This is a genomic window from Streptomyces sp. NPDC002206, assembly GCF_053593595.1.
This window is the reverse complement of record NZ_JBSFCW010000027.1, coordinates 1-54950: the sequence shown is the minus strand read 5'-3', so window position 1 is coordinate 54950 and position 54950 is coordinate 1. Positions and strand designations below refer to the sequence as shown.

At 68.3% G+C, this 54950-nt stretch carries 55 protein-coding genes and 8 pseudogenes (1 of these 63 running past the window's edge); 36 read left to right on the top strand and 27 right to left on the bottom strand.

Annotated features, from left to right (window positions below):
* From ACWCP8_RS32060 to ACWCP8_RS32035, 6 genes are all read right to left on the bottom strand, one after another.
* Positions 1-230 carry the 5' end (the start) of a GvpL/GvpF family gas vesicle protein gene (locus ACWCP8_RS32060; protein ID WP_352269848.1) on the bottom strand. 583 nt of this gene lie to the left of the window's left edge, so only the first 230 of its 813 coding nucleotides appear in the window; the start codon lies at positions 228-230; its stop codon lies off the left edge, out of view.
* Positions 227-652, bottom strand: a complete 426-nt coding sequence (locus ACWCP8_RS32055; RefSeq protein ID WP_352269930.1) for a gas vesicle protein — start codon at positions 650-652, stop codon at positions 227-229. The genes ACWCP8_RS32060 and ACWCP8_RS32055 overlap by 4 nt, the downstream gene beginning before the upstream one ends.
* A 106-nt stretch (positions 653-758) precedes the next feature.
* Entirely contained in the window at positions 759-1010 is a 252-nt protein-coding gene (locus tag ACWCP8_RS32050) for a gas vesicle protein GvpG (protein WP_328624387.1), read from the bottom strand.
* Between the two features lie 9 nt (positions 1011-1019).
* Positions 1020-1733, bottom strand: a complete 714-nt coding sequence (locus tag ACWCP8_RS32045) for a GvpL/GvpF family gas vesicle protein (RefSeq protein WP_352269849.1) — start codon at positions 1731-1733, stop codon at positions 1020-1022.
* 3 nt (positions 1734-1736) lie between these two features.
* Entirely contained in the window at positions 1737-2168 is a 432-nt protein-coding gene (locus ACWCP8_RS32040) for a gas vesicle structural protein GvpA (protein WP_352269850.1), read from the bottom strand.
* Between the two features lie 72 nt (positions 2169-2240).
* Positions 2241-2642 carry a gas vesicle protein GvpO gene (locus ACWCP8_RS32035; protein WP_352269851.1) on the bottom strand — a complete coding sequence of 134 codons (402 nt, stop codon included), beginning with the start codon at positions 2640-2642 and terminating at the stop codon, positions 2241-2243.
* 631 nt (positions 2643-3273) lie between these two features.
* Here ACWCP8_RS32035 and ACWCP8_RS32030 point away from each other — a divergent pair.
* Positions 3274-3429 carry a DUF6131 family protein gene (locus ACWCP8_RS32030; protein WP_352269853.1) on the top strand — a complete coding sequence of 52 codons (156 nt, stop codon included), beginning with the start codon at positions 3274-3276 and terminating at the stop codon, positions 3427-3429.
* Between the two features lie 159 nt (positions 3430-3588).
* On the opposite strand, the pseudogene ACWCP8_RS32025 reads toward ACWCP8_RS32030, so the two are convergent.
* The 3 genes and pseudogenes from ACWCP8_RS32025 to ACWCP8_RS32015 form a co-directional block, all read right to left on the bottom strand.
* A pseudogene (locus ACWCP8_RS32025) lies at positions 3589-4159 on the bottom strand (type 1 glutamine amidotransferase domain-containing protein).
* A gap of 140 nt (positions 4160-4299) precedes the next feature.
* Positions 4300-4956, bottom strand: coding sequence for a VOC family protein (locus ACWCP8_RS32020; RefSeq protein WP_451119674.1), 657 nt, complete (start codon positions 4954-4956; stop codon positions 4300-4302).
* 766 nt (positions 4957-5722) lie between these two features.
* Complete coding sequence (locus ACWCP8_RS32015; RefSeq protein WP_451119672.1) at positions 5723-6616, bottom strand: helix-turn-helix transcriptional regulator; 894 nt, start codon at positions 6614-6616, stop codon at positions 5723-5725.
* Between the two features lie 223 nt (positions 6617-6839).
* On the opposite strand from ACWCP8_RS32015, the gene ACWCP8_RS32010 reads away from it, so the two are divergent.
* From ACWCP8_RS32010 to ACWCP8_RS31980, 7 genes are all read left to right on the top strand, one after another.
* A complete protein-coding gene (locus tag ACWCP8_RS32010; protein WP_451119670.1) occupies positions 6840-7163 on the top strand; it encodes a carboxymuconolactone decarboxylase family protein in 324 nt (107 codons plus the stop codon).
* A 32-nt stretch (positions 7164-7195) separates the two neighbouring features.
* On the top strand, positions 7196-7597 hold the full coding sequence (locus tag ACWCP8_RS32005) for a (R)-mandelonitrile lyase (RefSeq protein WP_352269860.1): 402 nt from the start codon (positions 7196-7198) through the stop codon (positions 7595-7597).
* A gap of 33 nt (positions 7598-7630) precedes the next feature.
* Positions 7631-8653, top strand: a complete 1023-nt coding sequence (locus tag ACWCP8_RS32000) for a zinc-dependent alcohol dehydrogenase family protein (protein ID WP_451119668.1) — start codon at positions 7631-7633, stop codon at positions 8651-8653.
* Positions 8654-8754: 101 nt separating this feature from the next.
* The gene (locus ACWCP8_RS31995; protein WP_451119666.1) at positions 8755-9144 is read left to right on the top strand and encodes a hypothetical protein; all 390 of its coding nucleotides are present in this window, start codon (positions 8755-8757) and stop codon (positions 9142-9144) included.
* 527 nt (positions 9145-9671) lie between these two features.
* On the top strand, positions 9672-9881 hold the full coding sequence (locus ACWCP8_RS31990; protein ID WP_356005385.1) for a ferredoxin: 210 nt from the start codon (positions 9672-9674) through the stop codon (positions 9879-9881).
* Complete coding sequence (locus tag ACWCP8_RS31985; RefSeq protein WP_352269863.1) at positions 9871-11244, top strand: NAD(P)/FAD-dependent oxidoreductase; 1374 nt, start codon at positions 9871-9873, stop codon at positions 11242-11244. The genes ACWCP8_RS31990 and ACWCP8_RS31985 overlap by 11 nt, the downstream gene beginning before the upstream one ends.
* A gap of 31 nt (positions 11245-11275) precedes the next feature.
* Positions 11276-12481 (top strand): cytochrome P450, encoded by a 1206-nt coding sequence (locus tag ACWCP8_RS31980; protein WP_451119663.1) that lies wholly within the window; start codon positions 11276-11278, stop codon positions 12479-12481.
* 226 nt (positions 12482-12707) lie between these two features.
* Here ACWCP8_RS31980 and ACWCP8_RS31975 read toward each other — a convergent pair whose 3' ends face one another.
* Positions 12708-14012 (bottom strand): MFS transporter, encoded by a 1305-nt coding sequence (locus ACWCP8_RS31975; protein WP_451119661.1) that lies wholly within the window; start codon positions 14010-14012, stop codon positions 12708-12710.
* A gap of 83 nt (positions 14013-14095) precedes the next feature.
* Here ACWCP8_RS31975 and ACWCP8_RS31970 point away from each other — a divergent pair, with 83 nt between their 5' ends.
* Positions 14096-14431, top strand: a complete 336-nt coding sequence (locus ACWCP8_RS31970) for an ArsR/SmtB family transcription factor (RefSeq protein ID WP_451119659.1) — start codon at positions 14096-14098, stop codon at positions 14429-14431.
* A 232-nt stretch (positions 14432-14663) separates the two neighbouring features.
* On the opposite strand, the gene ACWCP8_RS31965 is transcribed toward ACWCP8_RS31970, so the two are convergent.
* Positions 14664-15278 (bottom strand): GNAT family N-acetyltransferase, encoded by a 615-nt coding sequence (locus ACWCP8_RS31965; RefSeq protein ID WP_451119657.1) that lies wholly within the window; start codon positions 15276-15278, stop codon positions 14664-14666.
* Positions 15279-15287: 9 nt separating this feature from the next.
* A complete protein-coding gene (locus tag ACWCP8_RS31960) occupies positions 15288-16418 on the bottom strand; it encodes a DUF6083 domain-containing protein (protein ID WP_451119656.1) in 1131 nt (376 codons plus the stop codon).
* A gap of 145 nt (positions 16419-16563) precedes the next feature.
* Between ACWCP8_RS31960 and ACWCP8_RS31955 the strand changes: the two genes are divergently transcribed.
* Positions 16564-17031, top strand: coding sequence for a pyridoxamine 5'-phosphate oxidase family protein (locus ACWCP8_RS31955; protein ID WP_451119654.1), 468 nt, complete (start codon positions 16564-16566; stop codon positions 17029-17031).
* 133 nt (positions 17032-17164) lie between these two features.
* On the opposite strand, the gene rph is transcribed toward ACWCP8_RS31955, so the two are convergent.
* Positions 17165-19762 (bottom strand): rifamycin-inactivating phosphotransferase, encoded by a 2598-nt coding sequence (gene rph, locus ACWCP8_RS31950; protein ID WP_451119652.1) that lies wholly within the window; start codon positions 19760-19762, stop codon positions 17165-17167.
* 388 nt (positions 19763-20150) lie between these two features.
* Between rph and ACWCP8_RS31945 the strand changes: the two are divergent.
* Both ACWCP8_RS31945 and ACWCP8_RS31940 read left to right on the top strand, forming a co-directional pair.
* Positions 20151-20569: pseudogene (locus ACWCP8_RS31945) on the top strand (transposase family protein); the annotation flags it as partial.
* A gap of 157 nt (positions 20570-20726) precedes the next feature.
* Positions 20727-21275: a GNAT family N-acetyltransferase gene (locus ACWCP8_RS31940; RefSeq protein ID WP_451119650.1), complete on the top strand. Its 549-nt coding sequence runs from the start codon at positions 20727-20729 to the stop codon at positions 21273-21275.
* Here ACWCP8_RS31940 and ACWCP8_RS31935 read toward each other — a convergent pair.
* Complete coding sequence (locus tag ACWCP8_RS31935; RefSeq protein ID WP_352269873.1) at positions 21259-21387, bottom strand: Arc family DNA-binding protein; 129 nt, start codon at positions 21385-21387, stop codon at positions 21259-21261. The two genes, ACWCP8_RS31940 and ACWCP8_RS31935, sit on opposite strands and share 17 nt — an antisense overlap.
* Positions 21388-21903: 516 nt before the next feature.
* Between ACWCP8_RS31935 and ACWCP8_RS31930 the strand changes: the two genes are divergently transcribed.
* The 5 genes and pseudogenes from ACWCP8_RS31930 to ACWCP8_RS31910 form a co-directional block, all read left to right on the top strand.
* Positions 21904-22857 carry a DUF5996 family protein gene (locus ACWCP8_RS31930; protein WP_356006097.1) on the top strand — a complete coding sequence of 318 codons (954 nt, stop codon included), beginning with the start codon at positions 21904-21906 and terminating at the stop codon, positions 22855-22857.
* 977 nt (positions 22858-23834) lie between these two features.
* A complete protein-coding gene (locus tag ACWCP8_RS31925; protein ID WP_451119647.1) occupies positions 23835-25265 on the top strand; it encodes a glycosyltransferase in 1431 nt (476 codons plus the stop codon).
* A gap of 282 nt (positions 25266-25547) precedes the next feature.
* Positions 25548-26963 carry a cellulose binding domain-containing protein gene (locus ACWCP8_RS31920; RefSeq protein ID WP_451119646.1) on the top strand — a complete coding sequence of 472 codons (1416 nt, stop codon included), beginning with the start codon at positions 25548-25550 and terminating at the stop codon, positions 26961-26963.
* Between the two features lie 103 nt (positions 26964-27066).
* Positions 27067-27486 (top strand): HIT family protein, encoded by a 420-nt coding sequence (locus tag ACWCP8_RS31915; protein WP_352269879.1) that lies wholly within the window; start codon positions 27067-27069, stop codon positions 27484-27486.
* Positions 27487-27565: 79 nt separating this feature from the next.
* Positions 27566-28057: pseudogene (locus tag ACWCP8_RS31910) on the top strand (aminoglycoside phosphotransferase family protein); the annotation flags it as partial.
* Between the two features lie 33 nt (positions 28058-28090).
* Here the strand turns inward: ACWCP8_RS31910 and ACWCP8_RS31905 are convergent.
* The gene (locus ACWCP8_RS31905; RefSeq protein WP_451119644.1) at positions 28091-29086 is read right to left on the bottom strand and encodes an NAD(P)H-dependent flavin oxidoreductase; all 996 of its coding nucleotides are present in this window, start codon (positions 29084-29086) and stop codon (positions 28091-28093) included.
* 410 nt (positions 29087-29496) lie between these two features.
* Here ACWCP8_RS31905 and ACWCP8_RS31900 point away from each other — a divergent pair.
* Positions 29497-30153, top strand: a pseudogene (locus ACWCP8_RS31900) (transposase); the annotation flags it as partial.
* 31 nt (positions 30154-30184) lie between these two features.
* On the opposite strand, the gene ACWCP8_RS31895 reads toward ACWCP8_RS31900, so the two are convergent.
* Positions 30185-30694 (bottom strand): DinB family protein, encoded by a 510-nt coding sequence (locus ACWCP8_RS31895; protein WP_352269882.1) that lies wholly within the window; start codon positions 30692-30694, stop codon positions 30185-30187.
* On the bottom strand, positions 30691-31188 hold the full coding sequence (locus tag ACWCP8_RS31890) for an SRPBCC family protein (protein ID WP_356007114.1): 498 nt from the start codon (positions 31186-31188) through the stop codon (positions 30691-30693). The genes ACWCP8_RS31895 and ACWCP8_RS31890 overlap by 4 nt, the downstream gene beginning before the upstream one ends.
* 542 nt (positions 31189-31730) lie before the next feature.
* On the opposite strand from ACWCP8_RS31890, the gene ACWCP8_RS31885 reads away from it, so the two are divergent.
* The 3 genes from ACWCP8_RS31885 (at position 31731) to ACWCP8_RS31875 (ending at position 34012) form a co-directional block, all read left to right on the top strand.
* A complete protein-coding gene (locus tag ACWCP8_RS31885) occupies positions 31731-32345 on the top strand; it encodes a DUF4253 domain-containing protein (RefSeq protein ID WP_451119642.1) in 615 nt (204 codons plus the stop codon).
* A gap of 57 nt (positions 32346-32402) precedes the next feature.
* Positions 32403-32774 carry a transposase gene (locus tag ACWCP8_RS31880; protein ID WP_451119640.1) on the top strand — a complete coding sequence of 124 codons (372 nt, stop codon included), beginning with the start codon at positions 32403-32405 and terminating at the stop codon, positions 32772-32774.
* Positions 32775-33172: 398 nt separating this feature from the next.
* Positions 33173-34012, top strand: a complete 840-nt coding sequence (locus ACWCP8_RS31875) for a DUF5707 domain-containing protein (RefSeq protein WP_451119638.1) — start codon at positions 33173-33175, stop codon at positions 34010-34012.
* A 58-nt stretch (positions 34013-34070) separates the two neighbouring features.
* On the opposite strand, the pseudogene ACWCP8_RS31870 reads toward ACWCP8_RS31875, so the two are convergent.
* Positions 34071-34295: pseudogene (locus ACWCP8_RS31870) on the bottom strand (hypothetical protein); the annotation flags it as partial.
* An 88-nt stretch (positions 34296-34383) separates the two neighbouring features.
* Between ACWCP8_RS31870 and ACWCP8_RS31865 the strand changes: the two are divergent.
* A pseudogene (locus ACWCP8_RS31865) lies at positions 34384-34482 on the top strand (cysteine hydrolase); the annotation flags it as partial.
* Between the two features lie 172 nt (positions 34483-34654).
* Entirely contained in the window at positions 34655-35020 is a 366-nt protein-coding gene (locus tag ACWCP8_RS31860; RefSeq protein WP_352269889.1) for a nuclear transport factor 2 family protein, read from the top strand.
* A gap of 64 nt (positions 35021-35084) precedes the next feature.
* Here the strand turns inward: ACWCP8_RS31860 and ACWCP8_RS31855 are convergent.
* The 3 genes and pseudogenes from ACWCP8_RS31855 to ACWCP8_RS31845 all read right to left on the bottom strand — a co-directional run.
* Positions 35085-35308 (bottom strand): annotated as a pseudogene (locus tag ACWCP8_RS31855) (pyridine nucleotide-disulfide oxidoreductase); the annotation flags it as partial.
* Positions 35309-35327: 19 nt separating this feature from the next.
* A complete protein-coding gene (locus tag ACWCP8_RS31850; RefSeq protein ID WP_382844154.1) occupies positions 35328-36107 on the bottom strand; it encodes an aquaporin in 780 nt (259 codons plus the stop codon).
* Positions 36108-36145: 38 nt separating this feature from the next.
* On the bottom strand, positions 36146-36460 hold the full coding sequence (locus ACWCP8_RS31845) for an ArsR/SmtB family transcription factor (RefSeq protein WP_451119636.1): 315 nt from the start codon (positions 36458-36460) through the stop codon (positions 36146-36148).
* Positions 36461-36511: 51 nt separating this feature from the next.
* On the opposite strand from ACWCP8_RS31845, the gene ACWCP8_RS31840 reads away from it, so the two are divergent.
* From ACWCP8_RS31840 to ACWCP8_RS31830, 3 genes are all read left to right on the top strand, one after another.
* On the top strand, positions 36512-36721 hold the full coding sequence (locus ACWCP8_RS31840) for a hypothetical protein (RefSeq protein WP_451119634.1): 210 nt from the start codon (positions 36512-36514) through the stop codon (positions 36719-36721).
* 57 nt (positions 36722-36778) lie between these two features.
* The gene (locus tag ACWCP8_RS31835; RefSeq protein ID WP_352269894.1) at positions 36779-37192 is read left to right on the top strand and encodes an arsenate reductase ArsC; all 414 of its coding nucleotides are present in this window, start codon (positions 36779-36781) and stop codon (positions 37190-37192) included.
* A gap of 210 nt (positions 37193-37402) precedes the next feature.
* On the top strand, positions 37403-38227 hold the full coding sequence (locus tag ACWCP8_RS31830; protein ID WP_451119632.1) for a glutamate racemase: 825 nt from the start codon (positions 37403-37405) through the stop codon (positions 38225-38227).
* 59 nt (positions 38228-38286) lie between these two features.
* On the opposite strand, the pseudogene ACWCP8_RS31825 reads toward ACWCP8_RS31830, so the two are convergent.
* Positions 38287-38760: pseudogene (locus tag ACWCP8_RS31825) on the bottom strand (IS1380 family transposase); the annotation flags it as partial.
* Between the two features lie 169 nt (positions 38761-38929).
* The gene (locus ACWCP8_RS31820; RefSeq protein WP_046930253.1) at positions 38930-39352 is read right to left on the bottom strand and encodes a MarR family winged helix-turn-helix transcriptional regulator; all 423 of its coding nucleotides are present in this window, start codon (positions 39350-39352) and stop codon (positions 38930-38932) included.
* A gap of 163 nt (positions 39353-39515) precedes the next feature.
* Between ACWCP8_RS31820 and eno the strand changes: the two genes are divergently transcribed.
* Entirely contained in the window at positions 39516-40823 is a 1308-nt protein-coding gene (eno, locus tag ACWCP8_RS31815) for a phosphopyruvate hydratase (protein ID WP_352269899.1), read from the top strand.
* A 48-nt stretch (positions 40824-40871) separates the two neighbouring features.
* Here eno and ACWCP8_RS31810 read toward each other — a convergent pair whose 3' ends face one another.
* Positions 40872-41480, bottom strand: a complete 609-nt coding sequence (locus tag ACWCP8_RS31810) for a DJ-1/PfpI family protein (protein WP_352269901.1) — start codon at positions 41478-41480, stop codon at positions 40872-40874.
* 405 nt (positions 41481-41885) lie between these two features.
* On the opposite strand from ACWCP8_RS31810, the gene ACWCP8_RS31805 reads away from it, so the two are divergent.
* Entirely contained in the window at positions 41886-42101 is a 216-nt protein-coding gene (locus ACWCP8_RS31805; RefSeq protein ID WP_451119629.1) for a hypothetical protein, read from the top strand.
* Positions 42102-42494: 393 nt separating this feature from the next.
* On the opposite strand, the gene ACWCP8_RS31800 is transcribed toward ACWCP8_RS31805, so the two are convergent.
* Positions 42495-43415, bottom strand: a complete 921-nt coding sequence (locus tag ACWCP8_RS31800) for a helix-turn-helix transcriptional regulator (RefSeq protein ID WP_451119627.1) — start codon at positions 43413-43415, stop codon at positions 42495-42497.
* Positions 43416-43653: 238 nt separating this feature from the next.
* Here ACWCP8_RS31800 and ACWCP8_RS31795 point away from each other — a divergent pair, with 238 nt between their 5' ends.
* From ACWCP8_RS31795 to ACWCP8_RS31785, 3 genes are all read left to right on the top strand, one after another.
* Positions 43654-45102, top strand: a complete 1449-nt coding sequence (locus ACWCP8_RS31795; protein WP_451119625.1) for an MFS transporter — start codon at positions 43654-43656, stop codon at positions 45100-45102.
* A gap of 154 nt (positions 45103-45256) precedes the next feature.
* Positions 45257-46291, top strand: coding sequence for an alcohol dehydrogenase catalytic domain-containing protein (locus tag ACWCP8_RS31790; RefSeq protein WP_451119623.1), 1035 nt, complete (start codon positions 45257-45259; stop codon positions 46289-46291).
* A gap of 87 nt (positions 46292-46378) precedes the next feature.
* On the top strand, positions 46379-47230 hold the full coding sequence (locus ACWCP8_RS31785) for an aldo/keto reductase (RefSeq protein ID WP_451119621.1): 852 nt from the start codon (positions 46379-46381) through the stop codon (positions 47228-47230).
* Positions 47231-47403: 173 nt separating this feature from the next.
* Here ACWCP8_RS31785 and ACWCP8_RS31780 read toward each other — a convergent pair whose 3' ends face one another.
* Positions 47404-47898 carry a hypothetical protein gene (locus ACWCP8_RS31780; RefSeq protein ID WP_451119619.1) on the bottom strand — a complete coding sequence of 165 codons (495 nt, stop codon included), beginning with the start codon at positions 47896-47898 and terminating at the stop codon, positions 47404-47406.
* Positions 47899-48066: 168 nt separating this feature from the next.
* Here ACWCP8_RS31780 and ACWCP8_RS31775 point away from each other — a divergent pair, with 168 nt between their 5' ends.
* From ACWCP8_RS31775 to ACWCP8_RS31765, 3 genes are all read left to right on the top strand, one after another.
* A complete protein-coding gene (locus ACWCP8_RS31775) occupies positions 48067-48459 on the top strand; it encodes a hypothetical protein (protein ID WP_451119617.1) in 393 nt (130 codons plus the stop codon).
* 106 nt (positions 48460-48565) lie between these two features.
* Positions 48566-49261, top strand: a complete 696-nt coding sequence (locus ACWCP8_RS31770; protein ID WP_383922233.1) for an ABC transporter ATP-binding protein — start codon at positions 48566-48568, stop codon at positions 49259-49261.
* On the top strand, positions 49258-51498 hold the full coding sequence (locus ACWCP8_RS31765; protein ID WP_451119615.1) for a hypothetical protein: 2241 nt from the start codon (positions 49258-49260) through the stop codon (positions 51496-51498). Before ACWCP8_RS31770 ends, ACWCP8_RS31765 begins: the two co-directional genes overlap by 4 nt.
* Before the next feature lie 871 nt (positions 51499-52369).
* Here the strand turns inward: ACWCP8_RS31765 and ACWCP8_RS31760 are convergent.
* Positions 52370-52711 (bottom strand): DUF6299 family protein, encoded by a 342-nt coding sequence (locus ACWCP8_RS31760; RefSeq protein WP_352269914.1) that lies wholly within the window; start codon positions 52709-52711, stop codon positions 52370-52372.
* Positions 52712-53476: 765 nt separating this feature from the next.
* Between ACWCP8_RS31760 and ACWCP8_RS31755 the strand changes: the two genes are divergently transcribed.
* Both ACWCP8_RS31755 and ACWCP8_RS31750 read left to right on the top strand, forming a co-directional pair.
* On the top strand, positions 53477-54355 hold the full coding sequence (locus ACWCP8_RS31755) for an isocitrate lyase/PEP mutase family protein (RefSeq protein WP_451119613.1): 879 nt from the start codon (positions 53477-53479) through the stop codon (positions 54353-54355).
* A 239-nt stretch (positions 54356-54594) separates the two neighbouring features.
* Positions 54595-54750: a hypothetical protein gene (locus tag ACWCP8_RS31750; protein WP_451119611.1), complete on the top strand. Its 156-nt coding sequence runs from the start codon at positions 54595-54597 to the stop codon at positions 54748-54750.
* The last annotated feature ends 200 nt before the right edge of the window (positions 54751-54950 follow it).

Genomic DNA, 54950 nt, shown 5'->3' with positions numbered 1-54950 from the left:
GCGCGGGCGACGGACTCCAGCCAGTCCAGGTCCTCGAGATGCGCGCGCAGCGCGGCCTCCTGGAAGTCCTGCTCAGGCACCGCGCTCACGGCAACTACCACATCGTCACCTTGTTCTACGCGCACCAGATGTACGGGCGCGTCCGCCACCCCGGGAAGCCCCGACAGAGCCTCCTGCAATGATCCGTCAGCATCCTGCGCGACGGCGTACGCATAGGTGACTTCGGTCATGGCGCGTCCCGCCTGTCGCTGCGGGCTCGGGGCGCTGCACGTTTGGTACGTGAAGTGCGGCGCCGGGCTGCAGAGCCGCTCTCCTCGCCCTCGGCCGGTGGCAACTCACCGCCCTCGCGCATGGCCTCTATCTCGGCACGCAGCCTCTTGTTCTCCTCGGCGAGTGAGCTGTAACCGTCGTTGGCGCGTGAGGACAGCGAAGGATCATGCTCCCACCAGTCGATGCCCATCTCCTTCGCTTTGTCCACCGACGCGATCAGCAGGCGCAGCTTGATGGTGAGCAGTTCGATATCCAGCAGGTTGATCTGGATATCACCCGCGATGACGATGCCCTTGTCCAGGACCCGCTCCAGGATGTCGGCGAGATTGGCCGAGGAGCCCTGACTACCGTAAGGGGTGGCTCTGGACGGGAAGTCGCCCATCCTCCTGGCGACGGGTTCGTTCACGGCGCTGCACCTCTATCCCGGGTGTCCCTGCGTTGCGACGGGAGCGCGTAGCAGCGCTCCGGCTCCGCGGCAGCTGCCGCGATCAGGTATCAGTGCCCTGGACATGGGCCCTGATCTCGTCCAGCCGGTCCAGCAGTTCGTCCTCGCGCCGGTCGAAGGTTTCCTCGTCGATGTCTCCCGCCAGCAGCGCCCGCTCGAGCTCGGCGAGCTCCCGCTCGACGGGGGCTGGGTCGTAGTACTCGTTCTCCGCGGTCTCGACGACGCGCTCCATGACCCAGGCCACGCCGCGCACCGGCGCCAGTGGGAGGGTGGCGAGTTGAGTGAACAGCCCCATGAGAACTCCCTAGACGAAACTGTATGCGGGCAACGGGCCGACGAGCCTGAGGTCGAAGTCCTCCCCCAGCTCCTTGGCGAGACCCTGCTCCTCGCTGAGGAAACTCTGCTCCTTGTCCCGCTCCACCAGAAAGGACACGTTCAGGAAGTCGTTCCCCGTCGCCGGCGACGAGCGTTCCTCCCGCGCGAACCCCCGCAGGGCATCGAGGACTCCGGCGGCGAGCCGGTCCTGCCTCTCCTGCACTTCCCGGGAGACCAGCTCGCCGAGGGCGAACGACAGGTCCGGGCTGCTGTTGCCGCTTCTGATCTCCTCGTTGAGCCCGCGCGCCTCGTCGGACTCCAAAAGGATCTGCCGCAGCAGGGCATCCTCGTCCTGGGCAGCCTTCAGGTGATATTCCACGCAGCCCTCCAGCGCCCGCAACCGCTCGGCGAACTCGTCCTTGCGCTCCTCCAGCACCGCTCGCACGGCGTCGTCGTCCACAGTGGTGAAGCCGAACTGCAACGGTAGAACCGTGCCGTCAGCCATCAGCCGCTCCTGCACGGCCTGATGTGCGCCGAGGTCCCTGCGCTTGGGCCGTAGGTCCTCGGGGGCGTCGCTGACGACCGCAGACAACTTGTCGGTGTTCACGGTGCGAAGGCTCGTGGGTGGATTCCCCACCCCGTCGAGGTCGTCCAGGCGCTGCGGATGAGAGGCCGCGACGATGGAGTAGACGTATACGGCCATGACTCACTCCTCACGGCGTCGGGCGGCAGGCCGACGCCTCGGCCGCTCCCGCCTCTCCTCGGGCTCCTCGTCGTCATGTCCCCCCTTGAGCGCGTCGGTCACCGCTTCTGCGGCCCCGCTCAGGGCTCCCTTGGCCTTGCCGTGCGCCCCGCCTTCGGTCACTTCACCTACCAGGTCGGTCAGCTGGGCGGGCGCCTTGCGGCCCGACTCCAGGTCGAGGCGGTTACAGGCCTCAGCGAAGCGCAGGTAGGTGTCGACGCTCGCTACGACGATGCGGGCGTCGATCTTGAGGATCTCGATGCCCACCAGCGACACACGCACGAAGACGTCGATGACCAGTCCGCGGTCCAGAATCAATTCGAGGATGTCGTAGAGGTTCCCGGATCCTCCGCCGCCCCTGGAAATGGTTCCTCCACCTTGCGGCACCACAGTCATGGTGCCTCCTTTCACGGCTCACTCCTGGCGTGGCCGTTTCCGTTCGTGCGGTGTTGCATGGATGCCGGGCCCTCAGCCACGTGGGTCGATCTGCCCTCGGGTGTAGCGGCGGGTGCGCTCGTACGCCACCAGTTCGCCCTCCTTGTCCAGCGTCACTCGATAGCTCGCCATCACGCTGGTGGTCCCGGGAACACGTTCCAGCTCCAGGACTTCCACGTTCGCCTGCCAGCCTTCTTCGGTCGGCTTCAAGGCGGAGACGGACTCGGGTGCGCGGCCCAGGAGCTCCTGGAGCTGCTCAGCCGCGTACCGCATAGCCCGCGGAGCCGAAAGCCGCCGGGCCGTGCGCTTCGTTTCGTCCTCGCTCGTTCGGCTGCTCGCCCGGCCGGTGCTGGTCTTCCGGGCGCTTTTCTTGGCGGGCGTCTTGCTGGACGAGCGCCGGACGCGCTCTGTCCCGTCCTCTTCGCCTGCGGCCATGTTCCCTCTCCGGAATCGGAGACGACGACTCGCTACCGCGCCACATTCACGGGCGCCATTTCATGATATACAGCCTCGGTCAACCGCATCTCGGGCTGTCTCGCACGGCCTGGGGGCCGCCATCACTGCACGCGACGGCTGGTAGCCACGCTGTGCAGTGTCGCGTGCGTAGCCACTCCAGCGGGCACGCCGTGATGACGTCCAGCACCACGAGATGGGCTTCAGCATCTTCAGAGCCACCACCGCGCGACTCTCGTTATCCTGCTGCTTATCTCTGGCCGATGGCGGTCGACCAGCCGTGCTGCTCGGTTCCCTTGTGCCTGCTGGGGCCCTCACCCATCGTCGGTTCGGTGTCTGGTCACTTCTGCTCCCAATGGTGCGCGTCGTCGACGGGCCAAGCTGATCACGCCCAAGGCAAGGAGCGGCCTCATCGTCACCTCAGCGGAGCCTCGCGACGGACACCACGTCCACCACGGTTCGCCCCACGTCGTCTCCGCCGGAGACTCTTCTCCGAGCGGCCACCGTCGGAACAGGTCATATGAGGCCAGTGCTGTCTTTCCCAAACAGTTGCCCATGCTGCCTGCGGGGATCACAGTGGTAAAGGAACACATATGCGAGATCGGAGCACGCTGTGATTGTTCTCGGAGTCATTCTGCTTGTCATCGGGTTCCTGTTCGGCATCTCCATCCTGTGGACCATCGGGATTGTCCTCGCCGTGATCGGGATTGTCCTTTGGATCCTTGGATCGATGGGGCACGCGGTCGCCGGTCGAAGGCACTATTGGTAGGGCGAACAGTTCCGCACCACGATCCCTGAGCCCTCGGCGACGCCGGTTCCGGAACTGCTGACGAGCGATTTCGTCGCGGCCGCGCCGAACCCCCGCTACGCGCGGCCTGGCATGGACGAGAGAGCAGAGCAAACCGTATAGCGGCAGGACCAGCAATGGTCAGTGAGCGTTTACGGCAAGCGCTGCGTCGATCTCGCGGAGGAACGGCCCCAGATCACCTGGGTTGCGCGAAGTGATGAGGGGCCAGCCGCGGGAGTCATCCTTGATGACTGGCTCGTCGGCCCATTCACCACCGGCATTGCGGATGTCCGTCCTCAGTGACGGGTAGGAGGTAAGTTTTTTTACCTTCGAGCACACCCGCTTCGACCAGGGCCCAAGGGCCGTGGCAGATGGCTGCTACGGGGCGACCGGTCGACGTGAAGGAGCGGACGACCTCCATCGCCGACTCCTGCCGACGCAACCTATCGGCGTTCAACGTGCCACCCGGCACGAGGAGTAGGTCGTAATCGGCCGGGTCGACTTCGTTCAGAGTGAGTTCGGGCCGAACGGTTTTCCCGGGAGCCTTGTCGCCGACGAGGGTCTGGACGTCGCCCGCCGACACGGCAGCAACATCCACATCGGCGCCCCAGCCCCGCAGGTGTTCGAGAGGCACCAGGAGTTCGTCCTGCTCGACACCGTAGTTCGTGACGATCGCCAGCACCTTCCGGATGCTCACGTCGTTGTCAGACATTTCCGCATTCCTTTCGGGATGGAACGGTCCGCCGAGAGCGGTGGTGCTGTCATGGATCCCCGCTCTGTGTGCCATGCGGCCCTGCCGGGCCTCCCTGTCGGCGGGACCGAACGGAACCAGCGGCGGTGGGGGCCTGAGCCTCAACCGCGGCGGGCAATGGTCACGTAGCTGCGTCGAGACTCGACACCGAAGACAGCGCCATGGGGGTCGTACAACAGGGCCGTGCGGCGATCACCCTCCGCCGCCCGGCCGATGGTTCCGCCGCCGTACCGGGAGGCCGCCTCCGCTGCCGTGCCGGCGTTCGGTACGGGGAAGTAGACGTTCCAGCGGGGACTCGTCCGCTCGCCCCTCAGCGCCGTACCGGCGGGTACGATCCGGGCGGCCACGCTGCCGGCGTCCTGGAGCGCGACGCCACCGTGCTCGTACCGAACCTCGCAGCAGCCGGGCCGCGCGCAAGCCCACTCGAGCACCTCGCCGTAAAAGATGGCGGCCTCGAACATGTGTCCCGCGCGCAGTTCCAGTCGCCACGGCCGGTGTGCGCGCCAGGACTCCCAGTCGGCGATCAACCGCCCTTCCCAGACTCCGAAACGATTCCCCTCCCGGTCGGCAGCCAGCACCCCACGACCGAGGGACAGGCGGACCGGTCCGACCGCGATGGTGCCGCTGCGTTCCACGATGCGGGCCGCGGCCTCGTCGGCGTTTGTGACAGCGAAGTACGGTGTCCAGTCCACGGCTACCTGCAGGGCCGGTGTCGTGCAGCCCAGACTCGCGGTGGGCACCCCCGCCGAGAGCGCCAACCTGAAGTCCTCACCAAGAGAGGTGCGCCTGAAGTCCCACGCGAGTACGGCACCGTAGAAGTGCTGTGCGGCCTGGGGGTCGGGTGTGGCGAGACTCGCCCAGCAAGGGGCACCGACAGTGCAGCCGGCCAGTCCCGTTACCTCTGCCGGTGGCCTTTCCGGCCGGGGCGGGCTGGGAATGGAAACCATGGCGCTACCTTGCGAGGTGGACACGACCCCTTCGTAAGAGTGCACGTCCGGCGCCCCGGGGGCGAGCGCACAGCGGGCGTGAGAGGCGGGAAGCCTCTGCATTTGTCTCCGACCAGGCGCTGACCCGGAAAATGGGGCTGCTTTCGTAGCGGGCTCAACAATCCCCTGCATCCGACCGCCGCGGAACATATAACGGCCATGTTCGTGGTCCGGTGGCGTGGGCGGGTCCGCGCCAACATGGATGGTGCCGGGGCGGGCAGGAGACGGTCACCCTGCTTTCCAGCTAAGGCGGCATCGTGACTTCATCCGTGAACGCCCGCGAAGCAATTGCCTTCACTACGGGAGCATCGGAGGTTGCGGATGACCTGCCATGGATCGAGGACGGGGGCAAGGTTGCTCCCTATCCGCTCCACCACTCGGCCTCGCCCGTAGCGACTGAGCCCGTGCCGGACCTCCAACTGCCGGGGTCACTGATTCGGACGACAAGGCGCATGCGTCATGGCTCCGGGGTTCACGGGTCGAGTTCACAGACCTGATCGATGAAGATCCGCCGCCATTCCCAGTTGGCTGGATACGGTCAGGGCTTCCGCTCTTCGGTCCGCGTCGTGGTGGCCGAAAAAGTGTCCTCGGTTGCGGCCCAGGCGGCCAGCAGCCGGAGCGCATCGTGGGCCGGGGTGTGAGGCTCGGCGCTGTAGGCGGTCAGGGTGAGGCCGGGCTGCGCGGGTAGTTCCATGGCGTCGAAGTCGAGGGCCACCTCACCGATCTCGGGGTGGCGGAAGACTTTGCGGCCGGTGTGGTGCAGACGCACATTGTGTTTCGCCCACGCTGTACGGAACTCCTCGCTGCGGGTGACGAGTTCGCCGATGAGCCCGGTCAGATCGCTGTCGTGGGGTGCGCGGCCGGCTTCGGTGCGCAGCAGGGACACCGTGGTGTTCAGGGAGATGTCCCAGTCGGGGAAGAAGTCGCGGCCGCCGGGGTGCAGGAACTGGTAGCGGGCAATGTTGACCGGGCCGGGGGCGTCATCCGCGAACAGTGGTGCGTACAGGGCGCGGCCGAGGCGGTTGGTGGCGAGGATGTCGAGGCGGCCGTTGCGGATGAAGGCCGGGCTGTCGCTCATGGAGTCCAGGACCCGGAGGACGCTGGCGGGGATGGGGCCGCGGGTTCGTTTGGTCCGCCGAGGGGCTCGCGAGCCGGCGGCGCGGGCCAGGTCGTGCAGGTGGGCGCGTTCGGCTTCGTCGAGCTGGAGGGCGCCCGCGAGGGCGTCGAGGACTTCGTCGGAGGCTCCGGCGAGGTGGCCGCGCTCGAGGCGGGCGTAGTAGTCGATGCTGACGCCTGCGAGCAGGGCGACTTCCTCGCGGCGCAGCCCGGGCACGCGCCGGTTGCTGCCGTAGGCGGGCAGTCCGGCCTGCTGCGGGGTGATCTTCGCACGACGCGAGGCGAGGAATTCACGGATGTCGCTCTTGGTGTCCACCCAGCCAGGCTAGGACGCCGGGCGCAGGGCTGGGGGGTTCTGTCAGTACCTGTAACAGCGGTACCTTCCGCGCACGTGTGACCTGCGGTTTCATCGATTGTGTCGCTGTTGCGGCCCCCGGCGGACGCCCCGAGTCAGGCTCTGCATGCTGCCGGGGCGGGCCTCTCCCCCACAGAGGGGTTGTGCCCGGTACCAAGACTTTCGCGAAGTGAGGAGTCGTCCCATGACGAAGCAGTCCGCGCCCAAGGATCTGGCGGAGATCGCGCCGAAGCTCGTGGAGGTCACCGACGGCGTCCTGTTCGGTGACGTGTGGGAGCGGCCCGAGCTCTCGCCCCGGGACCGAAGCCTGGTCACGGTCAGTGTGCTGGCGGCTCTCTACCGCACCGAGCAGCTCGGCTATCACCTGGGCAAGGCGCTGGAGAACGGGCTGAGTGTCGAGGAGCTCTCCGAGGCGATCACGCACCTCGCCTTCTACGCCGGGTGGCCCAACGCCATGACCGCGATGAACCAGCTGAAGAAGATCGCCGACGAGCAGGCCGTTACCTGACCCGCGGCCTGTCACAAGGAGCACCACCCACCATGGAATTGTTGAAGAAGCAGCCGACGATGAAGCTGCCCGTCGAGTGGTTCACCGGCGACGCGTGGGCCGATGTGATCCACCGCGGCGAGGAGCCCTCTCGGGCCCGCGCGAACGCGGTGCGCTTCGCGCCGGGCGCCCGGACCGCCTGGCACAGCCACGGCCTGGGCCAGACCCTCTACATCGTCGAAGGCATCGCCCTGATCCAGTCCCGCGGCGGCGAGATCCTCGAGGCCCACCCGGGTGACGTGATCTGGACGCCGTCGGGTGAAGAGCACTGGCACGGTGCCGCCCCGGACCACTTCATGACGCACATCGCGCTGTGGGAGACCGACGAGGTCGACTGGCTCGAGCACGTCAGTGACGACCAGTACGGCGGCCCGCGCACCAGCACCCGCCGCTGACCCGAACCCGAACCAGATGTAAGGAACGTCATTATGCGCGGAGCTGTTCTGTACGCTCCCGGAGACGTGCGCTTCGAGGAGCGCGACGACCCGAAGATCATCAACCCGACCGACGCGATCATCCGTACCGCCGCGACCTGTGTGTGCGGCTCGGACCTGTGGGACTACCGCGGCATCAACCCGGTCGACCAGCCCGCCCCGTTCGGCCACGAGTACGTCGGCGTCGTCGAGGAGGTCGGCAGCGACGTCCACACCATCAAGCCGGGTCAGTTCGTCGTCGGCTCGTTCTTCGCTTCCGACAACACCTGCGCCAACTGCAAGAACGGCTACCAGACCAACTGCCTGCACCGCGAGTTCGTCGGCGCCGAGGGCTGCCAGGCAGAAAAGATCCGGATCCCGCTGGCCGACGGCACCCTGGTCGCCACCCGCGAACAGCCCGCCGAAGAGCACATCGCCGGCCTGCTGGCCTGCTCCGACGTCATGGGCACCGGCTGGTACGCGGCCGTCGCCGCCGAAGTGAAGCCCGGAGACACGGTCGCGGTGGTCGGCGACGGCGCGGTCGGCCTGTGCGCGGTCATCGCCGCCAAGGAACTGGGCGCCGGCCGCATCATCGCCATGTCCCGGCACGAGCCCCGGCAGGAGCTGGCCCGCGAGTTCGGTGCCACCGACATCGTCGCCGAGCGCGGCGACGATGGCATCGCCCGCATCAAGGAGCTGACCGGCGGCATCGGCGCCGACCGAGTGCTGGAGTGCGTGGGCACCGAGCAGTCCATGCAGCAGGCGCTGCGCTCGACGCGGCCCGGCGGCAACGTCGGCTTCGTCGGCGTTCCCCACGGTGTGGCGATCGACGGCGAAGAGCTGTTCTACTCCCACGTCGGCCTGCGCGGCGGACCGGCACCCGTCCGCGAATTCCTGCCGGACCTCATCGACCGGGTGCTCTCCGGCCGCATCAACCCGGGCAAGGTCTTCGACCTGGTGCTGCCGCTCGAGCAGGTCGCCGAGGGTTACAGGGCGATGGACGAGCGGCGCGCCATCAAGACGCTCCTCAGGCCCTGACCCACAGCCGGCCGGCCCTGCTCGGCGGCCTGGCCCTGGTTCTCAGGGCCGGGCCGCGGGCACGTCAGGGCCGGGAGCGTGCGCGGCGGACCAGTCGGTTCATGAAACCGCTGCTGGACACCAGCTCCGAGGACCTGGCCGCCCCGCTCGCGTTCTCGGTGTACGGCCCCGCAACGGCCGTACAGCAGGTCCTGCCCGGAGTGCGTCAACTGGGCCGCGGCACCGTCGTGTTCGTCAACGGCGGCACCGCGGTACGCCCGCACCCCGACCGCGCCGGCACCTCTGTCGCGTTCGCCGCCGAGAGCGCCTACGGCCAACTGCTGCACGACGCGCTGCAAGCAGAGAACATCCACGTCGCTCAGCTGATCATCCCCGGCGCTATCACGCCCGGGGACCCGCGCAAGGACCCCGACGTATTCGCCGACACCCTGTGGCAACTGCACACCAGCCGCGGACCCTACCGCACGTTCGCTGAACCCCTGGACACCTGATCACCACCATCCTTGCCGCATCCCGATCCGGAGGACACACCCCAGCCATGCCCACGCCCCAGGGCGTCATGACCCGCCCGCTGACCCTGCTGTTCGCCCTTGCCGGTGGCCTTGCGGACCGGTCGCCCAGTGGGCCGGATGGCGGGTCCTCTTCCTGATGGCGGCGCGTGCAGTATGGGGCATCGCGGTGCCGATGCGGACGATGGCTGGCTGGCTGGCGCCGGGCAACTGCACCGCCGCTTGACACAAAAGGGGGCGGTTACATGGACCGCATGCCCCAGACGTTCACCCAGGGGCACTCACGCCACTGGTCCAACGGGTCAAGCAATTTCCCGACCTGCTGAGGGCCGGTGGGTTTCCGTCGGTGCTGAGCCCACGCCTTGCGGACCGCCTCTGCCACCCCTTGCGGGAAGCACGCATGAGTCGCGAGGTGGGCACCTGGTGCGACACAGGCGTGAAGAGCGCCTGGTGCGTTACCGGCGTAGAAAGGGAAGGGGACGCCGGGACGACTCAGGGAGTGACCAGCCATGCAGATCGTTGTGGACCTCACGCGCTGCCAGGGCTATGCGCAGTGCGTGTTCCTCGCGCCGAAGGTATTCGAGCTGCACGGTGAAGAGGGGTTGCTGTACGCCACAGCCGTCCCGGACGACCAGGTCGAGCGCGTGCGCCAGGCTGCGGCGGCGTGCCCGGTCCAGGCCATCCTCGCCGGCGAAGGGGTGAGCGCCGGTGCCCGGTGACCTCAAGGACGGCCGCATTGTCATCGTCGGCGCGTCGCTGGCCGGACTCAGGGCCGCGGAGACGCTGCGCGAGGAGGGCTTCACCGGCTCACTCACCGTGGTCGGAGACGAGCCCCACCCGCCCTACGACCGGCCGCCGTTGTCCAAGCAGGTGCTGCTCGGCCAGGCGTCGGCGGACACCACGGCACTGCCGATGCGCCGGGACCCGGACGCCGACTGGCGGCTGGGAGTAGCCGCCACCGGCCTGGATCCTCTGGAGAAACAGGTGATGCTGGCCGACGGCGAGTCGCTGCCGTTCGACCGGCTGCTGATCGCCACCGGGACCCGGGCGCGCCCCTGGCCCAACCCGGAGGAGGCCTCCCTGGACGGGGTGTTCACCCTGCGTACCAGTGACGAGGCCGGGGGGCTGGCCGAGCGGCTGACCGCCGGGCCGCGTCGGGTGCTGGTGATCGGCGCCGGCTTCACCGGTTCGGAGATCGCCTCGGCCTGCCGGGAGCGGGGTATCGAGGTCACGGTTGCAGAACGCGGCCCCGCACCCCTGGTGGGCGCGCTCGGCGGCACCCTGTCGAAACTTGCGGCTGTCATGCACCGCAACCACGGCGTGGACCTGCGCTGCGGGGTGACAGTCACCACGCTACGCGGGGACGGGAACGGCCGGTTCACCGGTGCGGACCTGTCCGACGGCAGCCGTGTCGACGCGGACGTGTGCGTCGTGGCGTTGGGGGCGGTCCGCAACGTCGAGTGGCTGGCGGAGTCCGGGCTGGCAGCGGGTCCGCGCGGAGTCGCCTGCGACGCCGGGTGCCGGGCCTTCAACATGTACGGGATCGTCACCGACGACGTCTTCGTGGCCGGCGACGTCTCCCGGTTCCCGCACCCTCTGTTCGGGTATCAGATGCTCTCACTGGAACACTGGGGCAACGCGGTCGCTCAGGCCGAGGTGGCGGCCCACAACATGGTCAGTCCAGGGCCCCTGCGGCGCCCGCACCTCGCCGTCCCGACGTTCTGGTCGACCCAGTTCGGGCTCAACATCAAGTCGGTGGGCGTGCCCACCTATTCCGACCACGTGGTCATCGCCCAAGGTTCTCTGGAGGCGCGCCGCCTGGCCGTGGTCTACGGCTTCCAAGGACGGGTCACCGCTGCCGTCACCGTCGACATGGCCAAGTCGCTCGACTACTACAAGCACCTGATCGAGACGGCTGCCCCGTTCCCGCCCCCGCTGGGCTCGGCGGACCGTGCGATCGCTGCCGACATCACGATTCCGTCCGACGTGCCGGACCCGAGCGGTCTGTCCCACGGCCCCACCGTGGCGCTCACCGGTCACCTGCCCGATCGCCGACTGACGGTGGTACAGCCCACCGGCTGACCCACGTCCCGCCCAACCACGAGGAGCCACCATGGACTCCGAGACTTTGCTGGCACGGATCACCGACTACGAGAACCGCCCCAACCCCTACCCGCTGTACGCGGAACTCCGCGAGGCCGGTCCCGTGGTGCGACAGGCAGACGGCAGCTATCTGATCGGCACCTACCACGAGATCGCCGCACTGCTTCACGACCCTCGGATGAGTGCCGATCCGCGCATCCGCACCGCCCCGTCCCCGTACCCGTCCGGTGAGACGGTGAAGCCGCCGTTCCTGCGGCTCGACGACCCCGAGCACCACAGGCTGCGCACCCTGGCCATGCGCCCGTTCGGCCCGCCGCACAGCCCTGACCGGGTCGACGCCATGCGCGGCGAGATCACCCGCATCACCGGCGAACTGATCGAGGAACTCCGGGACCGCAAGCAGATCGACATCGTCGACGACTTCGCCTACCCACTGCCCATCACAGTCATCTGCCGACTGCTCGGCGTCCCGCGCGAGGACGAGTCACTGTTCCAGGCGTGGACCGACTCCATCGTCGCGACCGCCGACATCGGGCCCGAGGAAGACACCACGGAACGGGACCAGGTGGGCCGCCAGGCCCGGCAGGAGATGGGGCTGTACCTGGTCAACCTCGCTGAACAGCGCCGCGACCGACCCACCGACGACATGCTCTCCGCCTTCGTCAACGAGCCGGATCCGGCCCTGCGGCTCAGCCAGGAGGAACTCGCGGAAACCACCGTGCTGTTGTTCATCGCAGGGCACGAGACCACGGTCAATCTGATCACCAACGGAGTCCTCACACTGCTGCGCCAACCCGAGCAACTGGACCACCTGCGTCGCGAACCCGGCCTGCTGCCGCGGGCGGTGGAGGAACTACTGCGCTACGAACCCCCGGTCCACATGCGCGAGAGGATCCCCCACGCCGACATCGACATCGCCGACACCACGATTCCCCAAGGAACGTCCGTCGTACTGGCGCTGGCCTCAGGCAACCGCGACCCCAGGCGGTTCCACGAGCCCGATCGATTCGATCCCACCCGGCCGGACAACCAGCACTTCGGCTTCGGCAGCGGCATCCACCTGTGCTACGGCGCACCCCTCGCCCGCCTCGAAGCCGAGGCCGCGCTCGGCGCGCTGATCCCCCACCTGAGCACGGCAAGCCTGGTCCAGGACCCGCCCCCCTACCGGCAGAACGCCATGCTCCGCGGCCCCCGCCACCTGCCCATCCACCTATGACTCGGCTACGTGGCGGCACACGGCAGCAGGCAGGAGTGGGCACTTCAGTGCCTCGATGAACCACTCACCCGGCCGCAGCCGGCCCAGCACCCTCACATGAGCCTGCGTTCGGCTGCCGCTTCCGCGACGAAACCGGCCCGGCGCCACGCCGCCGGCACCTCCGCCCGGGCGGCAGGCGCCACGGCATGCCGACCAGGTCGGCGCGTGCGACCCAAAGACGGGAAGGTCATTGGCGACAAGGCTCCCGTCCCCCTGCGACATCCGCCGCCACCGGGCGGGAAGGGGCAACGGCTGCCAGCCCCTCGGAGGAGGCCGCTGCCGCCAGGGGCATGGGGGCGGGCCTGCGAACAGCGGTTCCGGGGGCGGCGGCCAGCAGCGCCAGCACGATCACCACAGCGCCGTAGACCATCGTCGCAGTGCGCAGGCCGAGGGACGGCACGGCGAGCCCGGCCAGCACGGCAGGAACGCTGAAGGCCAGGTAGCTGACGATGTAGACGGAGGCGAACAGGTCCGCCCGCTCCGTGGGGCCGGCCAGTGACGCGAGCGAGCGGAAGGTGCCCAGGAAGGAACTGCCGAAGCCGGCGCCGGCGAGGGCTGTGCCGACGAAAAACAGCGGCGTCGAGGGTCCGACGAGGGCGAGCAGGGTGAGACCGGTCCCGGCGGCGAGGGCCACGGACCCGGCGGCCATCACCCGCTTCGGCGCGAGGTCGCCCACCAGCAGCGAGGCGACGGCTCCCGTGCCGAAGAGAGTGGTCACCACCAGGCCACCGACCAGATGGCTACCGATATGCAGGACCCCTGCGGCCACCGATGGGCCCAGCGCGAGGTAGAGCCCGCCCATCGCCCAGGTGGCGACGAGGGAGGGCGTGGCTGCCAGGAAGGCCTTGCGGGCCTGGGGCGGCACGGCCACCCGTGGCCGCAGCGAGGCCCAGGCGCCCGGCCGGCGTGTGACCGGCTCGGGCAGGAAGAACACCGCCACGGCCAGCAACAGGAATACGGCGATGAGCAGGACGAAGACCAGCATCGTGGGGGCGGGGGCGTACTGCACCAGCAATCCCGCGCCCAGCGCCCCGACGGCCAGCCCGGCGGCCGGCGCAACGCTGCTCAGCAGCGGGCCGAGGTGCGATGTGGGTGACGGCTGCAGATCGAGCAGCCCGGCACTGATGGCGCCGGCCGCCGCACCGGTCGCCAGCCCCTGCACGGTCCGCGCCACCAGCAGCGGCCCGACACCGTCGGCAGTGAGGAACACGACCATGGACGCGGCCTCAACGATCAGCGCGGCAGCGAGCACGGGCCGCCTGCCGATGTAGTCGGACAGTCCTCCGACGATCAGCAGCGCGACCAACAGGGCCAGGGCGTAGACCGCGAAGATCGTGGTGAGTGCGATCGGCGAGAAGCCCCAGCGGTGCTGGTACACCACGTAGAGCGGGGAAGGCGCGCTGGCCGCGGCCAGGATCGCAAACAGTGTGACGGCCAGCAGCCAGAAGCCGACCGGGCGCGGTACTCGCCTCGCCGGACGCTCAGTGCGCATGTCGACTCTCCGGATAGTTCCAATAATTTCGAACAGTAAGAGCCTAAGCACACCTCGGTCGATAGTTCAAGTATTATCGAACCATGAGTGGAACCTCCCGTGACATGCCACACCCGGACGTCGCAGACCTGGTACTGACCGATGTGCTGTTCGCCCTGAGCGACCCCTCACGGCTGGACATAGTGCGTCGCCTGGCCGAGGGGCCTCTGGAGGTAGCGGCCTGCCGGCCCGTCGGCGGGGAGATCCCCAAGTCCACCCTGTCCCACCATCTGAAGACGCTGCGCGAGGCGGGGGTCGTCCGCAATATCCCGCGCGGCCGCCAGCGCTTCATCAGCCTGCGCCGCGAGGACCTCGACAGCCGTTTTCCCGGGCTACTGACTGCCGTCCTCCACCAACCCCGGGTCGAACCCCGAGACTGACCCGCACGGCGGGTTCTGGAGCGGGAAACGACCGTCGCGGCCGTCGCTTATGCGCGAGCCCCTGGATGCACAGATCCGGGCCCTGCGTCTGAGCCGTGCCGTGCTGAGCACGGTGGCCAGGCGGCAGTCCGATCCACAGAGGTGGGGGACCAAGCGCCCTTGGGTTCGGCCCTGTTGTCCGAGGCTTCTCGCTCTCACTGCTCGGGCCCGGCGAGTTCGACTCGGCCGAGCGTCAGAGTTGGCCCTCAGGAGGGCTGCCCTCTTTCTCACCTGCGGGGCTGTAAGGGAAGTTCGTGAGCTGTGCTGCTGTGCGTGCCGTCTCAGCAGTGATGGCCCATCGCTCGTGGTCCCTCCATTCGCCATTGACGTACTGGAACGCAGTCGAGTAGCCCTCGCGTTGGAAGCCCAGACGTTTGACGAGGTTCAGCGAGGAGACATTGTCCGGCTGGATGTTCGCCTCCAGCCGGTGCAGTTCCAGGGGGCCGAAGGCGAGCTGGATCACGAGCCTCAGACCCTCGGTCATATAGCCACGGCCGGTCGTAGACGCGTAGGAGGTATAGCCCAGGGTTCCGCTCCGGAGAGTGCCCCTGACGACGTTGTTGATGTTGACGCCGCCCACGATCGTGCCGCTGCCGCGCAGACAAATCACGAAGCCCTCATGAGTGGGCTGCCCGATCCGCTCAAGGTAGCTCTCGAACGCTTCCACCGTGTTCTCGCGGGCGCCCAGCCAACGGCGAAGCATCTCAGCGCTCTCCCGGGCCAGCGCTGTGAGCTCGTCGTAGTCCTGACGCCGGACGTGGCGTATGGCCACTCGCGGCCCTTGCAGGAGGTGACTGGTGATCGCCATCCGGGGATCCTACGCAGCCCGCTCGTGCACGCGTCCGGCGGCTCGTGAACAAGCGACCCGCGGGTGCCGCGGCTCGCGACGCACAGGATCTGGCGGGGACCATCCCTGTCGGGCCGGCCGGACGTTCTCCGGTTCCAGCCGCAGCACCCACACAGAGGGCGAGCCGACCGGATCGGAGAGCAGCATCCGCAACCGCTGCCGCAGCCGGTCGACCACCTCCGCGACCAGCACGAGTCGGCCGGCGTGCGCGTGCGCCGTCACCGCCACCGCCACCGCCACCGCCACCGACTGGATCAGGTACGCCCACGGGTCGAGCCAGGCGTCGCCGCCGCGCATCGAGCCGGCCGCGAGCATTCGCTCCACGGTGCCGCGCCACAGGCCGAGCCCGACCTCCATCAGTCCGCGGGCGATCTCGGCGCGCCCGCCGAGATCGGGCCGGTAGAAGTCGTCCTGCTGCGGGGTGTGTTCGCTCTCCGACTGCCGCAGCCAGTACTCGGCCTCGTCGGGGTCCCCTCGCTGCAGGCAGGCGAGGACGAGGAGCGAGCGGATGCCGATGTAGTCGTGCCCGTCGCCGAGCCGCGGCAGCACCTTGAGCGCCGGCTTGAGATGCTCGTACGCCTCCTCGCCCCACCCCGTCCGCAGGCACAGCTCGCTCAGCCGGGAATGCACCATGAGCTGCACGGACGGATTGTCGACCGGCGCCAGTCCGGCGATCGTCCGGCGGGCCGAGACGAGCGCGCGGTCGATGTCGTGCTCGAACTCCCAGACATAGCAGGCGACGCACTCGGCGATGCCGGAGAGCAGCGGCTGCTCGCTGTCGCAAAGCCTGCGCAGCACGTCGTAGTCGGGAGGCCGTATCTCGGGAACCGCGCTCAGCACGACCGCGGTGGCACGCATCAGCGTGTTCGGCGGGGCCGGAGGCAGCCGCCGGAGGGTGACGAGCTGGCGTACGGCGCGCGGGCCGGGGCCCATGAACACGGTCGCCGTGCCCAACACCGCTGCGGTGCACGCGACTTCGTTCTCCTGCCGCAGCATGGTGGTCCAGGGCCAGAGTCTTCTGGTTTGGCGTAGGGGGCAGGCCATGCGGTGCGCGATGCGGCACTGGGCGCCGGGAACGGGTTCGGCGTCCCACAGGTTCATCGCGTTCCCGTCCCGGGTGATGATCCGGCGCGGGCGCGGGGCGCGGTGTGGGCGGGGACGACGATTCGTTCCCTCCGGTCGGTCCCTGTACGCCGGCCGGAAGGGTGGTGGGGCGTCAGGTCTGGCGGCCGGTGAGGTCGAATCCGTGCTGCAAGTAGACGGTGAGGCCCTGGGCCATGTCGCGGGAGCAGGCGTGCACGCGGCGGGCCATCGAGGATGTGGTGACGCTGCTGCGCCGCGCCAGCACCTGCTACATCGCTACATCGCTACATCGATACAACGATGCCCGACGGCTCGCCCCCAGCTCACCCAGACATGGGTCGACACCGACGGCGAGCACGTCCTGATCAACAGCGTTGAGTCGCATCAAAAGACCCGAAACATCGCGCGCGACCCGCGGGTTGCCGTCACAATCGCCGACCCCTCGGCACCGGCCTCCTACGTCCAGATCCGCGGCCGTGTGGTGCGTGTGACCGCCGAGGGGGCGGTCGACCACATCGAGGCGCTCGCGCAGAAGTATCTCGGCGGGCCCTACCCATGGTTCGGTGGCCGCGACCAGGTCCGGGTGATCTATGTGATCCAACCCGAACGGATCAGCAGCCCCCGCGGCTGACCTCAGGCTTTCACGAGGGGCACTGCCCGGCAGGGCGCGTGTGCGCGTTGCGGGCGGCGGTCGTGGGATGGTCATCAACTGCTTGGCGTTGTTTTGGCCGGAAGCTACGGATGGGCCTTCTTGGTGTGGTCGGTCAAGGCAGGATCTCGACGTACCCGTCGATTCCGTGCACGCGGATCCGCTGCCCGTCCCGGATCAGCCGGGTGGCCTGCTCCACGCCCACGACGGCCGGCAAGCCGTACTCCCGGGCGATCACTGCGCCGTGGGTCATCAGGCCGCCCACCTCCGTCACCAGGCCGGCGATTCCGACGAACAGCGGCGACCAGCTGGGGTCCGTGAAGGTCGTGACCAGGATGTCGCCCGCTTCGAGATCGGCCTCCGCCATGTCAAGGATGACGCGGGCCCTTCCCTCGATGGTCCCGGCGGAAACCGGGAGGCCGATCAGGGCGCCGGCCGGCACCTCGTCGCGCCGGTACACCCCGGTGACGGCCTCACCATCCGATGTGAGCACCCGGGGCGGGGTGAGTGCGTGGTACGACCGGAACGCGTCCTTGCGCTGCTGGATGAGCTGGTCATCCACCTGGTTCGAGCGCACGACGTCGTGGAGTTCCTGGAACGTGAGGTAGAAGATGTCCTCCTTCTCAGGAAGCACGTCAGCCTGCACGAGGCGCTCGGCCTCTTCCAGCAGGGCCTGCTTGTAGACGAAGGAGCGGCTGACGATGCCGTACTTCGGGTACTCCCGGTACCCGATGAAGGTTCGGACCCGGTCGATCATCCGCTTGGCCTCGTCGGCTTTCTGGTCCCCGTCCGGCAGGGCCCGCAAGCGTGACAGCACGTCCTGCTCCTTCTTCTGCGCCCTCTGCCGCCCTTGCTCGAAGCGCCGCTCGGCGGCGCCCGGTTCGAAGATCCTGACGTTGTCGAGGAGCACGGGCACGAGCGTGGTGGGGCGCTCGCGCCAACGCGGCCTCGTGATGTCGATCTCGCCGACGCAGCGCATGCCGTACCGGTCGAGGTAGGACTCGATGGCGTCGCGCGCTTCGGTCCCGCCCGCGAGCTTCGCCAGCTCGTCCAGGAAGCCCTCGTCCTCGATGCCCTGCAGGAACGCCACCACCTCCGGATGCGGGCGGATCACGTCCGCGACGTCGAGCAGCGCCAGTCCCATCTCCGACGTGACGTTGTCGGGGACGGACAGCGTGAGCGTGTCAGCCGCGTTCTTCTCGCCCAGCCACTCCTGCAGCCTGTCGTTGAGCCACCACGTGGCCTCCATCCCCGCCATGATCGCCTGAAGGTTCAGCGGATCACTGAGGACTCGCTTGTGCTCCTCGAAGGCCTCCAGCAGGAAGTCGAACAGCGCCGGTCCGGTCTTTGCCCGGATGTCGCGCTCCAGGGCGGCGATGGACGCCTGGCTGCGCTCGATCAGCCCGATGACGATGGCCGGATCGGTCTCGACCGGGGCGGACGCACCGCTGGTCGGCGGCCCGCCAGGACCCGCGTCCGGGAGCGACGGGACGAAATCGTCGCGGTCGAGGACGGTCTCCAGAGCGTCCCTGATCAGCGGATCGCCTCTCCCCAGGACGTCCAGGAGGCCGGCGCGGCTCGCGGGCGAGGCCAGGCGCCGGGTGACGTCGACGAACAGCCTGCCGCCGGCCTCGTGCATCGGCACCATGGCCGTCAGCCGCCACACGGAGAGCCCCAGGGGCTTCATGGGGTCGGTCATCATCTGCCCATGACCAACGGAGACGTAGACGTGATTCTCCTGGTCGCCGGTCTCGGGGATGGGGAACAGTGTCGTGATCGGCCGACTCTGAACGATCTGGAAGCCATCGTCGACCAGGCACCATTCGATGTCCTGCGGGCGGCCGAAGTGCGCTTCGATCCGCCGCCCGAGCTGCACGAGCCGCACGACCTGCGCATCCGTCAGCGCCGGCTCCTCCTGCCGCTGCGAGTCGATCGCCACTTCCTGCGTACCACCAGCCGGCAGGGCGTGAACGGCACGCTTTTTGGCGGCGACCGCCTTGGCGACGACTTCGCCGTGTCGCACCTTGAAGACGTCCGGGTTCACCAGGCCGGAGACCAGGGCCTCGCCGAGGCCGAAGCCGGCGTCCACGGTGGCGACCTTCCGGTTGCCCGTGACGGGGTCGGCCGTGAACAGGATGCCGGCCGCATGCGGGAAGACCATCTGCTGCACGACCACGGCCATGTGGACCGTCCGGTGGTCGATGCCGTTCCGCTGGCGGTAGGTCACGGCCCGCTCGGTGAACAGCGAGGCCCAGCACCGGCTGACGTGCTGGAGGATCGCCACCGGCCCCACGACGTTCAAATACGTGTCCTGCTGGCCGGCGAAGGAGGCCGTCGGCAGGTCCTCTGCCGTCGCGCTGGACCGGACGGCGTAGGCGGCCTGCTCGCCGAGCCGGGCGAGCGCGCGGGTGATCGCCGCCGCGAGATCGCCCGGGATGGCGATCCCTTCGATGGTCCGGCGGATCTCCGCGCTGAGCGTGCGGATGGCCTCCCGATCGTCCGGGTTCAGGCGCGACAGCTGATCGAGCCGATCGTCGATCGACGGCGCTTCCGCCATGATCCGCCGGAAGGCGTCCGTCGTCACGCAGAAGCCGGCCGGCACGCGGATGCCCTCGATCCGCGACAGCCCGCCCAGGTGAGCGCCCTTGCCGCCGACGACCGCGACCTGCGTCTCGTCGACCTCTTGAAGATCCCACACGTACTGCTCGATCATCGCGATACCTCCGAGGCAGTCGTGTCCCGTTGCACTGCACTGGCCGATCGAATCTCCGGCCCCTCCAGCTCTGTCCAACCTCTTGTCAAGCACGGCCTCATCTCTGGCTGCCCGCCCTCTGACGAGTCCGCCGACCGCTCCGCCCAGTCGGGCGGCGCACACACCCGCACCACTGCTTCGACGTCACCGCGTCCCCCATACGTCGACAACACACGCACGTCGTGCCCCCAATTTCCGCAGGTTGTGGCCTCGGCCGACGATTTTGCGCCACCACCCGGGTCTTGCCGCAAGCCCCCCAGTGCGCTATACGTTAAGAGTGGCAAGGAGGGAGATCTCTTTGCCTTTTCCTTTTGCCGTCCGCTGGAACTGACAAGCTTCTCGCGAAGTGGGCACTCTGCTGCCCCTCGACCGCATAGCAGCCGACCGGCCGTTCTACTCGGGCAAGCACGGGATGAACGTCCAGGTCCTCACCGACCCGTTCGGAAAGCTGATCTGGGCCTCACCGGCCTTGCCCGGCGCTGTCCACGACATCAAGGCCGCCCGCACCCACGGCCTGCTGGACGCCCTCAACACCACCGGCACCAGATGCGGGGCCGACAAGGCGTACCAAGGCGCCGGCCCCGCCGTCCGCGTCTCCTATCGCGGCCGCGGGGCCACGCTCTCCGTCGGCCAGAAGGCCGTCAGCCGAACCCACGCAAAGATCCGCGCGGTGGGGAGCAGGCCATGGCCACCCTCAAGACCTGGCGGCTGTTGCGCAAGCTCCGGTGCAGCACCACCCGCATCACCAACCTGGTCAAGGCCGTCCTTGCCGGAGCTGACCACCTCAGCCTGAGACAGGAAGGCGCTCAGGGTGGGTTCAGTGCGGCACCGAGATCCAGAGGGGGCCGACGGGTCAGTAGCTCGCTGCTGCCGCTGTGAGTCGTCTGAGGCTTCTGCCCGGCGGGCATGCGATAGGTTGCCCGCCATGACTGAGCTCGGACCCGTCGCCTGGCCACCTGCCCCGATAAGGACCGAACGGCTCGTGCTCCGCGAGTCCGATGCCCGGGACCGTGCGGCGTTCATCGAACTGTTCGCCTCGCCGGAGGTGCGCACCTACCTCGGTGGCCCTCGACCCCGTGACGAGCTCGAACGCGCGGTGCCTGAACTGCCCGGTCGGCGCCCTGGCCTTTTCGTGATCGAGCTCGACGGAGCGATGATCGGCACGATCACGCTCGATCGGCGCGACGCAGAGCGTCCGGGCCACGTCCGTCCGGATGCCGGGGAGGCCGAGCTCGGCTATATGTTCTTGCCGGACGCGTGGGGATGCGGGTACGCCGCCGAGGCGTGCGCGGCGGCGCTCGGCTGGTTCGCCGACGCGCTTCCCAGCGAGCCGGTGGTGCTCTGCACCCAGACCGCCAACGACCGCTCGATGCGCCTCGCGGCAAAGCTGGGGTTCACCGAGGTGGAGCAGTTCGAGGAGTACGGCGCCGAGCAGTGGTTCGGTGTGTGGTCCTCGGTCACACCGTCCGGTTGAGCTCGTACCCGACAGCGCGACGGATCCACGAGGCCATCGATCGGTCGTCGGCCTCGGCGCGCCGCTTGACCTCGTGAAGCAGGTCGGAGGGGAAGCGTAGGGGGATGGGCAATGTCAGCCGCGCTGCGCGCTCCTCAACCGGGTTGGAAATGCCTCACTGTTCCTGGCGATGAACGAAGCCACCTGGCTCTGCTCACTTGCAGCGACAGCGTCTCTCGATGCGTTCGGGCAGCGGTCAGCGACGAAACGGCTCATGTTTGTTCCTGGGAAAGGACGGCGCTGTGGGCAGAGTTGGGAGCTAGTCTCAGTCCCGTTCTCGAAGCGACGGCGCTCTACCCTCTGCCAACCCCGTTCTACCCTCCAGTAGGCAGCTGACCTGCAAAGAAGCGGCGCGGTTCGACCCTCAGGCGAAGAAGGCGGGATTTTCAGTCACTCACCGCATCCTGGCTGCTGGCCCAGCACGTCGGACGCCCGGCGCCACCGAGTGGGCAGGACCCTGACCTGCGTGTGAGAATTAGGTACTGAATCGCAGTTCGATGTCCGAGCCCGCCCGTCGCTGCATTGGGGAAGAGGCGCATCACTCGACGCCCCCTCCCGCTGATGCCATCGACACGCTGGGAGGCTCTCTGTGAGCGAACGTCTCAATGCGTGGCCGACGCTGGTCTATGAGGACCTGGCGCCCATGGTTGACTACGTGAACCGGGTGGTACAGGTCGCAGGCAAGTACACCCTCGACGAGCCCTTCGAAGTCGGCTGGGGAAACATCGTCCTAGATGTCACCCCCCGGGGGCTCAGTACGCCAACCCTTCGGCAGCGAGGCGTGACCTTCACGGTGCACTACAACCTGCTCGACGGTGACGTGGTCATCGAGGCCGACAATGGCTCGCGGACAGTGCCATTGTCCAAGGGATCAGTCGCCATGTTCTATGCCTCCTTCTGCGATGCGGCAGACGAGCTCGGCATACATCGACCGCGCAGCTCGTTGATCTGCGAGATTCCGGATGCCCCACCGCGCTTCGAGGACGATCACGTCGAACGCACCTGGGATGGCCACGCGGCCCGGCTGATCTGGACAGCGTTGAACCTCACCGCTGACGGGCTCGAGGCGTGGCAGGCCCCCTTCCTGGGACACCGCCCCCGGGTCGGTGTGATGTGGGGCGGCTTCGACCTGTCCGCCACGCGTTACCGAGCAAAGCCCACCGTGCCGCCGCCCCACGGGCCGCCGTTCATGCAGAACGCCCAGCTCGACGCGTACGTGTCGGTGGGATTCTCCTTCGGTGATGCCAAGGCACCGAACGTCGGCATGTACGCGTACATCTGGCCCCAACCGGATGGTCTCGGGGGCCGGTCCTGGGGTGTTGAGGGCGCCGCCTGGCACCCCGACGCTGGTCTGGTTCGTCTGCCGTGGGCCAAGCTCAGGGAGACAGCGGACCCGCACCGGGCCATTGTGGCGTTCGGTGACGCCGTCTACGATGCCGCCGTCGAGACGGCAGGCTGGCCGTCCGACCTCGTCGGACCCCGCGTCGAGGGTTGGTACATGAGCAGGACAGCGCCCGCGCTCGTCCAGCACCAGCACGGCTGACTCAGGTCGAGATTCCTGACTCGGAACTTCACGCCATCGTTCATGGCCCGCACACGCGGCAACGGGCCAACATCTTCGTCACGGCGCCGGACCAGGAAGAAGTTGTACCCGGTGAAGTCGGTAACCGGGATGTACCCGATTCGCCGGCAGAAAGCATTGCCGGTGGGGGTTGGCCTCGCCTTCGGGGCGCCATTCCACAGGTGAGGTCCCGGGCGACCTTCCGGGGTTCCCTGCGGTGCGGGTAACCGTTAGATCACATGAAGTGTCGACGTGGGATATCTCCCATAAGGAGTGTCGATAGCGTCAGAAAAATGAAGCCCCGCCAGTTACGCGCTGGCGGGGCTTCTGGTTTGCCACCAAAGTCACCGACCCCATCGCAAAGATCACCTGCGACAGCCTCGGGCTTACAACCAGCTACACCATCTACGACTCCCTGCTGCGCACCCGGGAAACCCAGCCCCCGTCCGGCAGCCGCCCCGTCAATCGGCCCCAGTACGACACCCGAGCCTGGTCCAGCTCCACCCTGTCCGACATCTGGGACGCGAGCAGCGCACGGTCCGGCGCCCCGGCAACCGCCGAGGGCGGCCGGCCAGGCCCCCTTCTACGAGGGCGCCGCTGCGCCTGGCGAGGCCGGGCCAGGTGCACGCGATTCCCCACGCCTGTCGCGATCGATGTCGACGCTCAAAACAGACGATCGCACATCGGCGAACGCGGAACTCCGCCCTCAGATGCAGGGGACGAAAGCTCGCGGAGCTCAAGCTGACAAGCCTTATACATTCACAACGAAAATCCGCCCCCCAGGGGGCTTTAATAACCGTCCCACGCCCGGGACTGCGGCGATCCCAAGCCTGCTCGCCGGCGCCGCGGAGGCATCGTGTGTCGTATGTCTCAGACAAAATGTCTTCATTTGTCACACATGCGTTCAATACTTATCCAGGTACGAGCAAATCGACGATGTCAGGGAGTCCTCACTCGTCATGCATACCCTCATACACGTATGGGACGAGATCTACTCGTCCTGGCGCCAATTGCACTGGTACGGGGTGGCCGTCGGCTCTCTCCTTGGTATCAAGTTGCTCCTGTCAATCCGCCGCCGCCGCAGTCCCGGGCTCACGTTCAGGAAAACGACCCATCAGCTTGCCATTCACGGGGTCGTCACGGTGTACAACGAATCCCCCGCGATGCTGAGGCGCTGCCTGGAATCAATCCTCGCGCAGACCCTTCCGCCCCAGTCTTTGACGGTCATCGACGACTGCTCCGCCGACCAGTCGGCCGCTGCCCTCATCGGGGAGATGCGCCCGCAGTTCGACCGGGCCGGAATCCGTCTCGGCTTCATCCGGTTCCCCGACAACCGCGGCAAGCGCCACGGACTCGCCGCAGGCTTCCGGCAGGACCCGCTCGCGGACGCGTATCTGTGCATCGACTCCGACACGGTGCTCGACGAGCACGCCGTCGCCGAACTCGCCGAACCCTTCGGAGAGCGTCGTGTCCACTGCGTCACCGGGTTGGTCCTCGCCCACAACCGCGACACCAACCTCCTCACGCGCCTTATCGACATGCGGTACGTCAACGCCTTCCTTGGCGAACGGGTCGCCTACTCCCGTCTCGGTTCCGTCCTGTGTGCCTGCGGCTCCCTCGCGATGTACCGGGGGTGGGTCATCCGCAAGAATCTCGACGACTTCCTCGACCAGCGGTTCCTCGGGCGCCCCGCGACCTTCGGTGACGACCGGCGCCTCACGTACTACTGCCTCACCGAGGGCAAGTCCCTCATCCAGCCGTGCGCTGTCGGCTACACCGACGTCCCGGAACGTCTCGGGCACTACATCCGCCAGCAGATCCGCTGGGGCAAGTCCTTCATCCGCGAAGGATTCCTGCTCTTCGCCAAGTTCCGGCTGAGCCGTATGTACTGGTGGCTCAATCTGATCGAGCTCGTCACCTGGGTCGCCTTCACCGCGGCCATGCTCACCGCCCTCGTGGCCATCGCGCTGCATCCGACAGGTTGGGCCCTGCTCGCCAGCTACGTCGGCTACATGTGTGTCATGTCGTGGGTGCGCTCCATCCACTACCTGCGCGGCGCCGCCATGGTCGGGATCGTCGACCGGGTACTGACGTTCCTCGCCGCTCCGCTGTACGCGCTGCTCAACATCGGGCTGCTGCTGCCGTTGCGCCTGTGGTCCCTGGCGACCCTGCGCCGCACCAAATGGGGCACCCGCACCAAGATCGAGGTCGGCGTGGACATCGAAGCTCCCGAGGGCCGCGGCAGCGCTCCGACCGCGCCCCTCCCAATCCCCCACCAGGCTTGGGACAGCACCGCGAACTCACGGAGCGGGCCCGCGTACAGCCCGGACGACGGGGTCGCACGGCCGGCCTTCGATTTTCCTGCCCCCCAGACGCAGGTCGTCCAGTAGGCGCCGCTCGGTTCGGCGTCGGGGCCGTCCGAAGGTCGGCACATGCGGGAACCCTCGCAGCCGGCGACTCGCCGCGGCGGTGCGACGGAGAGTGCCGCCGCCTCCCTTCCTGAGCGTTCAGTCGGGCGCTCACGGAGGACGGCGTCGGCCTCCCCCACCGTCACCCGCACCGGTCCCGGTACCGCCCCTCCACCTGCACTGGGAGCTTCTGTGGGCACTGCCCGCCCTACCGTCCGCCCTGTCCGTCCTGACGACCGCAGGCCTCGACGTCGTGCGTGGACCGTGTTCAAGACGCTGCTCCTGGTGCTCGCGGTGGCCACCGGTGGCCTCGCGCTCTATCCCGAGTGGCGTACCGCGCATCAACCGCCCCCGCAGCTCACCGTCCGGTACAAGGCCGGCAGTCCTGCCACGGCTGCGGTGGCCCAGCCATGGCTGGAAGTTGTCAACACCTCCAAAAAGAGGGTGCTCCTGTCGGACGTGGTGATTCGCTACTACTTCACCGGAGACGGGGCTTCCTCGTACGCGTTCAACTGCGTCCAGGCCGCTGTCGGCTGCTCGAACATCGCCGGGGAGACCGTCGCGCCGGCCGATCCCACCACCACCGCCGACCGCTACCTCCAGATCAGCTTCACGACGGGCGCCGGCAGCCTGGCACCCGGCGCCAAGAGCGGAGCCATCGGACTGCAGCTGTACCGCCCCGACGGCAGGAAGCTGGACCAGCTGAACGACCGTTCATTCAATGCCGCTGACACCACCTTTCAGACGTCGAGGCTGGTGACCGCATACCTGCGCGGTGCGCATGTCTGGGGCGACGAGCCCACCGGCCCTACCGGCTCCACCGGCTCCACCGGCTCCACCGGCCATGCTGCTGCGTCCGCACCGGGCTCGTCCGTCCCCCGCCCGAGGCCTGCCCACCCGCGCGGGATCGTGTTCGACGACTTCCACTACAGCGGCGCCGGCGATCCTGCGCTCCACGCGCACGGCTGGCTGGTCCGTACCAGTCCGGGCGGTCCGGGGATCCACGACACATGGTCGGCCGCCGGCGTCAGTTTCCCGGCCGAGAAAACCGCTGCGGGCGGCCAGGTCCTGCAACTGCGGGCCAGCACCGACGGGACAAGGGCGAGCACCAAGCAGGCCGAGGTGCAGAGCAGCGGCACCGACTTCCTGACGGGGACCTACGCCGCCCGGATCTACTTCAACGACAAACCCACGAGTGGTCGCAACGGCGACCACGTCAACGAGTCCTTCTACACGATCTCGCCCAACAACTCTCGCTACAGCGAACTCGACAACGAGTACATGCCGAACGGGGGCTGGGGCGCGCCAGGTCCCAAACTCGACACCACGAGCTGGTACAGCGCCGACACCGGGGACCGGGTCACACACAAAATGGTCTCCAGCCTTCAGGGCTGGCACACCATGATGATCACGGCCGTGCACGGCGTGGCCACCTACTCGGTGGACGGCCACAAGCTGTTCAGCAGCAGCGGCAGATACTTCCCACGCCAGAACATGTCCATCAACTTCAACACCTGGTTCGTGGACCTCCCCTTCACGGGTCCGCGCGCCTGGGACATGCGAGTCAACTGGTTCTACTACAACGCCGACAAGGCCCAGTCCCTGGCGGATGTGCAGAAGGCTGTGAACGGCCTCTACGACAGCGGCACCCATTACGTCAACACCGTCCCCAAGCACTGAGCCTGTGGCATTGCGCGACTGTCGGGTTACTCCGAAGTCCGGTGCCGTCCGGGCGAAGAAATTGGCTGGTTAGCGCCGCCCGGTTCTGGCAACGTCAGGCCGTATGACCTGTGTGTTCTGCTGCTTGATCAGCGAAAACACGGCTCGTTGGATATTCCGCGGGCCCACGGTATCTGCTTTCGCTCCGCTTGATCCACTCGCGCCGGGACATGCCCTGGTGATTCCGACATCCCACTACGCGGACATCTTCGGTACGCCGCCGGAGGTACTGGCCGAGACCATGGCGCTGGTCCAGCGCCTTTCTGGGACGATGCGGACTGCGTTGAAGGCTGGAGGCGTGAACATCCTCAGTGCAAGCGGCCCCGGCTCAGAGCAGTCGGTCCCCCATTTGCACTTCCATGTGGTTCCCCGATGGGCTGATGACGGGTTCTCAACCTGGCCGACGGAGCAGTCCCAACGCCGGATTGCCGGCGATCCCGTCATCCAGCTCGCCAACGCCACGGCAGCCAGTCACAGAGCCTGACGACTCCACAGAAGTGGTGACAGACCCCGAGTTTCGACAGGGTCGGGTGCTCGGGGCCGACGCGTAGGGTGCCTGAAGGATCGGGATACCAGAGGTGTTTGCGCGGAGCACCGTCGAGCGTGAAGGAGAGCGCGGGGCGGCGTGGCTCGCCGAACTGTCCGGGATCATAGAGGAGCTGCTGGAGCGCTCGGGGTGCGTGCCGGACGGCGAGGTGATGCACGGGGGTGTCGGGGTCATCGTCCCGGTGCGACGGCGGGCTGAGGGGACCACCGTCCTGAAGGTGTCGTTTCCGCACCCCGGCAACGTGCACGAACCGGACGCATTTTCGGCGTGGGGCGGGCGCGGAGCTGTGCTGCTGCACGAGCGCGACGACGAGCGGTTCGCGATGCTGCTGGAGCGGATCCGGGCGTCGACCCTTGCAGAGGTTCACGACGGCGATGAGGCGGTGACGGTCACAGGGCGGATCAGCCGCCGGCTGGCCATCCCCGCGCCGCCCGGCCTGCCCCGGCTGGGTGAGCAGGCCGACGCCTGGGAGGCGCAGCTGCGCAAGGATGCCGGGGAGCTGGCGCACACGGGTCGCTACGGCGGCGTCCGCTCCACAGCATTAGCCGTGGGCTCGTGGCGGGTTGTTCGGTCGACGCCTTCCGGCCCAGGTCAGTGCATCCTCCGCCTGGGCAGCCAGGATGGTGACAAGGTCGGCTGCGGAAGGCAGATCGGTGATGAGGTCGACGGCCTCGCCGGCCCAGACCGGCAGGGGCGGAATCGCCCCTCGTGCCATGTCGTCCTGGTACTCCTGACGGGCCTGGGAGTCGCCGGCCAGCTCGGCCTCTCGGCCGCGCCAGCGGTCGAGATAGGGATGGCTGAGAGTTCGGGCGGTGTACTTCTCCGTCGGCCAGCGCGCGCCGCGGGCAATGTCCAGGACGCCGTTGCGCTCGGTGTCCTGTCCGCGCCCTTCAACAATCGCCTTGGCTGTCGAGGGGTCGACCAGGGCTTCGGTGGTGGCCTGGAAGCGGGTGCCTATGAGCGCTCCGGCAGCGCCCAGTGCCAGCGCCGCGGCCACGCCGCGGCCATCGGCGATCCCGCCGGCTGCCAGCACCGGCACCGGTGCCGCGAGATCCACCACGAGCGGCACGAACGGCAACGTGGACCGCCCGCACCGGGCACCGTGCCCGCCGCTCTCGGTCCCCTGCGCCACAATGACATCGGCACCCACGTCCACAGCCCGCCTGGCCTCGTCCAGATCTGTGACCTGAATGATCAGAACCGCGTCCGACCGGCGGATCCGATCGACGAACGGGCTCGGGTCACCGAAGGACAACATCACCGCCGCAGGATTGAACTCCAGCGCCTGCTCCACCGCGTCAGTGTTGATCGCCCAGGTCAGAAAACCGACACCCCACGGTTCGTCGGTGCCCTCCGCGACGATCGCCAGCTCGCGCTCCAGCCACGTCCGCTCTCCGTACCCACCGCCCAGCAGCCCGAGGCCGCCCGATCGGGAGACGGCCGCGGCCAGCGCGCCCCCGGCCGAACCGCCCATCGGTGCCAGCACGATCGGGTGCCGCACGCCCAACAACTCCGTCAACTCCGTCGACAACGCCATGGCCCCATCGTGGCTCATCTTCCAACGGACAAGACATGGGCCGAGGCGAACCGGCCACCAGCACTCCAGCCTCCGAAGCGCTCACCGTGTGTGCTGCCACGTAGGTCTTGAGCCGCTCCTCCAGGAACCGGCAGTGGGCCTGCAGGTCGGTGTGCTTCGTCTTCAGCTCCTCGTAGGCGTCCGCCGATCGGGCCTGTGTCACTCTGTTCGCCTCGTCCTTGGCCACGTGTTGTTGGAAGAGGTCCTTGAGGTCGGTGTGCTGATGGGTCAGACTCCAGCGTTTGACGCCGGCCTCGATGGCGTTGGGAGACGTTGAGACGGCCGGTGGACCGGCGGGGTGTACCGGCGAACAGGCGGTTCATCGCGGCGAGGATGGCTCTCCGGGTCGCGTCCGTCTCGTGTTCGAGGGGGAAGAGTCGCCAGACCCGGAGCGCGACGCCAAGCTGGACCGGATCGAGGAGGTGCTGGAGCGCTTCCCGGACCGGGTGTTCGCGTTCGACGAGTTCGGGCCGCTCGGGATCCGGCCCGCCGCCGGGTCGTGCTGGGCCGAGCAGGGCCGGCCCGAGCGGCATCCCGCGACCTACCACCGCACCCACGGGGTGCGCTACTTCCACGGCTGCTATTCGGTCGGTGACGACACCCTATGGGGCGTCAACCGCAGGAAGAAGGGCGCTGCGAACACCCTGGCGGCGCTGAGGTCGATCCGCGCGGCCCGCCCGGACGGCGCCCCGATCTACGTAATCCTGGACAATCTGTCCGCCCATAAGGGCGAGACCATCAGGTGCTGGGCGAAGAAGAACCGGATGGAGCTGTGCTTCACTCCGACCTACGCGTCCTGGGCCAACCCGATCGAGGCGCACTTCGGGCCGTTGCGGCAGTTCACCACCGCCAACTCCAACCACCGCAATCACACCGCGCAGACCCGCGCCCTGCACGCCTACCTGCCCTGGCGCAATGCCAACGCCCGCCACCCCGACGTCCTCGCCGCCCAGCGCTGCGAACGCGCCCGCATCCGCATCGAGAAGGACATCCGCTGGGGCGGAGGCCCCCTCGCCACCGTGGCCTGAAGAACCCGGCGAACCTCATCCGGTCGCAGAATCAGCCGGCGTAGGGGTTGCCCCCGAGCCAGGTGGTGCCGTCGATCAGTTCGCGGACTGCGTCCAAGTGGCCGCTGTGGCAGGCGACTTCGGTAAGCACGTGGATCAGGATGTGCCGCACGTCAGGCAGCCGCCAGGTCGGCCAGATCTCCACGGGCCAGGCTGTGGGCTTCTGTTCGGGCGCGGCGGCGGCAAGTACGGCGTCCGCGCGCGCGATGGCCGCCCGGTAGTCAGCGAAGACCTCCTCGGCGCTCATCCCTTCGGGTACGTACCAGTGCGCCTCCGCGCCCGCCGTGAGCTGTCCGGCCACATCCGGCTCGCCTGCGATCACCCCGAGGAACCAGAAGCGTTCGACATCCAGGGTGAGGTGGCGCAGCAATGCCAGACAGCTCCAGCCGCTGGGCAACACCGGCCGCCGCAGATCCTCCTCCGAGAGCTCTTCGAGGATCCCGAGGACGTGCTCGCGCTGGCGGTCCAGGGCGCCCTTGAGGACGCCGAGTTCGGCGTTCACCGGGCGGTGCACAGTTCGGCGAGGCGTTCCAGAGTGCTCGCCATCTGCGTCTGCCACCAGGCGCGCCCGCTGTCCACTTCCGCGCGTTTGTCCTCCGGCATGCGCGAGCCGTCGAAGATCTCGGTCACGACCGTCGCCCCGGCCCCGTCCGGGAGCAGGTCGAAGATCCACCGGTGGCCCCATGCGGCCCCGGGCGCGGTGGCGTCCGGGTGCCCGCGACCGGGCCTCGGCTCCCAGCCGATCCGGCAGCCCGGTTGGTACTCGACGACGTGGTTGTTCATCTCGTAGTCGCCGTAGCGCTCATAGTGCATCCGCATCACGAAGACGTCCCCGACGCCCGAGACCACGGCGTCGCGGGCGCAGCCTCGCAGCATCCCCGAGCCGTCGAGGTCCGGGTGCCGTCCAGGGTCGGCCAGGATCCAAAAGATGTCCCCCGCCGGGGCCTTGATGCGCCGGGACACCGCCACCACGGCCTCGCCTGTCGTACTCGTCATCCGCGCGCCTCCGTCAACCGCAGAGCATGAGCCTGACTACGGCCCGGACGCTACACCGGGGGTACGACAACGCCTGGCCGAGCACGTACGTGCCCCGCTCTACGCACGCTCCCACCGAACCAGTTCTCTCGCCGACACCACATGCCCTCGGGTGCGCAGCAATCTCCTCCGAACAGTGCTCACGCCAGCGTGCGGCCCCCTCCGCCGTCGGCTGCCGCACGCTGGTCAGCGTGTCCCCGCGCGATTGGCGCCACGTCGTCCGGCACCCGCCGACCCGGTGAACCTAGGCAGTTTCGTTTGGATCACTGAGAGCGGAGGCGTCGTTTGGAGCCATAGGTGGCTGCGCTGTCGGTCCCGCGGTCTACGGCGCGAACATGTTTATCCTGCCCGATGGTCTGCCTCCCGGACGGTTCCTGTCTCGTGATCCCGTACCCGTGTGGGTCTCTGACGCATTCCCTCAAGACATCGAAAGGCTGTGGCCCCGCCTGCTGAGCGAGCAACGAGCACGCGGCCTGGTTCCGCTCCTGTGCTGGCCCGCCGCCATGGGAAGACCACTCAGCCCGGACCACGCCGACGCCGTCCGCCTGGAGGAGGTGCTGGCGGCGGACTTCGTCGAGTACCGCCGCAGGAGGCTGCCGTTCTGGACGGACCCGACGCCAGCCCCGGTACCTGAGGGAATCGAGCCATGGCCACACGACCCCGGGCCGCCCTTCGAACAGTGGCCGGGCCTGACACCGGCGATGCCGGTTACGTCCGCGGGCCCGACGCCCGAAGAGGCTGCGTCAAGCCTGCTTGCCGGGCTCATCGAGACGTGCGGGTTCGGGCTGGACGAGTGCTGCCTCGTTCTCGTCCCTGCCCATCGCAGCAGCGATGCTCTGGCGTTGATCGGCTGGTCCGCTGGGGCGCCACTCCCTCTGCTGTGTGCACTCCTGCGGAGCTGGGAGGACCGCTTCGGTGCCCAGGTCGTGGCGGCGTTCGGCAGCGAGCTGCACGTCTCGGTCGCGAGACCTCTCGTTGAAGCAGAGCACGCGAGCCGGCTCGCTTTGGAGCATGTGCTGTCGGCCGCGGACAACATCGTCGATGACCCGCCCACGCCGTTCCCCGAGTACGCGACGGACCTCGTGGGGCGGACTTCCTGGTCGTTCTGGTGGGACTAGAGATGACGGCCGGGCTGCCTCCCTCGTTGGGTCGGATGTGCCGTTGACTGATGCGCAGTGGGCGCGGATCGAGCCGTTACTCCCGGTCCGGACGCCGAGGTGTGGGGCCGATGGAGAGACCACCGTGAAGTAATCGACGCGATCGCCTGGAAGTTCCAGACCGGATCACAGTGGGTCCACTTGCCGGAGAAGTACGGCAACTGGCGGGGCGTCTACAACCGGCTGCGGATGTGGGCCATCGACGGCACTTGGGAGCGGATGTTCACTGCGCTCATCGCGCAGGCCGACGCCGAAAAGGACCTCAACTGGGCCGTCTCGGTGGACTCCACCATCGTGCGCGCACACCAGCACGCGGCCGGGGCCCGAAAAAAGGGGCCCCGACTGGCGAGCCGGACGAGCATGCCATCAGCCGGTCCCGCGGCGGCCTGACCACGAAGATCCATCTCGCATCCGATACCCACTGCCGGTCCTGGCCTTCCACCTCACCGCAGGACAGGCCGGCGACGCGCCCGCCTTCGCGCACGTGATGGTCCTCCTGCGCGTTCCTAACTCGACGTTCATCAATTCGACGTGCAGTATTCCGTAACCCGTAATCCGTAATTCCAGATTCGTTACCCATAGTCGGTTAATGGCTATGGGTAACGGACTCCGTAATAGCCCGCATAAACGCGTACTCGAAAAAATTTCACGGAGTCGCACAACCATTCACTGGTGCCCCACGTCTGATCAGTGGAGTCAGCAGACTCCAGAGACTGACTGGATCGGGCGCCGCGGAAGCATGCAACAGAGCTGTCCCGTGCGCCCCTTTTTCAGACGTGGGGAAACACATGCGCATTCGTGCCTCTGTCGCAGCAGTGACAGGCGCTCTGGCCCTCTCCGCCCTCGCCGTCCCGGCGGCGCAGGCGGATGACAGCAACACCGTCTCCTCGTTCACGCAGAACGTCGAGACCAACGCGGCGGTCGACCCGGCCGACGACGTCAGCGGAGACACCACGATCTCGAACGTGGTCGTAAACGGCGGCAAGGCCGTCGTCATGGGTGCGACCACGAAGAAGACCTTCACGGTCAGCTTCACCGCCACGGACGACTCGGGCATCGAGTGGGCGACCGCGGTGCTGTGGCACGGTTCGACCTTCGACAACCTCGACGGCGGCGTGGTGCCCAACGAGGACGAGGCCGTCTGCACCAAGGTCAACGACACGACCTCCACCTGCAAGCACACCTTCACTGTCGACGCCAACTACGACCTGCTGAACAAGCTGGCCGGCGGCTGGAAGGTCTGGGCAATCGCTCAGGGCACGGACGCTGACTACGTCCAGAAGGACAACGCCAAGGGCTTCAGCCTGCAGCGCATGTCGAAGCTGACGGTCAACGCGTCCCCGGAGCCGGTGGTGAAGGGCAAGACCATCACGGTCACCGGCGCGCTGACCCGTGCCGACTGGGAGTCGAACAAGTACGTGGGCCTCAGCGGCCAGTCGGTGGTGCTGCAGTTCCGCAAGGCGGGCACCACCAACTACACCAACGTCAAGGCCATCAAGTCGACCACGGGCGGCGCGCTCAAGACCACGGTCACGGCGTCCGCCGACGGCTATTACCGCTTCACCTACGTGGGTATCGCGTCCACCGCGCCGGTCAGCGCCGCGGGTGACTACGTCGACGTGAAGTAAGCCGACGTGAAGTAGCCCATAGCCCCGTAGACGCGGGGCCCGTAACGGATTAACGGATTTACGCGGGAAAGCGGCGGTCGACCCACCTCCACACGAGCTCCAGGGTGGCCGCCGCCACCACGGCGATACCTACCGCGCCCCACGGCATCGTCACCCCGACCAGCTTCAGCGCGAAGAAGTCCTGAAGCCAGGGCACGGCGAGCACCAGCAGGAGCGCCACGCCCATCGCGGCGACGAGGCAGATTCGCCACCAGGTGTACGGCCGGGCGATGATCACGAGCAATGCGCGTCCGGGGACTCCTCGGTTGGCGTCACCACCTCGGCCGTGACCGTCATCGACTCGGACACCTGGGCGGTTGCCGTCAGATGGCGACGCCGACCCCGAGGTTCACCGAGTGCTGACCGAGAAGGTCTTCCCCCGCCAGGCCGACGTCACCACCATCGACGCCTGGATCTCCGACCTCACCTGACGCCCCGCTACCCACAGGACTGCGAAGAGCCGGACGCGTCCACCCAGCACCAGGATCGACGCACCCCGGCGTCGTTCGCTGTCCGCAGCGCTCCGGCGGAATTCCTGGCCCCCGTCCTTCGGGCGAACCTAATTCGCTGTGACGTGATGAGGAACGTCCGTAGGGTCCGTGCATGGCAGACGAGAGTGCGCGGGCCGTTCAAGCGGCCGTTGAGGCGGAGATGCGGCTTCTCGACCCTGCCGTGCGTGCTTCGCCATCCCTGGTCTCGGAGCTCCTGGACCCGGAGTTCCTCGAGATCGGAGCGTCGGGGCGGCGCTGGGACGCGACGTCGATTCTCACGGTGACGAGTGACGGTTCGGTGGTCCCTGAAGCTCCGGTCAAGGTCAGCGAGATGTCGGGGGCCGTACTCGCTCCCGGCATCGTTCATCTGACGTACTTCGCCGATCACAGCGGGCGCCGAGCATGGCGGAGCTCCGTGTGGCGTCTGACGGAAGTGGGCTGGCGCATGTACTTCCACCAGGGCACTTTGACGAGCTGAACAATCAGTGGCCGCGACCTTGGGGGCGAGGCGGTCAGCTGGATGCCGAATGCGCGGCCGGGCGATGCGACACCACCTGCGCCGCGTCCGGATCCTCCTCGCCCGCCTTCGCCGGCATGAGCCGTCCCGGCAGCGAGGAGAACGCGGCCAGGGAGAACAGGTGCAGCGAGCCCACGTCTGCTGCCCGGCACCGGCCGGCGTGAACCCGGCATCGAGGATGACGAAGTCCAGGCCGGGACGGCGCACGTGGTACCCGGCGGGGTGCCCGGACTGGCCGCCGCCGATCAGTACGGCATGGGTCCCCGCGTCATGCGGCGGGCTGCTCGGCGGCGTCCCGCCCTGGCATGAAGATGAGCGCCACCAGCGCCAGCCCCACCACCGCGCCGACGAACTGCACGCCGACGAAGCCCGCGACAGATCTCGGTGCGATGCCCGCGAAGGTGTCGGTGAAGGCGCGGCCGATCGTCACCGCCGGATTGGCGAAGGACGTCGAGGACGTGAACCAGTAGGCGGCGCCGATGTACGAGGCGACGGCCACGGGGGCAAAGCGCAGGCGGTCGATGCGGGCCAGGCCGAAGATCAACAGGATCAGTCCGGCGGTGGCGACGACTTCGCCCAGCAGCAGGTGCCCGGCCGAGCGGTCGTGCGTGGACCACTTCACCAGCGGCTCGCCGAACATCGCATCGGCCAGTACGGCGCCCGCGATCGCGCCGACGATCTGCGCGGGGACGTACACGACCGCCTCCCGAAGGGTGACCCCGGCGCCGCCGCGCCGGGCGGTCCACCACTCGGCCAGCGTGACGGCGGGGTTGAAGTGCGCGCCGGAGACGGGGCCGAGCAGGGTGATCAGGACGCCGAGCCCGAAGACGGTGGCCAGGGAGTTGGCCAGCAGTTGGAGGCCGACGTCGTGGGTCAGCTCGGTGGCCTGGATGCCGGAGCCGACCACGACCGCCACCAGGGCCGCCGTGCCGAACAGTTCGGCGGCGGCCTTGGCGACCAGCGGGGAACGGGGCGGGGTGGCGCCCGGCGCAGGCTGCGGCTCGGCCACTATGGGGGACCCCGTGGCGGACTCGTGGGTGGCGGTCAACAAGGACTCCTCGGTGCTGTCGCCTCGGGCGACGGGGATCAGGGGCAGGACCGCTTGACATTGCTCTCGGCGGTGGCGCGCGCGGCTTCTGCGAGGTCGGCGAACTGGCCGGCGAGGGAGGCGATGACATCAGGCTTGAGCCGGTAGTAGGTGAACCGGCCGCATGGCTCCGTCTCGACCACGCCCGCCTCCCGCAGCACCTTCAGGTGGTTGGAGAGGTTGGTCTGCTTGGCACCCGTCTCCTCGACCAGGTGCGTGGTGCAGAGCGTCTCCTGGGCGAGCAGGGTCACGATCCGGAGCCTGAGCGGGTCGGCCAGAACCCGGATCAGGTCAGTGTCGACTGACGTCATCATGGGCTGATACTTTCACATCACTCCGAGCTGATACCAGCCCGGCCTGAACCCTTGGACCCGCACCCCAGCGAGGGGGATCGTCATGGCTTCACCCCCCGTTCTGCCCGAAACACCTCGCGGGCGGAGCAGCCCACCGGCCGTGGCTACCTCTACCGGCCCGTCGCCGACCCGGAGGGTGCCCCGATCGCCGTCATACGCCGCATCCGCGACGAGATCGACACCCACATCACCGATCTGCTCGACTCCCTGCCGAGCGCCTGAACCTCCGTCCCGCACTGCCGACTGAACCACCCGATCCACACAGTGAAGGAAGAACCGATGTCCTCCAGCCCGCTCGCATCCGTGCTCTTCGTCTGCGTCCACAACGCCGGGCGCTCGCAGATGGCCGCCGGATTCCTCAACCACCTCGCGGGCGACCGGATCGAGGTCCGCTCCGCCGGTTCCATCCCGGGTGACCAGGTCAACCCGTCCGCGGTCGAGGCGATGAAGGAACTCGGCATCGACATCTCCGACCAGAAGCCGAAGATCCTCACCACTGAGGCCGTGCAGGTGTCCGACTACGTGATCACGATGGGCTGCGGCGACGCCTGCCCGATCTTCCCCGGCAAGAAGTACCTCGACTGGGCGTTGGAGGACCCGGCAGGCAAGGGCGTCGAGTCCGTCCGTCCGATCCGCGACGAGATCAAGACCCGCATCCATGCCCTGATCGCCGAGATCGACGCCAAGCGGTAGGCGTCACCGCGGGGAGGACCGCCCCCGCGCCGCCCGTGACGGACCACCACCCGCGCCGGCTCCAAGCCGCGCGCGAGAAGCGCTCGGCGGGAGCGGGCACAAACGGAGCCTTCACCGGCCACCGCGCCTACTCGTTCAGGGAACTTCGCAGTGGTCCATGAGCCGTACCAGTCCAGCCAGGCGGCAAGACCTGGCTGGTAACTTGACCCTATGACGGTGGCATTGATCGACTCAGGGCTTGGCCTCCTTTCCACTACAGGCTGGCTTCGGCACCTCGCCCCGGAACTCGATCTGCTTCTGCTTCTGGACCCCGACGGCGCCCCCTGGGGATCGAGAACAGCCTCCTTCGTCACGGACCGTCTGTTCACCGCCGCTCAACTGGCCGTCCAGCGGGGCGCGGAGGCCATCGTGGTCCCCTGCAACACCGCCACCGTCACCGCGATCGACGCTCTGCGCGAGAGGTTCGAACCGCACGTACCCGTGATCGGAACCGTGCCCGCCGTGAAATCGGCCGCAGCAACAGGCCAAGGCATCGCCGTGTGGGCAACCGTCCGGACCACGTCGAGTGACTACCAGGATCGCCTGATCGCGGACTACGCGAACGGCCGGCCTGTCGCGCGTGTCGCATGCCCCGGCCTGGCCGAGGCGATCGACCACGGCGACATAGCCGCAGCAACGGAAGCGATCGCCGACGCGGCCGAGCGAACCCCCCAAAATTGCGACTCCGTGGTGCTGGGATGCACGCACTATCCCTTGGTGGCGCCAGAGATTCTGCAGCGCCTGCCCGCCGGAACCACCCTGTACGACAGCGCGGAGGCGGTCGCCCGCCAAACACTGCGGCGATTGAACCGAACCAGGAAGTTGCACAGCACCATGGGCTCCATCGACGTGGTACTCAGCGGTCGCCGCGGAAACCTCCCGGCAGGCGCCCACGCCCACCCAGTGGGCCGCGCCCTTGCCGCAGCAGGGCGGGTACCCCGCGAAATTCTCATCTCCGCCGCAACTCGCTCCCCGACGGCTGCACCGGCGATCTGAGCAAGCCCCAGATCCTCTGCACCTTCTCGGCCAGGCGTACAGCCACTCCGTTCGAGGCAGGGTTCGGCAGCGGCGAGTTCGCCATCCAGCAGGAGGACGCGGGCCCAGGCGAGGAGATCGATCGCCGCGAGGCTGAGTTCCAGCCAGGTGGCGTTGATGGTGATGTGGCGGGAGAGGAAGCGGCCGAAGCCGGTGCTCCTGCCGCACCGGATGTGGTCCTCGCCGGTGGCGTGTCCGCGGTGGCGGACCTCCAGGAACTGCGCGAAGCCGCCGCCGGGGTAAGGGGTATCCGTAAGGAATACCTGGTGCCGCAGGCCCTCGTCGTGATCGAACAAGGACAGCTGTGCTCCAGGGTGCGGACGCTCTCGGCGCACGATGATGCGGGTGCCGATCGGGTAGCCGGCAAGGTCGACCAGGCCGGTCAGCTCGGCGACCTCGGCGCCGTCGCGCAGTGTCCCGTTCTGATCCGGGTCAGGGTGCCAGACCTGCTCGGGCAGGGTCCGGATCGCGTGGCGGACCGGCTCAGTGACCGCGTATCACCGCGGTGCGTGCTCTCGGCGTGCCGGCCGGAAGTCCTCGTACTGTACGTACTTGGGCTTTCGACCGGTGCTGCGAAGGGGGTATCTCCCTGCTCGAGCGAAGCCGAGAGCTTGGGGGCGCGTGCCGGGCGTCGCGACGGGGCGAACGTAGCCTGTCGGGGCACTAGCGTGTGGCGAGCCGCTCCAGCAGGGCGGCGCTCCGTGCCAGCAACGCCCGCTCCTCATCCGTGAGTTCGGCCTCGATGGCCTGCGCGAGCCAACCGACCCTGCGGCCGCGCTCCGCTTCGAGCGCGGCCCGCCCCGCGTCCGACAGCTCGACCAGCGACTTGCGGCCGTCCGTGGGGTGCGCCCGGCGCGTGATCAGGTTCTGTTCCATGAGCAGCCCCACCGCCCGGGCCATCGACTGGGGGCGTACGCGCTGATCGGCGGCGAGGTCGCTGGTGGTCATGGCGCCGTCGCGGTCGAGTGCACCGAGCACGGCGACCTGGCCCAGCGGGATGCGGTCCTCATGTTTGACGCGTCGGGTGAGCTTGCCCATCGCAGTGCGCAGTTCGGCGGCGATGGCGGCGGCTTCCGAGGTGGGCATAGGGCACTTTACCCCGTTGGTCAGCAAAGCTGTACACCTGACCTGCACAGCAATGCTGTACAGCACAACTGGACAGCATTGCTGTAGGGTTTGACCTTGTCGGGCTCAGCGCCAGCGCTGTCGCAGCCGGGGCCACGGCACACGACAACGGGAAGGAACTCCCATGTCCACAAAGGCAGTCGGAACCGTCAACGCCGCCATCGAGACCGTCACCGCCCGCCGGATCATCGACAGCCGGGGCAACCCCACGGTCGAGGTCGACGTCGTCCTGTCGGACGGGTCCCTGGGGCGCGCGGCTGTCCCCTCCGGCGCCTCCACCGGTGCCCGAGAGGCCGTGGAACTGCGCGACGGAGATTCCGCGCGCTGGCACGGCAAGGGCGTCGACCGCGCGGTGGCCCACGTCAACGGGGAGATCGCGGCGTCCGTGCGCGGCCGGGACGCGGTGGACCAGGCGGGTCTCGACGCCGCGCTGATCGCCCTCGACGGCACCGCCACGAAGTCTCGGCTCGGCGCCAACGCGATCCTCGGCGTCTCCCTCGCCGCCGCCAAGGCCACCGCGGCGGCCCACCGCCAGCCCCTCTACCGCTACCTCGGCGGCGCCGACGCCCACCTCCTGCCGCTGCCGATGATGAACATCGTCAACGGCGGCGCCCACGCCGACAATCCGCTGGATTTCCAGGAGTTCATGATCGCGCCCGTGGGCGCCGACACCTTCGCCGAAGCCGTCCGCATGGGCAGCGAGGTCTTCCACACCCTGCGCCGCGATCTGCTGGCCGCCGGGCACTCCACGGGCGTCGGCGACGAGGGTGGCTTCGCGCCCGCGCTGCGTACCGCTGAGGAGGCGCTCGACTTCGTGATGACCGCCATCGAGCGCACCGGCTACCACCCCGGCACGGACATCGGCCTGGTCATGGACCCGGCGTCGTCGGAGTTCTTCCGCGACGGGGTGTACGACTACGCGGGCGAGGGGGTGCGCCGCACCCCCTCCGAGCACGCCGACTACCTGGCCAAGCTCATCGACGGCTACCCGGTCGTCTCCATCGAGGACCCGATGGCGGAGAACGACCTGGACGGCTGGCGCGAGCTGACCGCCCGCGTCGGCGACCGCTGTCAGCTCACCGGCGACGACGTGTTCTGCACCAACGACACGCTGCTGCGCGAGGGCATCCGCACCGGCGTCGGCAACTCGGTCCTGGTCAAGGTCAATCAGATCGGGACCCTGACCGAGGCGCTGGCCGCGGTGGCCACGGCCCACCAGGCGGGCTGGACGGCTGTCATGTCGCACCGCTCGGGCGAGACGGAGGACACCACCATCGCGGATCTGGCGGTGGCGACCGGCTGCGGTCAGATCAAGACCGGCTCACTCTCCCGCTCCGACCGCACGGCGAAATACAACCAACTGATCCGGATCGAAGAAGAGTTGGGCGACTCGGCGCGCTTCGCGGGCCGCTCCGCACTGCGTCGGGCGTGAACAGCCGGCAGAGGTAGCGGCCACGCGGGCCTGGCTGATCTCGGAGCGTCAGCGCAGTGCAACCTCGCCCGCGCGGACAGCACGCATGGCGCGCTCGACAGTCTCCTGATTCTCGCCGACCGGAGCCACGTAGTCGATGACGTCTCGCGCGGCGTCCTCGCCGAGCATTCGGCTGATCACCCACGTGGCGAGGTACTGGGACGCCAGGCAACCGCCCGCCGTAGCGATGTTCCCCTCGGCGTGGAACGGCGCGTCCAGCACGGTGACGTCGCAGGCTTCGACAAAGGGCCGGCTCTTCATGTCCGTGCAAGCCGGCATGCCATCCAGCAACCCGAGCCGGGCGAGCACCAGCGCGCCGGAGCACTGCGCACCGATCAGCTGTCGCGAAGGGGCGAGCAGCAGCCTGGAGATCAGCCGGTCGTCGGCGACCACCTCTCGCGCCTTCACCCCGCTACCGATCAGAACGACGTCGGCTTCGGTCACAAACTCCATCGGGCGCTGCCCGGTCACCTCGACGCCGTTCATCGACGTGACCACTGGCGTCGGCGTCGTAATGAAGGCTTCCAAGCCGTCCTTTCGACACCGGTTGATGAGCGCGGAAGCGATGAAACTGTCGAGCTCGTTGAATCCGTCGAAGGTGACCACGGCTACCTGCATCACAACTCCTTCAAGTGCGGCATCAGATGTCGAGTCTCCTTGGCGCGCCGTTCCGGGGCGAGAGCCAATCAGCGGCTGGTGGCATGCCTACCGCCACTCGCGCTTCGAGCTCCGAGCCTGTCGGCCTCATGGCCGCGGCGACCGCCCTGATCTCGCTCGACCACCGTCGGCACCGCCGCGCCGGTCTCGACCGCCGCACCGCCTTGCTCGCCGAGATCGCCGATGCCGTCCCGGCGTCCGTGCGCAAGTTGACCGCCCACGAGTTCTTCCTCTCCACCAGCTTCCTGCACCGGGTGACCCGCCGCGGCCCGCACGGCGTACGCGACGGCAACCTGCCTGTCCCCTACGCCCCGGGTCAGACGACGGTCATGTACGGCTTCCTCTTACGGCGTCGCCGATATGGCCGTGGCCGGGCAGACGACGGTCACCGTCGAGCTCACCGAGCCGGTGCAGTACATACGCGCCCAGGGCAAACCCGCCGAGGCCCGCGCCTTCCGCTTCTACGCCGACGACCCCGCGTCCGCCGTCGCCAAGCTGAAGGCGAGCGATCCGTCCGCCGGTACGAACCGGACCGGCGACACCCTCGGCCCCTACTCGGTCAGCCGCACCCGCAGTCGGTGACCGAGCGGCAGCCCAGGTCCCTCCTGCGCGGTGTCGCCCCGGCCGATCACCGCAGCTCGTAGAGCTGGACGCTGCCGCGGGGCGCCGTACAGCCGCCGATGTCGACGAGACGGCCGCCGAAGACGGCACCTTCCGCCTGGAAAAGAGGCTGAGCGGCGAAGACCGGCGCGGGCTGACCGCGCTGTTCTGGACCAACCGCTCGCCGACCACCGGATACAGGGCCCGGCGTACGAACTGGGTGTGAGCTGCAGCGCGACGGATGGTCGAGGCAGGACGGCGGAAACGGCGGGCGGCCACCCACCTGGTGCGGGACGGTAGGAGCAGGAAGCCGACCCCGGTGGTGACCGCAACGGTTGCGGCGGTAGAGGGCCCACCCTGCTTCGACGCACGGTGTCAGGACGGTGTGTGCGGGTTCGCCTCGTCGGCAGCGGCCGGGCGCGCTGCGAGTTGGGGCGCGGTCATGTCCAGCAGGAGCATGGCGTCGTAGTCGGGGGTGCCGGGTTCGGCGAGGTAGACACCGAGGCGCTGGCCCGGGGTGCCCTCCAGCTGCATGGACTGGGCTGCGAGCGTGATCGTGCCGACGTGCGGGTGGTGGAACGTCTTGTGCGCCGGCTTGCGACCGGTGACGTCGTATCGCTCCCACAGCTTGGCGAAGTCGGGGCTCTTGAGCAGGAGTTCACCGACGAGAGCGGTCAGGTCGGGGGCGTCGGGCGCGGTTCCGGCCAGGGCGCGCAGGCGGGCGACGCAGGCGCGGACCTGCTTGTCCCAGTCGGGGAACAGGCCGCGGGCCGTGGGGTGCAGGAAGAAGTAGCGGGCGAGGTTCCGCTGCTTGGCGGGCCAGTCTTCCAGCCCCGCATACAGGGCCAGCCCTCCGGGGTTCCAGGCGAGCAGGTCCATGCTGCGGCTGATGATGTACGCCGGGCTCGGACGCAGCGTCTCCAGCAGCAGCTTCAGGTGAGGGCGCACGGTGCGGCTCGGTGCGGGCGGCGGCTCGGGCGCGTAGCGGGCGGCGCGGGCGGCCAGCTCCCGCAGATGGTGGTGCTGCTGGTCGTCCAGCTGCAGGGCGCGGGCGAGGGCGTCGAGCACGGAGGGGCTGGGGCGGGTCTCCTTGCCACGCTCGAGGCGGACGTAGTAGTCGATGCTGATGCCCGCCAGGGTGGCCAGCTCCTCGCGGCGCAGACCCGGGGTGCGACGCAGGCCCGCGCCGACGGTGAGGCCAACCTGGTCGGGCGTGGTCTGGGTGCGGCGGGCGCGCAAAAACCGGCCCAGCTCGGAGCCGCCGTCGCTGCTGCTGCTGCTGTCCTCGGATGCCATGTACTTCAGTCTCACACCCTCTGACCTGTATGGCAGGCGTGCTGAGGGGCCCTGTTATTGCCCCTGAACGCCATTCCCCGGCATAACCCGGCCTGCCTGTCCGGCGCGCGGGGCGGCACGGTGGATGACGTCGCCACTTCACCCCCTTCCAGTAGGAGAGCCCCCCGTGTACACCACCTGCACAACGCCCCTCCCAGGGGCGGAACAGGCCACAGCAACGCCTCGTCCAGGCTCTGCTGTGGCGCTGGGGGCCGCGCTGCTGGGGTTCTTCGTCATCACGCTGGACGCCTTGGTCGTCAACGTGGCGCTGCCGTCGATCCGAAACAGTCTGGGCGGCGGCAACACAGGGCTGCAGTGGGTGATCGATGGCTACACGCTGATGTTCGCCGCTCTGCTGCTGTCGGCAGGCTCGCTGACCGACCGGCTCGGGGCCCGCTGCACCTTCGCCGTGGGCCTGGCCGTGTTCGTGGCTGCCTCTGCCGTCTGCGGACTGGCGCCGAATCTGGGGATGCTTGTCTCCGCGCGGCTGGTGCAGGGCGCCGGCGCCGCGGTGATCGTGCCGTCCTCTCTGGCACTGATTCGGGAGGCGTTCCCGGATGCGGGCGAGCGGGCGAAGGCGATCTCCGTGTGGGCGCTGGGTGGCTCCGTCGGCTCGGCGGCGGGTCCGGTCGCGGGTGGTTTCCTCAGTCAGGTCGATTGGAGGCTGATCTTCTTCGTCAACCTGCCCGTCGGCTTGATCGCACTGTTCCTCCTGGCGCGCACCCACCGCTCGCCGCCCTCGGGGCAGGCGCCGTTCGACTGGACGGGACAGCTCTCGGCGGTCGTCGCGATGGGCGCGCTGACGTTCGGGGCAATCAAGGCCGGCGCCGACGGCTTCACCGCACTGCAGGCGATCGTCTCGTTCGCAATGGCCGTGGTCGCCGCCGTGGTGTTCGTTGTGGCGCAGGTCCGCGGCCCGCATTCCGTGATCGGATTGACGCTGCTGCGCGAGCGCACCATGGTGGTCTCGGCCCCGATCGGCTTTGCGCTCAATACCGGCTTCTACGGCATGATCTTCCTGCTCAGTCTGTATCTGCAGCAGGCCAAGGGAATGTCCGCGCCGGCCACGGGGCTGGCGTTCGTGCCCATGACCCTGCTGACCGCGTTCATCAGCCCCACGGCGGCCTGGTTCGCTGCACGGTTCGGCCCCCACATGCCGGTGATCACCGGGCAGGTGGTCATGATGGCCGGCCTGACCCTGCTGGCGCTCGTGCCCGCCTCCGCGCCGACGTGGCTGCTGATCGCCGCGATGGTTCCGGTCGGTGCGGGTGGTTCGCTGGCTGTCCCCGCCTTGACTTCCCTGCTGCTCGACCAGGTGGCAGCCGGGCGGGCCGGCACGGCCGGCGGCGTGCTGAACACCTCCCGCCAGATCGGCGGAGCGCTCGCTGTTGCGGTCTTCGCTGCGCTTGTCGCCGACCATGACCACCTGGCAGCGGGGCTTGAGACCAGCCTGCTCATCGCCGCCGCAGCACTCCTGCTCACCACCGCGGCGAGCTTCCTGCTCGGCCCACCACCCGCTCGTGAACCCACAGACCACGCCGCCGGTGGCATCGAGCTGACCGGCGAGCAGATCGACAAGCTCAGCAGCCGGCCCCCGGTCGCCGGCGAGACCCACACGCAAGCCGGGCGGCAGTTGCTCGAACGCTGACCCGGCCACCACCCCGCACGCCTTCGTCCTTCGACCGGATGGCACCGGCCCGATGCCAGGACGTGCCCCGACAGTGCAGTACGAGGCCGAACCCCCCAGAAACGCCCCCTCTCCGCCGCGAACGGCGGAATCCTCCAGAGCAGGAGCACCTTCCATGCGTGCAGCAGTGATGTACGGAGCCGGAGACGTCCGGATCGAGGACCGTCCCGACCCGAAGATCCAGCAGCCCACCGACGCCGTCGTGCGCACCGTCCTGTCGTGCGTGTGCGGCAGCGACCTGTGGCCCTACAAGTCGATGCCCGCCACCGACACCGGCCGCCCCATGGGACACGAGTTCCTGGGCGTGGTGGAGGAGACCGGTGCACAGGTCACCTCCGTCAAGCCGGGAGACCTGGTCGTCAGCCCGTTCAAGTACTGCGACAACACCTGCGACTTCTGTGCCAGGGGCCTGCACATCTCGTGCCGTCATGGAGGCCGGTACGGCTTTGACAACGTGGATGGCGGCCAGGGCGAGACGGTGCGCGTCCCGCAGGCCGACGGCACCCTGGTCAAACTGCCCGTCGGCGCCGACTCTGCAATGCTGCCCTCGCTGCTGACGCTGTCGGACGTGATGGGCACCGGTCACCACGGCGCCGTCACGGCCGGCGTCAGCCACGGCGACTCCGTGCTGGTCATCGGAGACGGCGCGGTCGGCCTCTGCGCGGTCATCGCCGCCGGGCGGCTCGGTGCCGAGCAGATCATCCTCATGGGGCGGCACACCGACCGCACCGACCTGGGCCGCGAGTTCGGCGCTTCCGACGTCGTTGCCGAGCGCGGCGAAGAGGGCATTGCCCGCGTACGGGACCTGACCGGCGGCAACGGCGTCGAGAAGGTCATCGAGGCCGTCGGCACCCGCCAGACGCTGGAGACCGCTCTCGGCGCGGTCATCGACGGCGGCATCATCAGCCGCCTTGGCGTCCCACAGTACGAGGAAGGACCCGTCGGCCCATCCATGATCATGCGGAACATCACCCTCACAGGCGGTGCCAGCCCGGCCCGCGCCTACATCGACGAGCTGCTGCCGGACATCCTGGACGGCAGCATCCACCCCGGCCGCGTCTTCGACAGGAAGTTCTCCCTCGACCAGGTTCCGGACGCCTACCAGTCCATGGCCGACCGCCGCGTCCTCAAGGCCCTCATCACCCTCTGACCAGTACTGCCACCAGCGCGGTGCGGCCCCTGGGCGACCACTGACCGACCGGCCTCCGCCCGTATCCCATACGAAAGGGAAAATCCGATGCAGACCGTCACCTTGAACAACGGCGTCGAAATGCCGATCCTCGGCTTCGGCGTGTTCCAGATCCCGCCGGAGGAGACCGAGCAGGCCGTCACCCACGCCCTCGCGGCCGGCTACCGGCTGCTCGACACCGCCGCCGCGTACCAGAACGAGGAGGCCGTCGGCCGCGCGATCAAGAGCAGCGGCGTCCCGCGCGAAGAGCTGTTCGTCACCACCAAGTTGTGGATCCAGGACGCTCCTGCGCAGGGGAACACCAAGCGCGCCTTCGAGACATCGCTGAACAAGCTCGGCCTCGACTACCTCGACCTGTACCTGATGCACCAGCCCTACGGCGACGTGTACGGCCAGTGGCGCGCCATGCAGGACCTCCACCGCGAGGGCCGCATCAAAGCGATCGGCGTAGCCAACTTCTACCCCGACCGGCTCGTCGACCTCATCGTCAACAACGACGTCACGCCCGCGATCAACCAGATCGAGACCCACCCGTTTTTCCAGCGCACCGCCGACCAGGAGCTCATGTGCGAGCACGGGGTCCAGATCCAGTCGTGGGGCGGCTTCGCCGAAGGCCGCAACAATCTCTTCACTGACCCGGTCCTGAGTGAAATCGCCGAGCAGCACGGAAAGTCCGTGGCTCAGGTCGCGCTGCGCTGGCTGGTCCAGCGCGGCGTCGTCGCGATCCCCAAGTCGGTGCGCACTGAGCGCATGGCGGAGAACATCGACGTCTTCGACTTCGCACTCACCGACGACCAGATGGCGTCCATCGCCACCCTGGACACCGGCGGCTCGCTGTTCTTCGACCACCGCGACCCCGCCGTTGTCGGCCGGCTCGGCAAGCGGCGCCTGGCCAACTGACCGGTCGGGCACGTGGGCGCACGCACCACAGAGAGCTGCATTTCACCTCTCCGTAGCTTCGGGAGTGCAGGGCCCTGAGTCCCGTGGGTTCAGCGAAACTGAGGGTTCTTCGTCGGGAACCGACGGGTGTTCAGGCTTTCTGGAGGGTTTCGACCCGTGTGTTCTGGGTGAACTCAAGGTGCTGCCTCATCGGTTAAGGGTTTGAGCCGTGCATCACGCTGAACCTCTTCCCAGTAGTGGGCGGCGGCTGTGACGATCGCTTGAAAGTCGTGCAGCGACATGACTGCGACGTGGGGCGTGCGCGTCCCCACGGGCGGCTCGGCGGGCTCGCCGATCACGATCGCGTTCGTGCCGTGGACATACCCGCGGACCTGGCAATGGTCGAGGGACTCGGCGGCTCCCAGCAGCGACGGATCGTTTAGGGCGGCATCGGAGCGCAACACGGACAGCGTCGCGGCAGGGTCAGCGTCGGGCTGGGCCAGACGCGGGTCCTCAAGCCTGGCCATGTTCTGCAGTGTCAGCATCATCGAGCCGAGGATGCAGGGCTCTGAATCGCCCATGATGATCGAGTCCACGATGAGTTGGAAACGAAAGAAGCGCGCATCCCAGGGGTCACCTGCTGGGGTCAAGATCAGACCGAATCGGCCGTCGTCGGTTGAGATGCGCATGCCTATGACCTCTCGTGGTGTCAAGCCCCGGGTTTCTTAGACAGTGGGTTAGTTGGTTTTCAGCGACGGACTGGTTGCCGACGCCCACCACGCTCGTGCCGTTGCCGTCGAATCTTCTTGCGACAGAGCCATCTGGTGATCACTTGTGGAGTACGCTGCGACCTTGTCATGTTCAAGTGCACAGAGGACGGATTTCTGAGCAAGCGAAGAGTTGCCATCGCCCTGTCGGCAGTCGGAATCATCGCCCTCGTCGGTGCCGCGCCGGCCCTCGCCTATCAGACAGCAACACTGTCCGGCACCGGCCAGGCTCGCGTCTACGACAACTTGACCTCCAGCAGCGCCGTGGTGGGAGCCTGGGACAGTACTTCGGACTCCAACCCGGTTTACAGCACCTACTATCGGTCGGCGAGCTCCGGCACGGAGCGCAACGTGTGGAACAAGCTGGGCGCAGGTACCGAGGACTACTCGGGCACCGGAAGCTGGGTCATCAAGGCGAAGATCTGCGAATCCCAGATATCGCAGCCGGACGACTGCTCCGTGTACGTGGCCATGAGCCACTGACCGAGGCGTGCTGACGGGCTCCGCCGCAACGGCGGGCCCGTTCAAATCCTTTGCTCCCGTGACCCGGTGACGCGTAGGCGAGCGACCGGCTGAGAGAGACCGTGTGATGCAAGTGAACCCCGTGCTGGAAGTCCGGGACCTCTATTATTCCGTGGCCGGCCGGGCACTGCTCGACGGCGTGGACCTCACGCTCCCCGCCGGTCAGTCGCTGGCCGTCACCGGGCCCAGCGGGACGGGCAAGAGCACATTGCTCAACTGTGTGCTCGGGCTGATCCGATACGACCATGGTGAGGTCCGCATAGCCGGTCAGGACCTGGCCGGGCTCAAGCCGCGCAACCTGGCCAGGCACCGACGCGACACCATTGGCATGGTGTTCCAGTTCGGCGAACTGCTCCCGGAACTGACTCCCGTGGAGAACGTCGCGATGGCCGCACTCCTGGCCGGAGTGAAGCGAGCCGAAGCCTTCGACCGTGCACGCCAACTACTCGTTGACCTCGGCGTGCCTGTGGAGACGACCCCGACCGCAGAGCTGTCCGGTGGGGAACGGCAGCGGGCGGCAGTGGCGCGCGCCCTGGTGAACCAGCCTGCGCTGCTCCTGGCCGACGAGCCCACGGGATCGCTCGATACCCAGAACAGAGAGGCTGTCGCCGAGCTGCTGTTCTCCCTTCCCCGGAAATGGGGCTGTGCGGTCCTGGTGGTCACACACGACGAGTCGGTCGCAGCTCGCGCCGATCATTGTCTGGCCCTCCGTGAGGGGCAGCTCGTCACTCAGGGGGCACTTCTTTCCCGAGGTGCCCGATGAGCGCAGGGCGGTCGCTGAGCCGTCAGCTGTTGCGTATGGGGCGCGCCGCCGGGCATGGCTCTGCCGACGGCCGGGTCCGCTTCGTGGCTTTGACGATCGCCACGTGCGTGCTCGCCGTGACGTTGACTGCGATGATGGCTGCCCGGGCCACGTACCAGGAGCGGACGGATCGCGGGGCGGCACGCACGCCTGTGCTGCGTCTGCACGACGGCCAGGCCGCGGAAGAGGCGCCTCTGCGGATACAGCTGTACCTGGACGATGTTCACGACCGGCAGGTGGAGGTCGTCTACATCGAACCCATGAGCCCCGATGCTCCGCTGCCCCCAGGTGTCTCCCGCTGGCCGGGTCCGGGCGAAGCCGTGCTGTCGCCGTCGCTGGCCGCCGACGGGGTCGGAGACCGGTACGGACGAGTCGTCGGCAGCATCGTTCCGGAAGGGCTGGCCGGCCCGGGTGAGCGCTACGCTTACGCCCGGCCGGCGAACGGAACGCTCACTGCCGAGCACGCCCTGCTCGCCACCGGTTTCGGGTCCGAGGACGCGGGCGGATTCGGTGACCTGGCCACCGTGCGCCCCTTGTCCGTCTTCCTCAGCCTGCTGATCGCCATGCTCGGCCTTCCTGCCGGTCTGTTCGCCGTGGTGGCCACCCGGCTGGGAGCTGCGGGCCGCGACCGGCGTACCGCACTGCTCGGCGCGCTGGGCGGTGGACCCCGGCAACTGGCGTTGCTGAGCACGGGGGAAGCGGCTCCGGCTCTGCTGCTCGGCACCGTACTGACCGCGCCCGCGCTGGGAGCGGCCCTGGTCACCGATCTGAGGATTCCCTTCGTCGGCTATGTGCTGGCAGCGTCCGACATGCGATCCCACGCCTGGCAGCTGGTCCTCGCACTGATCGCGTCCCCCCTGCTGCTCGCCGCTCTGGTCGTTCTGATGCATCAGTGGGCGGGGCCCGGCCGGTCCACCAGACCGCGCAGCGCCGGTCGGGGGCGACTGGTGAAGGTCGCAGCCGGATCGTGCCCGGTGTTCCTGGGAATCCTGAGCTGGTCGCCCACGGCCTTCGCCACCTATGGAGCCACCCAATCCGTCGTACTCGTGTCTCTGCTCGGCACCGTCGGAGCCCTGGCCACCGTGCCCGCGGCCATCGCGCTGCTGCTGTCCGCAGCAGGCCGTGGTGTGACGCAACTCGGGCGCCGCCTGGGCTGGGCGGGGACCCTCCTCGCGGGCCGCTGGACCCAAGGACGCCCGGGTTACCTTTCGCGCCTGGTGGCGGGAGTGGTGATCGCGCTGGGGCTGCTGAGTGTGGTCCAGGTGTATCCGAGCATGCACAGTGCCTCTGTTCAAGGGGCGCTGGCCATGCGGGAGCGCTTCGGGTACAGCATCCTCACCGTACAGATGCCGCACGGTGCAGAGGACAGAACCGGAGCGTGGGTCGAGAAGCTGCCACCCGGAGCCGAGGTGGCGGTGCTCGACTCGACGCTCGGTCTGGCGAACGGAGCGGGCGAGGTGAAGGAGACCGAGGACGGGCCTGTCGAGGTCCGGCAGGCCGTCACGGTCCGCGGAAGCTGCGATGCTCTGCGCGGCCTGGGCCTGGTGTGCCCGGCCGGGCAACGTACTCGGGACGTCCCCCTCTCGGACGCCACGCCCGCCCTCCGTGCCCTGCTGCCGTCCTCCGTTGCACAGGTGGGTGTGAGCCGCGGTCCTCTCGCCACCCGTCAGGGCAACATGCTCGTCGTGTACTCGCCGCAGGGCCAAGCGCTTCCGCTGGGAACCCTCAAGCGCGACGCGCTCTCGATCCTGGGACCCGGTGCCCTCGTCGAGGGGGTGGGGCAGGGATGGATCGGAGGTGCGGCCCTGCTCTCCTCCCAGCTGCGGTGGGTGACACTTCTGGGAGTCGTGGGTGTGGGGCTGGTAGCACTGGCCGCCGCGTTGAACTGCCTTGCGGAGGTCCTGCGTTTCGCCCGCTCCATCGCCCCGGTTTCCGTGGTCAGCGGCAGTCGGCGTGTGTATGTGACCGTGGCCGCCTGGACGCTCGCCGTACCCCTGTGCGTCGCCGCCGCGCTGGGTGCGGTGAGCGCCGTCTGGGTCACCCTGCCCTACACGACACCGCCGAGAAACGGTGAGCTGCCTCCCCAGATGCTGACTGCGTCGGTAGCTACGCTGTGCGCCCTGGCCGTGCTTGTGGCCGGCCTGGCTGCCTTGAGCGCGGTACGGGAATCGAGGCACTGGCGTCCCCGGCACGACTGAACTGAATCTGTCGGGAATCTTGAGGTTGCGGTGTCAGCCGTCGGCCGTCGTCCGCCATGACTTCCGGCGGGTGATTTCACGCTGGTCCAGGTCCTGGAATGTCCATCCCCTGCGGATACCCCATGGCGGGCAGAGTGGGTCCCTCATTCGGCTGAGCCTGCCGGACCGGAAGGGGCCCAACCAAAATCGTACGGCCCGGCAGCCCCGGGTGGCCGGGCGGGCTCCGGGGCTGCCGGGCCGGGGTCGCGTGGTGCGGGCGAGGGGGGCGCAGGCCGTCGCACCACGCCTGCCTATCGGTTGGGCCACGGGCAGCGGCTTGTGAGCATGTTCCACTCCTGATCGGTCTGTCCGGGCACGACACGCCCGGCCGCCGTCCACCGGACCGCCAGCCCCGCGCAGATCGGCTCGTTAGCCGGGGGCGGAACGGCTTCACCCGGGTGGACGGCCAGGGCGGTGACGTAGACCGTGGCCCACCGCTCGTCGCGGTCCAAGGCTCGCGTGAGCTGCTTGACCACGCAGTCCGTGCAGCGGTGCTCGTCCTCGAACAGCTGGCCCCCTCACCGATCAACCGGGTGATCTCCCGGGCCGCCGGCAGGGGCAGGTCCGCCGCGAAGGCGTAGTCCACGCTCTGCTTCTCGATGCCCACGCCGGTCCAACGAACCGCCCGCGCGATGGTTGCCGGCCGCGGCGATCCGGTCGGCATACGTGCGGTACGCCTTGCGGGGCGAGGGCGGCGCACTGCTTGAGCGTGGCCCGGTGGAGCGCGAGCGGGGCGGTGACGCGCACCGAGTAGCCCCGCCCCCGGCGGATGGTCCTGCCACCGCGCAGCGCGTCGCGGATCTCGGCGGTCCCGGTGGCCTTGAGGTGCCCGTCAGCCCTTCGCGGGGCGCAGCTCGATCTCGTGGCGGTCGGTCGCGATGATGCCTGGCATGGGCAGGCCACTTCTCGTGTCCAGGTGCACAAGGGTCGCTTCGACCTCGGCCGGCCCCGGTGCCACCGGGGCTTCGTGCATGGGCTTGTCCTGGTTCACCCACGTGTGTTCGACGCCGTCGCACGTTGCTGCCGTGCCGCCGATGCCGTGCCGCACTTCGCCGGCCCGCACCGTGGAAGACACGAAGACCGGCCCGGGACCCGACAACGGCGAACAGCGATAGGTGCCGGAGAGGGTGACAGTTCCGTCCGTGGAGACCGTCCCGGTCGGGGCGGCGGACACTGCATGAACATCAGCGGCAGCGACCGGACCCGCGGTTGCTGTCAGAAGGGCGCCGCCAATAGCCACGACACCGGCGGCAACAAGACTTCCTCGCACTTGCTGATCTCCTTGATCGTAAGAACCTTCCTGCAGCTCAACGAGATGCCTCGGGGGCGGAAACGACGACCAGAACGCAATACGCCACCTGGCCGTAGCTGTACGAGACCAGGGCCGCCGTGCTCGGTGCCGAGGCGGGCGATCACTGGCTTCACACCGAGCGCCCAGACGAGACGGCGGTACTTGTCGTGGCCATAGCAGAGGTCACCGAGCAGGTAGTCGCCTCACGGAACTTGAGCCAGAACCGCCCGACGTGAACAAAGCCGGTGCCGGTCAGCTGCGGCGCCGACCCGGCATGCTCCAGCGGGGTTCGGGCCTGCCGTTGCAGCCTGCTTCTCGCATGCCGACCGCCGGATCTGGATCCTGGGCGTGACCGCTCACCCGTGCACGGCCCGGGTGGTCCAGGCCGTGAGAAAGGGGTGAGCTCGCCTGACCGGCAGAGGCCCCGCCGTATCCGCTAGGGCACTTCGGTCATGTTTGCGCCCTATCATCCGGGTAGGGCCGGTGCTGGCGGATCCCAGAGTCTGGAGCACCAACGGATAGCGTGCCGCCGACAGTCGGACGTCCGTGGTCGTGCCGAGGGGCACGAGCGGCATACGGGCGCATACGGTGCCGGGGCTGCGCCGACCGCGGTCGGCGCCCACCCCGCTTCAGCGCAGGAGGACGGCCATGCCCAGACACACGACTCGCCTGCGGCAACTGCTCAACGACCCGAGAATCCTGGTGGCTCCGGGAGCCTATGACGGAACCGGGGCCCGGCTGGTGGAGCGGCTCGGCTTCCAGGCGTTCTACCTCAGCGGATTCGAAACGGCTGCCAGCATCCTGGGGCAGCCCGACGTGGGTTATCTGTCGCACACACAAATGGTGGAACGTGTCACGGCCATGGCCGATGTGGTGGACCTGCCGCTGATCGCCGACGCCGACACCGGCTTCGGCAATCCGCTCAACGTCCGCCGCGCGGTCATCGCCTACGAACGGGCCGGCGCCGCGGCGATGCACATCGAGGACCAGACCTTCCCGAAGCGCTGCGGGCACATGCTGGGACGCGAGGTCGTCCCCGTCCACGAGATGGTCCAGAAGATCAAGGCAGCGGTCGACGCGCGGCAGGACCCCGACTTCGTCATCATTGCCCGCACCGACGCGCGGACGACACACGGGCTCGACGAGGCGATCGACCGGGGCGCCGCCTACCACGAGGCCGGCGCCGACATGCTGTTCATCGAATCCCCCGAGAGCGAGGAGGAGATGCGGCGGATCTGCAATGCGTTCCGCGGCACCGTCCCCCTTCTCAGTAACCAGGTCGAAGGCGGCCGGACGCCGACTCCTGGTGTCGGCGTCCTCCAGGACATGGGATACGCCCTCGCGATCTTCCCAGTGGGGACGGCATTCGCGGCCGCCAAGGGAATGCGGGACTACCTCGAGGTGCTCGCGACGGCAGGCGACACGCGAGGCGCACTCGGGAACCTGATCCAGTTCGAGGAGTTCACCGCGCTGATCGGTCTTGGCGAGCACACCGAACTCGAGCGGCGCTACCAGCCCGAACAGTAAGACTGTGTCCTGCACGGTGGTTGGTCGTCGAGAAATGCACGGGGAGCATTGGGTGGGGCCGGATCGTTCCCGACGGGTTGTGGGGGATCGCCACCCCGACGGTGCGTCGCGTGACAATCGGTGACCGCCCACTGAGCCAGAGCCCGACCATGCACGACGGCCCGAGGGCGTCGCTCTATCCTGCGGCGCCCAGAACACCTGAGCGGTGAAGAACGCCGGCAGTTCGCCATCCTCGACCAGTGCCCGGAACTCTCCGCCCCCACCGCCACGTCCGCACATTCGCCGAGATCCTTCAGGCCCACTCCGGCCAGCACCTCAAGGACTGGATCACCGCCACCCGCGCCGAAGACCTGCCGGGCCTGCACACGTTCACCACCGGCCTGGAGAAAGACTAGGACGTCGTCGTCCAGGGCCTGACCACTCGCTGGAACTCCGACCCGGTGGAAGGCCGGGTCAACCACATCAAGATGGTCACCCGCCAGATGTTCGGCCGCGCCAAACCCTTCAGTTGGAGATCGACTGGTCCGCTGTAGTTCGGTGAGGGTGAGGCGGTGGTCGTGCATCGGTGCTCGTGAGTGCCTTGTTGCGGTTGCGT

Excerpts from the sequence above, each read along its gene's own strand:
- ACWCP8_RS32055 (WP_352269930.1), bottom strand. The coding sequence starts at position 652 with ATGGGCGACTTCCCGTCCAGAGCCACCCCTTACGGTAGTCAGGGCTCC.
- ACWCP8_RS32050 (WP_328624387.1), bottom strand. The coding sequence starts at position 1,010 with ATGGGGCTGTTCACTCAACTCGCCACCCTCCCACTGGCGCCGGTGCGC.
- ACWCP8_RS32045 (WP_352269849.1), bottom strand. The coding sequence starts at position 1,733 with ATGGCCGTATACGTCTACTCCATCGTCGCGGCCTCTCATCCGCAGCGC.
- ACWCP8_RS32040 (WP_352269850.1), bottom strand. The coding sequence starts at position 2,168 with ATGACTGTGGTGCCGCAAGGTGGAGGAACCATTTCCAGGGGCGGCGGA.
- ACWCP8_RS32035 (WP_352269851.1), bottom strand. The coding sequence starts at position 2,642 with ATGGCCGCAGGCGAAGAGGACGGGACAGAGCGCGTCCGGCGCTCGTCC.
- ACWCP8_RS32010 (WP_451119670.1), top strand. The coding sequence starts at position 6,840 with ATGACGAAGCAGTCCGCGCCCAAGGATCTGGCGGAGATCGCGCCGAAG.
- ACWCP8_RS32005 (WP_352269860.1), top strand. The coding sequence starts at position 7,196 with ATGGAATTGTTGAAGAAGCAGCCGACGATGAAGCTGCCCGTCGAGTGG.
- ACWCP8_RS32000 (WP_451119668.1), top strand. The coding sequence starts at position 7,631 with ATGCGCGGAGCTGTTCTGTACGCTCCCGGAGACGTGCGCTTCGAGGAG.
- ACWCP8_RS31995 (WP_451119666.1), top strand. The coding sequence starts at position 8,755 with ATGAAACCGCTGCTGGACACCAGCTCCGAGGACCTGGCCGCCCCGCTC.
- ACWCP8_RS31990 (WP_356005385.1), top strand. The coding sequence starts at position 9,672 with ATGCAGATCGTTGTGGACCTCACGCGCTGCCAGGGCTATGCGCAGTGC.
- ACWCP8_RS31980 (WP_451119663.1), top strand. The coding sequence starts at position 11,276 with ATGGACTCCGAGACTTTGCTGGCACGGATCACCGACTACGAGAACCGC.
- ACWCP8_RS31975 (WP_451119661.1), bottom strand. The coding sequence starts at position 14,012 with ATGCGCACTGAGCGTCCGGCGAGGCGAGTACCGCGCCCGGTCGGCTTC.
- ACWCP8_RS31970 (WP_451119659.1), top strand. The coding sequence starts at position 14,096 with ATGAGTGGAACCTCCCGTGACATGCCACACCCGGACGTCGCAGACCTG.
- ACWCP8_RS31965 (WP_451119657.1), bottom strand. The coding sequence starts at position 15,278 with ATGGCGATCACCAGTCACCTCCTGCAAGGGCCGCGAGTGGCCATACGC.
- ACWCP8_RS31960 (WP_451119656.1), bottom strand. The coding sequence starts at position 16,418 with ATGAACCTGTGGGACGCCGAACCCGTTCCCGGCGCCCAGTGCCGCATC.
- rph (WP_451119652.1), bottom strand. The coding sequence starts at position 19,762 with ATGATCGAGCAGTACGTGTGGGATCTTCAAGAGGTCGACGAGACGCAG.
- ACWCP8_RS31940 (WP_451119650.1), top strand. The coding sequence starts at position 20,727 with ATGACTGAGCTCGGACCCGTCGCCTGGCCACCTGCCCCGATAAGGACC.
- ACWCP8_RS31925 (WP_451119647.1), top strand. The coding sequence starts at position 23,835 with ATGCATACCCTCATACACGTATGGGACGAGATCTACTCGTCCTGGCGC.
- ACWCP8_RS31915 (WP_352269879.1), top strand. The coding sequence starts at position 27,067 with ATGACCTGTGTGTTCTGCTGCTTGATCAGCGAAAACACGGCTCGTTGG.
- ACWCP8_RS31905 (WP_451119644.1), bottom strand. The coding sequence starts at position 29,086 with ATGGCGTTGTCGACGGAGTTGACGGAGTTGTTGGGCGTGCGGCACCCG.
- ACWCP8_RS31890 (WP_356007114.1), bottom strand. The coding sequence starts at position 31,188 with ATGACGAGTACGACAGGCGAGGCCGTGGTGGCGGTGTCCCGGCGCATC.
- ACWCP8_RS31885 (WP_451119642.1), top strand. The coding sequence starts at position 31,731 with ATGGGAAGACCACTCAGCCCGGACCACGCCGACGCCGTCCGCCTGGAG.
- ACWCP8_RS31875 (WP_451119638.1), top strand. The coding sequence starts at position 33,173 with ATGCGCATTCGTGCCTCTGTCGCAGCAGTGACAGGCGCTCTGGCCCTC.
- ACWCP8_RS31860 (WP_352269889.1), top strand. The coding sequence starts at position 34,655 with ATGGCAGACGAGAGTGCGCGGGCCGTTCAAGCGGCCGTTGAGGCGGAG.
- ACWCP8_RS31845 (WP_451119636.1), bottom strand. The coding sequence starts at position 36,460 with ATGATGACGTCAGTCGACACTGACCTGATCCGGGTTCTGGCCGACCCG.
- ACWCP8_RS31835 (WP_352269894.1), top strand. The coding sequence starts at position 36,779 with ATGTCCTCCAGCCCGCTCGCATCCGTGCTCTTCGTCTGCGTCCACAAC.
- ACWCP8_RS31830 (WP_451119632.1), top strand. The coding sequence starts at position 37,403 with ATGACGGTGGCATTGATCGACTCAGGGCTTGGCCTCCTTTCCACTACA.
- ACWCP8_RS31820 (WP_046930253.1), bottom strand. The coding sequence starts at position 39,352 with ATGCCCACCTCGGAAGCCGCCGCCATCGCCGCCGAACTGCGCACTGCG.
- eno (WP_352269899.1), top strand. The coding sequence starts at position 39,516 with ATGTCCACAAAGGCAGTCGGAACCGTCAACGCCGCCATCGAGACCGTC.
- ACWCP8_RS31810 (WP_352269901.1), bottom strand. The coding sequence starts at position 41,480 with ATGCAGGTAGCCGTGGTCACCTTCGACGGATTCAACGAGCTCGACAGT.
- ACWCP8_RS31800 (WP_451119627.1), bottom strand. The coding sequence starts at position 43,415 with ATGGCATCCGAGGACAGCAGCAGCAGCAGCGACGGCGGCTCCGAGCTG.
- ACWCP8_RS31790 (WP_451119623.1), top strand. The coding sequence starts at position 45,257 with ATGCGTGCAGCAGTGATGTACGGAGCCGGAGACGTCCGGATCGAGGAC.
- ACWCP8_RS31785 (WP_451119621.1), top strand. The coding sequence starts at position 46,379 with ATGCAGACCGTCACCTTGAACAACGGCGTCGAAATGCCGATCCTCGGC.
- ACWCP8_RS31780 (WP_451119619.1), bottom strand. The coding sequence starts at position 47,898 with ATGCGCATCTCAACCGACGACGGCCGATTCGGTCTGATCTTGACCCCA.
- ACWCP8_RS31775 (WP_451119617.1), top strand. The coding sequence starts at position 48,067 with ATGTTCAAGTGCACAGAGGACGGATTTCTGAGCAAGCGAAGAGTTGCC.
- ACWCP8_RS31770 (WP_383922233.1), top strand. The coding sequence starts at position 48,566 with ATGCAAGTGAACCCCGTGCTGGAAGTCCGGGACCTCTATTATTCCGTG.
- ACWCP8_RS31765 (WP_451119615.1), top strand. The coding sequence starts at position 49,258 with ATGAGCGCAGGGCGGTCGCTGAGCCGTCAGCTGTTGCGTATGGGGCGC.
- ACWCP8_RS31755 (WP_451119613.1), top strand. The coding sequence starts at position 53,477 with ATGCCCAGACACACGACTCGCCTGCGGCAACTGCTCAACGACCCGAGA.